This window comes from Candidatus Methanoperedens nitratireducens (assembly GCF_000685155.1).
Lineage (GTDB): Archaea > Halobacteriota > Methanosarcinia > Methanosarcinales > Methanoperedenaceae > Methanoperedens > Methanoperedens nitratireducens.
Genome location: NZ_JMIY01000003.1, coordinates 218,792 through 272,977 on the forward strand (window position 1 = coordinate 218,792; position 54,186 = coordinate 272,977).

Consider the following 54,186-nt stretch of genomic DNA (forward strand, 5'->3'; position numbering starts at 1 on the left):
TTGTCCTGATATTTTTTGTTTCTTCTTTAAAATCATTTCTAAGTCCTGATGTTGCTAATAATATGAAATCATCACCCACTTTATTCATTATTTTTGGTAATAAATCCCCACCTTTTCTTTTCGATAAATTACCTGCAAAAAACAATACAGTTGTTGTTTCAGGAATTCCATAATTTTTTTTTTCTACAGCCATCGGCTTAAAAATGTCTATATTTACACCATTGTATATCATCTTAGAATCATAATATCCAAATATCTCCTCTAATTTTTGTTTTGTGTACTTGCTGATACAAGTAACTACATTCGCAACTTTTAGACTTTTTTCTTCACATTTATAAACAAATTTATAATATGCTTTTTGAGGAGTCGTGATATATTGTGAGAAAGAAGGATCATGAACAAGGTGATGCTCAGTAACAACCAAAGGTAAATCTGTTTTAAAAGCAAATCCATAGGCAATATTAGAATGAGTTATATAAGACCCATTTAATTTTTCATTTTTAAAACTCAATAGCTGAGGAAAAAAAGCATAATATTGCGGGAAATATTTTACAGAACTATCTATTCCTTGCTTTATAATTTCTTGCGATAGGTTGTTAGCCCATGTATCAACACCAGATCCGCCAGTTATTTGTTTAAATACGACTTTCACGCTATTATCTCCGATTTGTCAGGTTTTTTTAGTCAATATATAAGTAGGTATAAAATAGTATAGATTTTTATAGATAAAACATGGCATCTTCGTAAAAAGTGAATTCTCTCGAATTATATCGGTAGCCTTGAATTTTTTATTATTCTAATAGTATAATCCTCAATTTCAAAATTACTTAGAAGTTTACGTAAACCATAATACGAAAGATGCTTTTCATAATATTCTTGCCCTTTGCCGGTTATTCGCAAATATAAATCTGCAATTGACTTAGGCAACCAGGATAAAAACGGTATATGGTAATGACCTTCAATAATACTAAATTTATTACCGGCTGAAAAAAAACAAAATCCCTCATCCTTTAATACTCGATATATTTCGCTCATCATTAGATGCGAATTAGTAACATGTTCATAGACGTGATTGCAGATTATTACATCAAGAGATTTATCCTTAAGTGGTAGACTTAATGCATCACCAGCTAATAAACATGCTTCCACATTCATAATTTTATGTGCTGACAGTATTGCATTATGATCTATGTTAATAACTATAGCTGTCCTAAAATGTTTAGATAATAGATTTACAATAATTCCAGCCGAACATCCAACTTCCAAACAAACAGCATTTTGAAAATCTATGCTTGAATAATTGCCTATTATACTCCATATTTTCTCAAACTTAGGTGTTCTTGAACCTAAACTTGATACGGCTGTATTAGTTTCAGAAAAATGACATTGATATTTATCCATTCTTGTGATTCTCCTCAATTGCGTGCTCATAAATCTCATGAAACTCTTCAATTACGTGATTCCATGAAAACTTCTCTCTTATTGTTTTCAATCCATTTTCCCTAAATTTCTTTGCCAAACTCTCATTAGTTAATAATTCAGAGATACTGTCTACTAAATCTCTTGAGGATTTTTCAGGGATTAAAAAACCATTATAATTGTGCTTAATGATATCTGTTACTCCACCCGCAGCGGTCCCAATTACTGGAGTACTGCAAGCCATTGCCTCTAATAGAACTACACCTAGACCATCACTTTGTCCATCAATGGTTATTGAAGGTAGAATAAAAACGTCTGAAGAAGCATAATATTTATACAAATCAAAATTTTTAATGTAACCTTCAAAAATCACATTATCTTTCAAGGATAAACTTTCTGTTAACTTTTCTAATTTTTCTTTTTCAGGCCCATCACCCACAATTACCAATTTAGCTTTAGGAAAATTTTTAATTACGTCCCTCATCGCAATTATTAAATATCCAATACCTTTTAGTTCTATCAATCTACTAACGCTTAATATGAGATATTTTGCCCTAAAATGCTCCTTTAGATTCTCATTATGTTCGGATCGAAAATAATTTATATCTATACCCATTGGCACAATATTAACTTTATTCTCAATATTGTTATTAATTGATAAGAGTAAATTTTTAGTATAGCTACTATTTGTGGTTATTCTATCCGAATTTTTGATGATAAAAGAACAAATAATTTTTAAGATTTTAGATTTTTTTATAGTATTTACATCGCTACCATGTACTGTTGCTATATGAGGAATACCAAAAATTCTGCGACAAATCGCCGCAACTAAACTACTCGGAAATAACCAATGGGAATGAATTATATCAATATCTTCTTGTTTTATTATTTTTATACTATTAAAAATTTCAGATAAAATAAATAGAGGCACCTGTATTTTTGCTAAATGGCTTTTTTTTATATTATATGGAATGCCATTTCCATATGTAAGTTTTTGAAGGCGATATGGGTAAAAATATGGAAATCGATATACTTTTAATCCACTAATATTTTCATGATATCTAGCACCTGGATCGTGAGGTGCTAATATAATAACCGATAGACCGTCATCTTTCAATTTCTTAGTCAATTCATAAATAAAATTTCCCGCAAAATCTCCGCTATATCGTGGAAATGAGCTAGTTAACACAAGAATTTTCATGATTCTTTAGCCTTCCCCAGAACCTCATAATGATATCCCACCTCATGCCCCATGCCTTCTATCTCTTTAATAAGTTCTGGTCTGAACACGCTGCCGTTCATTCTGAAATAATACGTTGCCCTGATCCCGAACTCCCGCTCCACCCTCGCAGTACCCAGCGCGCTTCCCGCCCTCCTGTCTATATCATGGCGCATCATGGCGAACCTGTCGGGCAGCTCCGCATCTTCGAAGTACTCTGCCAGCGTCAGGGTGGGATAGTGCTGCGCTATTGCAGAGCAGAGGGCGCGGAATTTTGTAAGGGTGAAATCGAGGGACATGAGACATCTCAATATATTTTATTGCCGCATTACCTTTTGCAGCCTCTTTCTATATGGAATATTTTCACCTGTGTTCACTTCTGTTATTTTATTTAAATATTTAAGAAGTTCACTAAAAACATTCTTTCTGGCTCTCCACAACTCAATACCAACTGGTTCATCGTTTTCTCCATATTCTATGAATAAATCCTCGGAAACTTCAACAGTGTCCTTTATTTCTCCTTCCCTGATTAACAGGTATAGTATATCTGAGTCTGCATCGTATCTGGTTATCATTTAATTCTCACCCATCTGCCTCTTTTCTCTCTCATTTTGATTATTTCCATCCTTGAAGTATCAATAACTGTGATCAATTTAATTCTTTCGCCTGATGAATATACAATTATAAGTCTGTGACCCGGCCTGGACTTTCGCTCACCAACAGCGACCAGATTCCCGGTTTCGATATCCAGAAATACACTTTCTGGATTTTTAATGATATCTTCAGCTTCAGATTTGGATATTTTCCTTTCCTTAAGCTTCATTTCTGCATGTTGAGAGCAATCAAAATCCATCGTATATCCCTTAATTCATCTGTCCCTATCGGGCAGCTCCGCACCTTCGAAGTACTCTGCCAGTGTCAGGGTGGGGTAGTGCTGCGCTATTGCAGAGCAGAGGGCGCGGAATATTGTTAGGGTGAAATCGAGGGACATAAGGTGTTTTACTTTCTATTCAAGTCGTGACATAACGATCAATTTAATATTGACATCAAATGAACGCGGATAAACGCTTAACAAATCTGCGTTCATCTGCGTTTATCTGCGGTTTTTTCATATATTTTGTTTTCTATAAATAGCTGTCACAAATTTAATTCTTTCGGTGATGTAAAATTCACATGATGGCTTTTTGGAGCTCTGGGGGTGTTCGGGGATCGCAGAGGCGCCGGTATATTTATAATTACATTTTAATAAATCTGTGGTGGAGGATGGATAATTAACACCGAACTCCCACGAACTGAAACGAACTCACGCAATCGGAGTTATGGAATATCCGTGCCGGATGCCCGCAATCAAGCTTTAGTTTATTGTTTTGTATCCGAAATTTATCTGGAATTACCGCAAAATAACTGCTTAATCGTTACCTAATCGTTACCCTAATCGTTACTTTTGATAACGTATTTTACTCCTCTTCCTTTTCCCATTATTGTAACGAATCCATTTTCTGCCATATCTTTTAACTCAATATACGCCGTTTTATTGGAAACGGAATTGAGATCCATATACTCCTTTCGTGTTATGAGCCCTTTTTTCTGTGCAAAGTATAATGCTTTTTTCTGCCTTTCATTTAGCCTATCTGAGATATCAGCAGCCTCAACATAAGTCGTTTCATTAATCTGAGATTCAAAGATAATTTTTGTTTCCAATGGATGCAGGTCGTAATATGGCTCCTTATTCCCCCAGTCTCCACATAACCTGCTCATCAACTTAATGCCTGAACCGTATTTCTCAATAAAACCCATATCATACATAAGAGAACAGAGAATTGGATTTACAGGCTTGTGTACTGGATTTTTTGGCGTCACCCCTTTGGGAAATGTACCTGGATTTATAATCTCTGCATATGTATCGAACAAAAACGCCCTAACATCCGCCGGTTCATCATAATTTCTGTGGATCAATGCATTGATCAGCGCTTCTCTCAATGCATCTATAGGATATTCAAATTTATCTTCCCTTTGAAAACTTGTAGGAACCCTCTTACTCAGCAACCTGATATTTCTCCTTATAAATTCCTCTGCCATATTCACAATTTCTCCGAGCGTCCCCCTACAATCGATTCTATCAATCACAGGCTGTGTTACATCAGTGCCCTTAAATTTAACAATCCGTAATCCAGAATTAATAAAAAATCTCTGCGGATTTTTACCAAAAAGCAATATTCCTGCATTTGTAGGTTTCATATAACCATTAGATGATTTTATCGCACCAATATTAATGAGCAGTTCCTCAAAAGCCATATCTTTCGGTTTAGCCACATTTCTGTTTCTATTTCTTTCATCCAAAAACCATTTCACTTTCACTTCATCAATATCATCAAGATTCGCATCTTCGCAAACCTTCTCGTCCCAATAAACCTTCGATGCCCCAAGAGCAAGATTCTTTATCCTTTCGTGTCCAAGTGTCTGATTCGACTTTCCGACCCGCATAAACGCCCTACCAAAAGCAAGAACTGGTTTTTGCATAGTCTCTTCAACATCCACAACAATAACCGGCTTTTCATGAACCTTCTCAATCCGAACAGAAGGACAGATAACAGGATCCGTATTCTGCTTAATCTGATTTGCCAGATTTTCAATTGTTCTTTTCCCACAATCAACTCCAATGATCTCACAATTATCTCCCACACCAATAAAAATTAATCCGCCATTTTTGTTCGAGAATGCAGAGATCGTCTCAACAATATCCCTCCAATCAGCAAGTGAGGTCTTAAATTCAGTAGTTTCAGATTCCCCCAGATTGATTACTTCAACAGTATTCATGGCCGCCTAATCTCTCCACCACCTCTAGATATTCCCAACATTGCCATAACCCGTCTTATTCTCTCCCTTGCCATTCCATCCCCGAATGGATTCTCCCGGTTTCGTCCCCCTTAGCCTTCCCAAGCACCTCATAATGATACCCCACCTCATGCTCCATGCCCTCTATCTCCCGCATTATCTCAGGTTGGAACACAATACCGTTCATCCTGAAATAATACGTCGCCCTTATCCCGAACTCCTGCTCCACCATCGCCGTACCCAGCGCGCTTCCCGCCCTCCTGTCTATATCGTGGCGCATCATGGCGAACCTATCGGGCAGTTCCGCACCTTCGAAGTATTCCGCCAGCGTCAGGGTGGGGTAGTGCTGCGCTATTGCAGAGCAGAGGGCGCGGAATTTTGTGAGGGTGAAATCGAGGGGCATATTATGTCTTCTTTAAATCTCATTTATGCGCAGCTCGTCGCTTCTGACGAGAGTGCTTTGAATTCAAGTGGAACATCCTCTTTAGAATAGTAAAGTACCTCTAATCCAATGACCTTGTTTTTCTTATCTTTCTTTAGAATAATACCTTCCCCCACTTCTTCGCAAACAACTTCTTTCCTGGGATCATCAAACCAGATATCCAGGGTCTCCATTTCTTTATTGTGGATTACTAATAGCTTTTTCTCCATATTTCTTCACCTTCTTTTAATCGATCTGTTATATATGTTGTTATAATAAATCCCTCCCCATTTAAATGCTTGCAAGCAACACAAATATAGCGGTTGCCTGTACTCTTGTAATAAAGGTAAACTCTTTCATCCTTGTTGCTTTTTCTAATAAATTCTGGATCTTTTAGGGTTTTGATTATTTCCTTTTCTTTACCCTCCATATTTGGATGCTTTACAGTTTTCACAAAATCCCAGTATTCTTTTGTAATTCTGATTTCTTTATATAATGGAGTTTTGACCTTGAAATAAATGTTGTCCTTCAATGTATCACCTATTTCTGACTACCTCAAAGATCCCGCTCCACCCTCGCAGTACCCAGCGCGCTTCCCGCCCTCCTGTCTATATCATGGCGCATCATGGCGAACCTGTCGGGCAGCTCCGCATCTTCGAAGTACTCTGCCAGCGTCAGGGTGGGATAGTGCTGCGCTATTGCAGAGCAGAGGGCGCGGAATTTTGAGAGGGTGAAATCGAGGGACATGAGACATCTCAATATGTTCTCTTCACTTATCCTCTGCATCAAAAATCTCTAATATCTCCTCTTTTCCTTTTATAATTGTATTATCTTTTACTTCGATATCTCTTAAAATGTCTAACTCAAAAATTTTATCAGGAAATGAGAAACCAATCCTCCTGGCGCGCAGAAGCTCAATGTAAACAGAACTGGTTATACAAATATCAGATTTTGGAAATATCTTTTTAAGGAGAGCTATTCTGTCTATCTTGGCAAAAGTGCTCGCTATATCGCAGTCTAAGATAATAGACATTCAGTCTCCCACTGCCTTAGATATCCTCTTCTTGCTCTCTTCCCTTGATCCCCCTGTCTCGATTCTAATACCTCTGTTGGAGAGAATCTCCTTAAATTCCTCAAGAGTCATTCCAGCTATGTCTGCTGCCTTCCAAAGGCTTACTTCCCCGTATTTATAAAGACCAACAGCAATCTCCACTTTTAGTGATGGTTTAGACTCAAGTAATGCTCTAATTGCGTCCGTTATAATATCCTCTTTAGAATGGTAAATGTTCATTCTCATTAATACATTAATTTCTTCTCTATTAATCGCCATCTTTTAATCACCTACCATATTTTATAGCTGCCTTTACATTATCCTTCACTTTCAATTGCTTTTACGCCCAATTCCTGCTCCACCCTCGCCGTACCCAGCGCGCTCCCTGCCCTCCTGTCTATATCATGGCGCATCATGGCGAACCTGTCGGGCAGCTCCAATCCTCCGAAGTACTCTGCCAGTGTCAGGGTGGGGTAGTGCTGCGCTATTGCAGAGCAGAGGGCGCGGAATTTTGTGAGGGTGAAATCGAAGGGCATATTATGTCTTCTTTAAATCTCCATTATCTTTTTTAGTTTTTGATTCACATCATTTTTGAGTTCTTCATCAAGTTCCCCAAGCTCGCCCACAATAAGGTCTTTCAATACAGTCGCAATTTTATCAAGTTTTATTATTGAATCTACTTTCAATCCTGCCCTTCTAAAACCCTTATGATTCTTCGTGACCAGAACATCCACTTCAGAAAGATCAGATTGGATTTTTGAAGATATGAATGCCAGTATTACATCTTCCCTGCCTTCATAGATTACCAGGGCTGGCCTGAGCTTTACGGCTGTTAGATCAGTAAATGGAAAAGGCACAAGGACAATCTTACCTTTCATTTATATCGGACCTTCAAATCCTCTATTTTATAGAGAATGGGTTCATCCTCAAAAAATTTATATAATGATGTTTCGGAAAGCTTCATGATAGCGGTAATTTCTCTGTCATAAAGGAGCTCGTCCATCTTTCTTGAGATCTCAATTACGTATTTTTTAATATCCCTGACTTCAGCATCTATGTTCATAATGTTTATAATATACCTTCCTTAATAATCAATTTTTCAGTATCTATTATTTGCATTATCAATCTTATCCAGACTGTGTTCTTTATTTCTGATGCCATTTGAATCACCTGTTTATATGATTATATATTTTATAGAAACTTATACATACTGTCTTATCCCCAACTCCCGCTCCACCCTCGCCGTAAAGAGCGCGCTCCCCGCCCTTCTGTCTATATCATGGCGCATCATTGCGAACCTCTCAGGCAGCGCTTTTGCTTGGAAGTACTCTGCCAGTGTCAGGGTGGGGTAGTGCTGCGCGACTGCACCGCAGAGGGCGCGGAATTTTGTGAGGGTGAACATGGAGAGCATTTTTGAAGTCCTGAAGCCTATAAGTATGTCATGTTCCTTTTCGGCCACCTCGGTATCACACTCGGGCTCTTCTTTATCCTCGGTTACCTTGTGCCCGGCATCCGGGGCAGGATCAATTACTGGTTCGTGGCACTTGGGGCCGTACTGCCCGACATCATCGACAAGCTACTCGGAAGGGTGCTCTTTGCTAATTCCCTTGCCAGCGGCCGCCTCATCGCCCATACGCTGATATTCATCCTCTTTCTTGCTCTTGTGGGTCTTTATCTCCACAGGCGCAGCAGGGATGCGCGCATGCTCCTTGTATCCGGCGCATCTTTGCTCCACCTGCTCGAAGACCACATGTGGGCGCAGCCTGTGACCTTTCTCTGGCCCCTGCTTGGATGGAGTTTTCCGCGGGGCGCAGCTTCTGATGACTGGATTGATTATTTCCTTGTTACGATCAGGAACTCTTATACCCCTGATTTCTCCTATGTTTTCATCTCCGAGATCATTGGATTTACCATCATAACGCTCCTCCTGGCATACCTGTTCTCCAGGACAAAAGCAGATCATCAGCAGTCACACCGTCCCGCTTCTGCTCTTATCAGCCTGCATATCAAAGAGCATCGCAAACAGAAGTAGCTGAGCGCCCATGAGCGTTATGAAAACAGCAAGCAGCGGGAAGTTGGGGGATACAGGGATTTGATACAATTTCTGGGATAATATCCACATGCTGAACAGAACTCCTGCCGGCACAAGCGCCATGCTCGCCAGGTAGAAGAACACCAGCGGGTGGAAATCCAGCACCATGTACTTTGTCTTCAACCGCCACAGGAACCCTCTGAAGATCATTGGCGCTACCTTCATGATATACCTTCCATACTTGATCTTGGACTTCTCCCTGCCGTAGCGCGCAGGCATCACCACATCCTCCACCCTCATCCCAAAGGTGTTCAGCTTTACCAGTATATCATTGCAGTATCCGTAATACGTGTATATGGAATCCAGGTTCAGTACCTCAAGCGCCTGTCTTGATATCGCCGTGTACCCGTTCTGCGGGTCAGTGATATGCCAGTACCCGCTGCCTATCTTTGTGATCATTGTAAGCATGGCATTGCCAAGGAACCTCCATTTGCTCATCCCGCTGCGGAAATTCCTGCTGATAAGCCTGTTGCCCTTGGTATAGTCAGCCCTGCCTTTGATGATCGGCATCAGTAGACGCGGGAGCTGCTCCGGGTCCATCTGGTTGTCCCCTGCCATGACCGCCACAATGTCCATATCCTCTTCAAGAGCAAGTTTGTAGCCTGTAATAATGGCTCCACCCACACCCAGGTTCTTCTCATGCCGTACAGATACGACCCTCGGGTCGGTCATATGCTTAATGATATCTGGCGTCCTGTCAGTACTGCAGTCATCAATGAGATATATCCTTTTAACGTATTCCGGGATGCCTTTGATGGTTTCCTCGATAAGGAGTTCCTCATTGTATGCCGGAACCACCACGCCTGTTCTATACAGGTCCAGCAGCCTGAGATCCTGATCTTTACTAAAATGCAGATTTTTGATTCTCAGGTTTGTATTCTTTGCATATGTGAGTATCTGCTTTGTAATATCCCCTACATTGTTTGAGGGCTTAAGCGTGTCCAGACACTTAACTGAATATGCAGCAAATCCAGGGTAATTACTATTGGATTTTCTTGTAGATAATTCTCCTTTTGTTAAAAATAAAATATTATTGTTATGCGAATTATTTTCAGTAGGTGAATGGCATACCACTGCATCGAACTCACCTCTTGTTATAGGACCAATAAGTTGCGGGATATTGTTCGGATCATGTGTGCCGTCACCATGCAGGGTAATAAGCATCCTGGCATCTTTTTCTGTTCTCAATATATTATCCAGTATGGGTATATGGCCATTATCAGATAGATCGATGACTTCGGCCCCTATTGATGTAGCCAGTTCAGATATAGATTCGTCTTTGTGATCGAGTATTACATATACTCTATCAACATATTTTTTTGTTATAGCGATAGTACTTCCCAGAGTAAGATAATTCAATCTATGGTTAATAATCCCGATGCTGATCTTTTTGCCGTTTATCTCGTTTTCTGATATCCCCGGCAGGCTGTGCTTGAGAGCATGCATCCCGGCAGGCCGGATCCTCCTGTAGATCCGTTGCTCTGGCAGATCATCCTCTTCCTGAAATTGCAGCGGGACTTTTTTTTTCATCGCCTATTTTTCACCACCTATACCCGCAGGATTTACGAATATCCGGGGTCCTTTTTTCTCCGGGATAAGAGCATCGTCCGCTCTTATCAGCGTTTTTTTAAAATATGAACCTTCATTATTATCATGTTATTAATAAAGTTTTCGCATGGTAATGATGAGTATAAAGATAAAAAAAAGTTCAGGTTATCTTCACATGAATATCAACACTCTGAACCCGGCTCAGGTCTTTTCTTATTTGATTAGTTTCTTAATCTCTTAAGCAATGGGTCCTCTGCACCTGCAATATCAAAAGCTCTCTTTCGCCTAAGACATGATTCGCATACCATGCAGGGTCTTTCATTGCCCTCATAACATGACCATGACCAATCAAGAGGTGCATCTATCTCAAGGCCCCTTTTGACTATCCCGGCCTTATCCAGGGAAATAAGAGGTGTATAAACTGAAACATGCGTAAGTGTACCGAATTTCAGCATCTCGTTAAAGCTCTCTACGAACTCAGGCGTGTTATCAGGGAAAGTTGCAGCTTCCTCGGCATCGAATCCTGTAGTTACCAGATCACACCCATAATTCTCCGCAAAAGCGGCTGCAACCCCGAGAAAAACCACATTGCGAGCAGGCACCCAGACCTGTCTGGCGGTTCTCCGGGTAATCTCTTTATCATCAAGATCAGAGCCTGATATCTCAGGCAGCTCTTCTTTACCTGTGAGTGCACCGCGAAATGACCTGTACCAGGGAAGGTCGATAATGATATGCTTTACCCTGAATCGCTCACAGATGGCTTTTGCGAACTCTATCTCCTTTTTCCTGGCTCTCTGGCCGTAATCAAAAGTCAGGCACAGCACCTCATCGCATTTATCGTATGCTTCCTTGAACGCAACAGTAGAATCAAGACCGGATGAAAGTAAAACTATGGATCTCATATCGAACCATTGACCCGGAGAATATTAAAACCTGACATAAGAACATCTGGTTACTCTTGAGTTCTTCAGAATAGTAATGTTTATAATCTCACATCTGGATGATTAGTTAAGATTAACCAATATAGCAGCGAGGTTAGTTAATGAGGACAAAAGTCATAATCATGGGCGCAGCCGGGCGTGATTTCCATAACTTTAATGTTTTTTTCAAGGATAATGAAGATTATGAGGTAGTGGCCTTTACAGCCGCACAGATCCCGGGAATCGCAGGGCGGGTTTACCCCGTGGAACTGGCAGGTTCTCTATATGAGAGGGATATACCTATCTATCAGGAAGAGGAATTACCCGGGCTAATAAAAGAGCAGGATATAGAACAGGTCGTTCTGGCTTATTCAGACCTCTCCCATGAAGCGGTTATGCAGAAAGCCTCACTGGTTTTAGCCGCAGGTGCTGATTTCAGATTAATGGGAACTAAAAGCACCATGCTCAGGTCAAATAAGCCGGTGATCTCAGTATGTGCTGTCAGAACCGGTGCAGGCAAGAGCCCTACCTCGCAGAAACTGGTGGATCTATTAAAAGAAAAAGGACTCAGAGTGGTGGTGGTGCGGCATCCCATGCCGTACGGGGACCTATTAAAGCAGGAATGCCAGAGATTCGCATCTATGGAGGACTGTATTCTTAATGAGTGCACTATCGAAGAGAGAGAAGAGTACGAACCATATATCTGCTGTGGGACTGTTGTTTATAGCGGCATTAACCATAAAAAAATATTAAGCATGGCAGAGAAAGAGGCTGATATTATAATCTGGGATGGGGGTAACAACGATCTTCCTTTCTATTGGCCCGATCTGCATATTGTAGTTGCTGATCCACTCAGACCAGGACATGAACTGACCTATTATCCAGGAGATGTAAATATACGTCTTGCGGATGTGGTTATTGTAAACAAGGTGAATTCTGCCAGAGAGGAGGATGTAGAACTGGTGATCAACAATATCAAATCCATAAATAATAGAGCAATGATCATAAAAGCCATGTCTGTGATAACCCCGGATGAACCTGAGTTGATAAGAGGAAAACGTGTTTTAGTTGTGGAGGACGGCCCTACCCTTACGCATGGAGGTATGGCCTTCGGTGCCGGGTTTATAGCTGCAAGAGAATACGGGGCAAAAGAAGTGATAGATCCAAGAGCACATGCGGTCGGATCAATCTCTAACACCTATGAGGAATTTCCCCATCTTGGTACTGTGCTTCCTGCTATGGGCTACGGTCCAATTCAAATGAAAGAACTGGAGATGACCATAAACGCTGCTGAATGCGATACTGTAATCGCAGGTACGCCAGTAGACCTTGGCAGCTTATTAAAGCTCAACAAGCCCGTTGTAAAAGTTAGATACCGTCTTCAGGAGATCGATACCAGGCTGGAGGATATCGTAGATAAATGGTTAGAATCAAGATGATGCTGTTTTACCTGGCAGATTTAAACAGATGTAAGGTCTTTTGAACTGCTATATTTCTTAAACATCATGGCTTCGCTCTGGCTTATGCCCAGGAGCTTAACAAGCATCCTGATGTCGCTGCCATCCAGAGAGACAGGTTTAGCTATTGCATTCCCCTTATAAAGTATCGCTCCTCCTCTCATGTTTGCGCCAGCATAACCTTTAGCCTTACCTGCGATGATAAGGGTCCCGCCCCTCATATATGCTCCTGCGAACTCTTCCGTATCACCAACAACAAGCATCCCTCCCCTGAGAAGCACACCGCTGTTCATCCCGGCATCACCATGCACATGAACAGTTCCACGCCTCATCAATATACCGGTGCTCATGCCCGCATCTCCTTCCACAGTAACTCCAATATCAGAATCAAGCCTTGCAGCAACTGTGTCCCGGATTAGTCCATCCTTTAACAAAAGACAACCACCGGTCATGATATTGGGCGGAACAGGGGCTTCTTTAAATCCTTCCCGCAGTATTCCAGTAATCGATCGGTACTTATGATAACCTGCCAGATCTGATTCAACCTCTATGATATTGCCCGCAGGCCACCTTACAGTCCCTTTAACATAGATCGCACCTGAGACCATACTTATACCCATGCGGGTATCAATATCTCCATCAATGATTATGGAGCCCACCTCCTGAGGTTCGCCCCTCCCGCCAAAGAACTTCAAGTCAACGCCAAGACTGCTGCCCAGCCTGCGGCCAGCATTCCCTTTAATATGCACATCCTCTCCACGCTTTAAACATTCAACAAGATCAGAATATGTATAAGAGGTATCTATCTGGTGAGGAATAACACTGGAAGGGACAAGCCTGCTGCCCATATGCTGCCAGTAAAAATCATAGGTGAAATCGCACAGACAATCAACAGGACGGGAGAACTCAAGATACATACAGGATACTTCCTTGGGTTAAATTTGGTAACAATTTGGGTATAATCTTGGAAAACTTCTTTAAGTATTTAGCTGCTTTAGAAGCATTGAGGAACCTGTATTCCTATCCTATCCAACAAAATTTTACTTTTTTGGTTCCTCATTCTATTAATATGATATTCCTCTAATAAACTTTTCTATTCTGGAATTTTATTAATTAAGGATCATTTATATTCTATAAAATGAAGTTAAAATACACAAAAAAGCCAATGCCTGTTGAAATATATAGGTAGATAAAAGAAAATCTTTTCTTCGCAATGCTTAAATAGTGTCATCATCATCATAGAAAGCGGGCTGTAATATAAGTAAATAGTTAGTCAAAAGTTTTATCCCCCACACTATAACGTGTAAACTTCAGCAGGGTTAGAAGTTTTGGCGGCTTACTTATGTTGTGGACTACTTTATTCACAAGGAGACAAAAATGGCAAAAATAATGCATGCACAAACGGTTCTCACGATTGAAGATATCGAAGCACTGAAACAAAAGACAGGAGAGAGCAGCACCAAGGATGCCCTTGCTAAGGCGGTTGCACATTATCTTGATTGCGAATACACGCAGGTAGAGGATATGTGGGCCAAGAGACTTGAGAGAGTGGTCAAGCGTAAAAGAAAGGAAGAAGTAGATTAAAGAACGTGGGTAATAATGCTGGCTGTTCCGATGATACTCACAATCCCGACTTCAAGATCTCAGGTTATCATCACAGTCGCATCCTTCCTATAATAAAAAAATCAACCTGAGCATCGGCGATTGCATAAATCATTTCCTTTCTTACACTATTGGCAAGCCGTACTGCACGTGAGACCTGCTGCAGCGAAAATATATGATCATGCGATATAGCATGGATAAGATAATCTGAATGGGGTAAATGGGATATATCTTTGATATCCTTGTAAACCCTGAAATGTGTCCCGAATTTGAATCCAGTCTTAGGAACAAGCCCGCCATCTCGCAGCTTCTCATAAGTCTTATATTTTATCATGAAGTCAGACTCTATTTTAGATGCTATTCTTAAGAACATAGTAAGATCCAGACGTTCATGGTTCCTTTGTTCGATTTCCAGAATTCCCCTGTTCAAAAGATAGCACGATTCGACAAGCGATAGCTGCAGATGCCCTTCATCCATTGGTCTGCCAAAAAAACCATTGTTATGAAGCAAATATGATACATCAGGATCCCAGACCATTACCCTGTCCTCAAGCAGACTTGCTACAGACAATGGCCTATCCAGTTCTAATTTGAAAGAGCCAGATAGAACTGTTCTTTTAGCCTCGTAGAAAGTAATATCACTTTCCTCATCCACTATAGCCAGGATTAAACGCTTCCTTAGATTCTCAACAGTATCAAGCTGGGCCTTAAGATCAGAGAGCGGTAGTGGTATTCTCTCTGAAGTTACAAGCACAAAAAATTCAGCAGGCGTTTTACCTGGATGCCCTCCTCGAGGATATACCCTGAAACCAGTAACAGAAGGCTGGACATAATATCCACGTTCTCTTAGATCTTTATAGACTATATATGATAGCTCAAAATTTTTTATTATGGATGAAGCTCTCAGGAAGAATTGTTTAAAATCAAGTTCATTTCCTTCGAACTCTACTATTATCTTTCCCATATAGAAAAGGTAAGCACTCTCAGCTAGAGAAAGCTCAAGAGCATCGCCTCTGGGACGTCCGTAAAAGCTTGTTTCATATAGTTCCTCAATCGCCTGCTTGCCGGCAATTACTTTATCTCCAATTAATTTTCCGTATAATGTCATATTGTCTCCAGGTATCCTTTTCCTCATATAGAAGATTATATAAACAGGAAAAAGTATAATTGATATGTTAATATTAACATATGAGGGTTTCTTCAATATAAATATCATTGCAAAATCTGACTGGATATTATTCTTTCAAGCTCTGCATTTTTGCAATTCCCATACCATTATATTTATACAAGAAGCATCAAGAAGTTATATAACACTCTTACGTAATATAAGAATGGAGGTATTAATCCAAAAAATGAGTTCAGAAATGTGCACTGTCTGTGGATTGCCAAGAGAGCTTTGCATATGTGAAGAAGTGGCAAAAGAACAGCAGAGAATAGTTGTCAAGGTAGATACGCGAAAATATAAGAAAGAAGTTACGGTGATAGAAGGCCTTAACCCCAGTGAGATCAACCTGCAAGAGTTGACGACATATCTAAAATCTAAGTTCGCATGCGGTGGGACGATAAAAGATAATATTATCGAACTTCAGGGCAATCATAAGAACCGGATGAAGGATGTTCTTATTCAGAAAGGTTTTTCACCAGAACAGATCAAGGTATGAATCCCTTTTTCAACAGCAGTGGAAGATATGTCATCATGTAAAATTATAAAATATTAATTATACAATCTGTATTACAATCTTTAAAGTGCCCTGTACTTAGATCCGGTATAAAGAGCAGAAAGGAAGTGTTTTTCACTTCCTTAAATTATCAATATTACTGGGGTTTCTCCAGTAGTTTTGTCTTGGATAACAGTCTTCCGTCCTTTGCATGTGGTTTTCTTAAAACAGAGTCGTTTGATTTCTCTATTTCTCGAGCCTCATCAGCAAGCCTGGCGGCAGTGCGCATAGCCTCGTGCCCTGCGGCTGCGGCAACTGCAATCTGCTCTAACTCTTTTAATACAAAGCATGCCTGGAAATCGATGTCTGCGACTTTAGTAGCTATGTGAAGTGCAGCAAGGGCTTTGGCCTTTGCATATGGGTTTGAGAATCCGGCGCTTTCAACACATCTCTCAGGTTTTGCGAGAATATGTGGAAGGGTCAGCGGTCTTTCTGCACCTACTGCAACCTGATCAACGACAGTGTCGAGTTCTGCCTGGACAAGCCTGATTGCACCGCATACAGACAGTACCTTGAGTGCATCGCTGTTGAATGATGCCATCTCAACCGGATCAAGGAATTCTCTTTTTGCACCGATTAACGGATCAACCGGCAGTATTATATAACCAAAGCCTGCCTGTTCCAGTTTCTCCCTGTCATCTTTCTTTGTCGGACCGTCTGAGACAATTATCGTGGGAATATCCCTCCAGATCTCCCGTGCCCCTGTTGGACCGGGTGCAGATGCGTTGGGGCTTGTAATGATCACAAAATCAGGCTTCCAGCTCATAAAGGATGCCGTATCAGCAGCATCATCCTTACCCATCTTTGCCCCTGTTCCGAATACGCGTACTGCAATTCCCTCTCTAGCCGCAATCTCATCAAGTAATAGATCTATTACCAGTGAGGTTCCCAGGTTTCCAAGTTTTACAAATCCTATTTTAACGACCATATTTGATCACAGGGGAGATTTGCTGGATATATTTATAAGGTTTTTGAAATTGTTCTGGTACATCTAAAAATTGATAAGCATGCCGGTCAATAAAACGATAGGATAACATGATAAAACAAAAATCAATCCTGGAGATCAGTTGTGGAGGGCACTCAACACTATACGAGACCGGGGGGAAGGAATGGGAACTGTTCGTCGGAATAGATATCAATATGAGTTTATGCAAACAGGCAAAGAAACAGGGGCTTGAGGTAGTATGCTGTGATGCATTCAACCTTCCTTTCAAACCAAAATCATTCCAGGATATATATATACAGTGCTTTACAGCGCTGCTTGAAAAAGATGCTTTGAGCTATGCATTCCAGAGAAGCGATTACGACGAGTTCTGCGAGTTCATGGGCAGCGAGATAGATTACGCATGGCAGGTAATCGACCCGTTTTATGAATTGCTGCTGGAATGCAAGCAGGTGAGTGACCATATCATATGCCTTCCCTCATGCAATCTTGAGATGAACAAGTACCTTGTTAACGCAGTCAAGAACCTGCCCAGCGTTACTATCGATGTTGATTCTCCAGAGAGATGGGGTAATAAAAAGGCATGCGTGATGTACCTGGATATAGACTGTAATATATACGTCTGATCTACAAACATTTTTAGCGATCAAAAATAATCTTGATGCTTATGGTCAGAGTCCTTGCAACCGGTACTTTTGATATACTGCACCCGGGGCATCTTCTATATCTCTCAGAATCAAAGGCCCTGGGCGATGAGCTTTATGTAATAGTGGCGCGCGAATCTATGATAAAGCATAAACCAAAACCAGTAATACCTGAAGAACAGAGGCTTGCTATGGTCAGGGCGCTCCGTATGGTTGATAGGGCAATACTCGGAAGCGAGCATGATATGCTTGGACCGCTTTATGAAATAGAACCTGATATCATAACGCTTGGTAAAAACCAGTTATTCAATGAAAAGGAACTTGAGAATCAATTAAGAGCACACGGTATAAGAGCAAAGGTAGTAAGAATCCAGTCGTTTGACCCGTGTGAGCTGTGCAGCAGTTCGGCAATTATCCGAAGATTACTCAGGCCAGACAGATAACACTATGCAATAGACGTATTTCACAAGTTACTTATAGTTTTGAGCTAATGTAAATAGCGGAAGTGGGCTTGCTTGGGTATTGTCTGAGCAACTTCCATGTATGTATAAGGGGTGAGAATAGATATGGTGGATAAAAATTTTAAGGAGCGTACTGCATTTAGAATAGGAATTATAAATCTTGTAATCCTATTGCTGGCAGGTGGTGCGTGGGCTGCAACATTAACAGTAGACGATAGTGGTGGTGCAGATTTCCTGAGGATCCAGGATGCGATAGACAATTCAAGTGACGGAGATACTATCCTGGTCTTCAGCGGTACTTATGTTGAGAACGTGGATGTGAACAAGCAGCTTAACCTTAGCGGTATTGGTCGGCCTGTTGTAGACGGAAACAGAACAGGCAGTGCTATAACCTTGAGCGCGGGACGGAGCGTGCTTGATGGGTTTGAAATCATCAACACCCAACTGCCACATGCGGGAATAGACGTAGTTTCAGATAATAATGTTATTACCAACAACTCCGCACCGGGAAACTCTGTCGGAATAATTCTTCGGTCTTCCAGCAATAACACACTTGAAGGCAATACTGTCTTACACAATGATATCGGCATATATCTGGATTCCTCAAACAACAATATTGTAAGTGACAACTATGTCCCATTTAACTCTGAAGACGGCATATTTCTGAACTCTTCAGATAGCAACGTACTGAGCGGCAACTTCTTAGAGTTCAATAACAATGGCGTATCTCTATCCAGGTCCAGCAATAATACGCTGAGATTCAATACTGCATTGAGTAATCGTTTCGGAATTGCTGTGACAGGGGATAATAATATGTTAAGTGGCAACGCTGCTGTGGATAGCCTAACCGCAGGTATCAACATAGTGGGAAATAATAACATTTTAAGTGATAATCGTGCTGATTCTTTCGATATGGCTTCCTACGGTATCACTGTAAGTGGAAGCAATAACATACTGAATGGCAACACTGCCTTCGATAACATTTTAATCGGCATCAGTATAGAGGGAAACAACAATACGCTGAGTAACAACTCTGCATTCATTATATTTGGTGGGCATAGTGAGTTCGGCATAGCTGTTACAGGAGATAGTAACACATTAAGTGACAACACTGCTTTGGATAACCAGGGCTCAGGTATCCGTATTGAGGGGAGTAATAACATTTTAAGTGACAACAACGCCTCGTCTAACGATATCGGCATATTCCTGTTATCTTCCAGCAACAACGTGCTGAGCGGTAATATTGTCCAGTCAAATGAGAATGGTATCCGCCTTGATAACTCAAGTGGCAACACCATCTTCAACAACTTCTTTAACAACCCGAACAATGCTCGAGATGATGGAATCAATATCTGGAACATCACAAAGACTGCGGGAACGAACATCATAGGTGGCCCCTGGCTTGGAGGCAACTTCTGGTCTGATTATACAGGGGAGGATCTGGATGGAGATGGATTAGGAGATACACTGATTCCTCACAACTCATCGGGCGGCATAGCAATAGGCGGGGATTTTCTACCACTGGTTACGCCCACTCTAGTACCAACGCCGACGCCTACTCCGACACCTACTCCGACGCCTACTTCAACACCTACACCACCAATTCCTGTCCCGGAGTTTCCAATCAGCATAGTATTCCCGGTTATTGGTATACTGGGCATGATGCTGTTGCTGGCCAGAAGAAGGGACTAATCTTATCCCTTCTTTTATCATAAGAAAAAGACGACTAACAACGAACTCAAAACGAACTTAAACTAACTCATCAGCCCGAGTTCGTATCGAGTTCGTACCAGTTCGTTGTTTATATTAGCTGAACCACATCCGAGTCTAAGATGCGATGTAAACACAGAGTGCTATGGATCTTACTCTGTGTCCTCTGCGCACTCTGTGGTTTATAAAGTCATTATAATATGGTATGCGGGAAACTATAAATCGCTATGCATCCGGCGTATTTCGCAAGGCTTTTATAGTTTCGAACTTATCTAGACACTGGAAGTGGGCTTGCTTAGAGATTATCTGGGCAGTTTCATGTATGTATTAGGGAGGGAGAATATAATGGCTAAGATTTTTGAAGGGCATACTGCCCTTGGAATAGGGATAGTGAATCTTGTAATCTTAATGCTGGCAGGCGTCAGCGGTGCAGCAGAAATAAGCTCCTGTACCACTATTTCCTCGCCAGGTGAGTATGTGCTCAACCGGAGCATAATAGACAGCGATGCTACAAGCTGCATTAATATCACCTCAAATGATGTTGTTTTTGACGGCGCGGGTCATACGATAGATGGAGATGGAACTGGGACTTATGGCGTGCATGTCTATAATCCAACAATAACAGTGCTGACAAATGTTACTGTTAAGAATTTGGTAGTAACGGACTGGGATGATGGCATCTTATACCATCAGGTAGCAGGTGGAAGCATCGCCAATAATACCGCAAACTCGAATGGCATTGGAATCAACTTAGAAGGTTCCAGTGGTAATATATTAACCAATAACACCGCAAACTCGAACAGCATTGGAATCAGTATCGGAGATTCCTGGAACAATGAATTAATCAGTAACACCGCAAACTCGAATACAGTCTATGGAATCGGCTTGGGTGTCAGCCGCGGAAATATATTAACAGCTAACAATGTATACTCTAACAACATTGGAATTGGCATCGTAGCTGCAGATGGCAACAGATTAACAGGTAATAATGCAAACTCGAACAGCATTGGAATCAGCATCACCCATGATTCCACTGAGAACGACCTAGTCAATAACAATGCAAGTTCGAACAGTGATACCGGGATCCTCCTTGTCGGCACATATAGGGTTGGTGATAATTTATTAATTAACAATAATGCAAACTCGAACGGCTATGGATTCCGCATCGAAGGTTCCAATAACAATGAATTAATCAGTAACAATGCATATTCGAATCGTTATACTGGAATCTCGCTCTCGGGCGCAAGCAGCGCAAACACACTAACAGCTAACAATGTAAACTCGAACGGTTATACTGGAATCGAAATCCTCGATTCCGATGGCAACAGATTAACAGGTAATAATGCAAACTCGAACAAGATTGGAATCAGCATTACCCATGGTGGAATTGATAACACCCTGATCAATAACAATGCAAGTTTGAACAGAGATACCGGCATCCTCCTCGCTAACGGCGCAGGGCCCGGGGTTAGTGATAATATATTATCTAACAATACTGCAAACTCGAACGGCTATGGATTCCGCCTCGAAGATTCCCATAAAAATGTATTAGATAGTAACAGTGTAATCTCGAATACCATATATGGGATCTCTCTTATAAATTCCAATGATAACATCATCAACAACAACCACTTTGACAACATCAACAACGCGTATGATGATGCATCATACGAATTCAACACATGGAATAGTACAAAAACTGCTGGAGTAAACATTATCGGCGGCCCTTATCTTGGAGGTAATCACTGGTCTGATTATACCGGTGTTGATATAGATGGAGACGGTCTGGGAGATACGCTGCTTCCATACAATTCATCAGGAAATATACTAAATGGAGGAGATCATTTACCATTAGTTACTCCCGTCTCGACAGTAACCCCAACTGTTACACCAACAGCAACTCCAACCGCCACACCAACAGTAACCCCAACTGCTACACCAACAGTGACTCCAACACCTACCCAACCAATTTCTGTCCCGGAGTTCCCGATCAGTGTAGCATTCCCGGTTGCAGGTATACTGGGCATGGTGCTGTTGCTGGCCAGAGGAAGGGATTAATCTTATCCCTTCTTTATTTTTATCTATAGAATCGCTTCAATGCGCTGCAGGGCTTCCTTGATGCGCTCCTGGGACGTTGCGTATGATATTCTTATAAAATCATTTCCGGCAGAGCCGAATGCTGAGCCGGGAGTAGCTGCAACAGATGCCCTGTTAAGTAGAAGTTCAGCTACCTCTTCTCCATTTCCATACTCGCTTACATCTGCAAAAGCATAGAAAGCGCCATCAGGACTGGTACATCTGATACCGAGTTCATTCAATCCTCTGATGAGCAAATCCCTTCTTGTCTTAAATTCTCTGACCATATCTGCAATACAGATCTGGTCGCCAATGAGAGCCGCCACACCTGCATACTGTACAAAAGAAGTAGCCTGGCTTACCGAGTGAGAGTGGAGTTTGAGCATCTGCTCATATATCTTCTTTGGTGCGCTCACATATCCAAGCCGCCATCCTGTCATTGCGTATGCCTTTGAGAAGCCATTCACTGTGATTGTCAGACCCTGCATTCCGTCCATTGAACCGATGCTGATGTGTTCCCTATCATAGATTATCTTCTCATAGATCTCATCAGATAAGACCATGATATTATTATCAACAGCAAGATCGGCAATCTCTTTTAATGTCTCTTTGCTGTATACACCGCCTGTTGGATTACATGGGCTGTTTACTACAATAAGTCTGGTTTTTTCAGTTATATATTCTCCAGGCTCCACAGGTCTAAAGCCATCATCCCGGGCGGTTGGTGCCCATACTGCTTTTGCGCCTGCAAGTTTCACGCATGGCTCATAAGAGACCCATGCCGGATCAAACAGGATGGCCTCATCACCCTCATCAAGCACAGAGAGCATGACTTCAAATATGGCCTGTTTTGCTCCGGGAGTGACTATTATACTGCCTGCCTGCGCATCGATATTATTCTCTTTCTTTAATTTCTCTGCTATTGCCCGCCGCAGCTCCGGGATTCCGGGTGAGGGCGTGTAATGTGTCTCGCCCCGGTCAAGAGATGCCTTTGCTGCATCGATAATATGCCCGGGTGTAGTAAAATCCGGCTCACCCAGACTGAAGCTTATTATGTCCTTGCCCTGGCTTTTTAATTCACTTGCAAGATTTGATATCCTGAGCGTTGTCGATTCTGTAATATTTTGCAGTCGTTTTGCAGTCATAGAGTACAGCCAAAGACTCTTTTCTGATATTTAAGCCATTCCAAACTTGAGAACAAATGCGTAAGTACTAATATTTCAAAATCAGCGACTGATCTCTTTTATCTTTTCAAGCACCAGAACAGCATCTTCCCGCTTTACATCCACCTCATGTCTCTTGAAAAAATCAAGCAGCTTCTCCTTATCTGAATCCTCGATAATCCCCTCTTTGAGCGATCCTGTGATTATATTCTGGTAACTTCTTTCAGGGTAGAATATTTTTCTGGCTATACCTATGATAGATGCAGCCTGTTCCCCGGTCAAAATTCCAGCATCATGTGCTGCTTTAACTGTCAGTCTGATGTTTACAAGCGGGACTGAGAGCGCTTCCATCGTTTCCGCATTAAAAGTTACTGCGACCTCATCATCGGATTCTATGATGCCGCTCCTGTACATCTCGTATATCCTGCCAGCACCGACCATGCCATAGGATTCAAGCTCAGATGCACGAAGCGCCCCCATACTTGCTCCGCCTACCACTGTTATACCGCTCCTCAGCGCTTCTATTATTTCCCGATGTGCTACCGCCGCGCTGTCAAAGAAAACCCCATCGATAATACCGATTATATCTGGCGAGGACCTGATAATCCTTCTGATATCATCACGCTTCACCGGGGGGCGGTAATCTGCATCCAGAATCTTTTTTGCGTCGCTGTAGCTTATACTCGTGCCCGTGTACACCACGATTCTCATCTTGACACTCTCTTCTTTTTCTTGATGCGCTCTCCTTTTCTCTCACGATCAAGCGTATAGAGTTCAAACATGGGGATTATTGCCCTTATCACCGGTATATCCACACCCCTTGACAGGTCAACGATTATTGCCCCGTCTGCAGTACCCTCAAGTTTCTCAATCACAGTGCTGATGTTAGCAGCAGGCGTATTGCTTGAGCTGTCCACAAGTTCATCCATTTGTACTTGCTCTAAATCGACTGAATCATCAAGCCAGTAGCTGTTTAACTTTCTCATATGGTCGTAGCCGAAGGTTCGCACAACTCGCTCCCTGTCTGTATCCTCGCGTGCACCGTGTATCTGGACAACCCGGCTCTGGGCTGCCTCTGTAAGCGCCCTTGTTACAGCTATCTCAGGCTGCAGGTGTGCCCCGGCTCCCATGACCAGCAGGGCCGGGTCTTTTAGAACATTATCATCAAGCGCCACAACGACTGTGGGGATATCCACATCTGATTCAAGCAGCCAGAGCTTTACTCCGATTCCTGCCTCTTCCATCCGCCTCTTTAACTCGTAATTTAAGCCGTCGTTATCTGAGAGTATTATTTCCTTGCCAGGATTCCGTGTGAACTCGGCAATACTGAGGGCATCCCGTTCTATAACCTCAAGCAGACCGTGCAGCACTGCCTCTTCAATCGTATTTCCGGATGCAAGGCCGTTGGTATTGCTCCTGAAGATCTGGTCTCCACTTGCGGGATTATATGGATGGAATACAGCATTGGAAGGCACGAATACCTCAATATCGTTCATAATATCATATCCCATGATCCACTCAAGGCGTGTTAATTCAGAGAGTGGCCGGGGCAGGAGAAGGGCATCAGGGTATAGAGCAGGGTAGTTCTCGCTGAGGGATTCATAGGTATCAACCACCTTATCCGTATTTAAATCAATACCGCTCAGGTTGATGCTGACCTCGGGCTGCTCTGCAAGGCAGCGCTCAAAACTCTCCATTATCGCAGAGATCCTTGCATTGGTCTCGGTTGCCCCTTTTCCTGAGTATATGGATATGGCACCAGCCGCCGCGCTTGGCCTGATGGCAGAGAATACCGGGATGCCAACACGGTCAAGATCTGTGATATTGGCGATACGGGTCACACCTATTTTAGGAAGAAGCCTGGTTGTATTCTCAAGCGTGGTCTCAGGAGGCAGTACACGCTGCGTGCCTTCAATATACCTGATATTCGGGTCTATGGTTATTTTGCTCATTGTTTTGGCATTCTTATTGGGTAAGGGTTATATATCTTGCGATAACGAATAGTCGAGGTGAGGTAGTTATGGAGCTTGAACTGACCGACAGGGTAGATAACCTGTGCGATTATACATATAATTTCACATGGCAGAACAGTAATCTTAGCCCTGAGAGCGTCATCCCTTCTCAAAAGGGTACGAATTACACTTTCAAAGATCTTGTGGATGAGTTAAGGAAGGGCAAAGAAGTGAGGATTACAGGAGATGTGGGGAATAGACTCGCGTACAGCCTTGGTGTTGACCTGAAGCATTTTGGAGGAACGGGAGCGCCTGAGAGAGCAGGAGTGCTCTATGTCGATGGAGATGTCTCTTCCGAGATGGGAATGGGCATGGTCTCAGGCACGGTCTATATTAAAGGCAGAGTAGAGGAACCAATCGGAAATGTGGTTGAGGTTGTATCCGATGAGACGGGTTACCATAAGTTCAGGTCTATAACCGAGGTCCTGTGCAGGGGATCGGGGAAAGATATCCTTATTAAAAATAAATACCATGATCGAAAAAGGCACCTTGTACTGGATGACGGCATACTCCGCGGAACAGTGGCCGCGCGATGCAGTTGCGAAGCCCTTGTCACAATAGAAGGAGATGCCTGCAACGGTACAGGACTGTTGATGCAGAAAGGTACAGTACATATCGAGGGAGATGCAGGGATGAATACAGGCGCACACCTTGACGGCGGGGTTGTTGTTGTTGAGGGCACGGCAGGTGAGTTCGCAGGCGCATACATGAAAAAAGGCACGCTGATACTAGAAGATGCTAAAGGATTCGCGGGCGCAAATCTGAGCGATGGGGTGATCTTTGCAAGGAAGAAGATAAAAACCGCGCCTCCTGTTGAGGAGCTTACGATATCGCAGGATGATGCCAGCCTGATAAGGAAATACCTTGGTCTGGGCCACATCGAGGCAATGAGCTATCATAAATACGGGATAATGAGGGAGAGGCTTGTGCGCATGAGGGATGGATCTGTGGTGGTGAGGAGGGTGGGGGAGTAGTATTCCAAACGGCTATAAGCGAGAGAATTCTAAAATTAAGGAAGCCATGTGCAATAGATATATACTAGAAAAATGATAGGAGGGTAGTGGACAGGTGGGGATTATGGTGGTGCGAAAAAAGTTTATATTACTGCCCACTACAGTTCGTACATATGCGAATGAAGTATTTATAGTTATGGGTGCATGTCGATTCTGGTTCTCCGGGTTCAAATAAAGAAGAAATATAAGCGATAGATTAAAGTCAGTAACTGATAATTAGACTCAAAATGCCTCAGAGGGCGCGTGGCCTAGTCCGGATATGGCGGCAGCCTCCTACTGTTTCCCAGGAGAAAGCTGTAGGTCGGGGGTTCGAATCCCTCCGCGCCCGTATATCATAAATAAACAGGGTAAAAATATAAAGAACCTATACTTAACTATAAAATTTTAGCATGGAACAATTCGATTTTGATCTGGAACGTATACTTAAAACTATAAAAGATAAAAACTGCAAAAAGGTAGGGCTTCAGTTTCCTGAGGGACTGAAGAGGCAGGCAATTAATATTGCGAGGGAAATAGAAGAAAAAACCCGGGCAAACGTCATTATCTCAGGCAACCCCTGCTTTGGAGCCTGTGATATCGATACCATCCTGGCAGGCAGTGTCGATATACTCTTTCATTTCGGGCATGCGGGGATGGGAGAGTATGAGAATGTGGTCTTTATTGAGGCACGCTCAAACATCGATATCATACCCGCTGTAAAGACTGCTTTAAATCTCTTAAAGGCCAACAGGATCGGCCTGATAACCACGGTGCAGCATGTCCATAAATTAGAAGAAGCCTGCAAAGTTATAAAAGAATATGGAAAAGAGTGCGTTATTGGAAAGGGAGATCCAAGAGCAATCTATCCGGGTCAGGTTCTCGGGTGTAACTTCACGGCAGCGCGAGTTGATTGCGAGGAGTTTATTTATATAGGCAGCGGCATCTTTCATCCTCTGGGTGTTGCGATTGCAACTAAAAAGAGAGTGATCGCAGCAGATCCTTTCTTGAACCAGGCAGTTGAGGTCTCTCCTGAGAGGTTCCTTCGGAAGCGGGGTGGATATATTGCAAAAGCAACAGGAGCAAAAATTTTCGGTATAATCGTTTCAACAAAAAGCGGACAGTACAGAATGAAGCTGGCACAAAAACTCAAAGAGATCGCGGATAAGCATGGGAAGATAGGGTACATTATCTTAATGGACCTTGTAACTCCAGAGCAATTGCTGGCATTCAAGGCCGATGCTTACGTGAACACAGCATGTCCGAGGATCACGATCGATGACGCTGAACGATTCCATGCTCCGGTACTGACACCTCAGGAGTTTGAGATTGTACTTGGGGAGAGAAGATGGGAGAATATGGAAATGGATGAGATGATTCAATAATCGCACAGGGGCATCTCTTTCCAGTCCCTATCCACCGGTGTCGGATTTGGACGAAGCGCAAGGGTTATCGACCCATCACTAATCCTGTGGTTCTTTGATTCTTTTTCCTGTACCCATCTTGCGAGTTCACCGCTCCTTAACATGGAACGCAGCGTGAACTTGATGCTGCCTCCATCTTTTTTATGCCTTATATCCGTTGAGCCGTGTATTAGCCTGATATGCCTGAACCCATGCTCATAGGCCTCTTTGATTTTTTCACGCGCTGCCATTATTGCGGTCCTGTGGGAGTAATCATGAAGGTCAACTTCAACACACCTGTTAAAGATATCTACCTCAAACTGTGCCATGAGAAGGGTATTATTCTGTAATTTACTTAAAGTCTTGTAAACACCGGACACCGGACAACGAAAAACGCAAATATTATAAAAGAAGTTAAGACCGCATGGAACAGACCCTGGAAGGGACCATAATCTGCGGCGATGAATTTGAGCCTGTTGATGGTTATATCACTATAGAGGACGGCGTAATAAAAGATATCGAAGAGCGCGCAATCACCTCAGATACCATAATCGCACCCTGTTTTGTGAATGCGCATACGCATATAGGCGACTCTGTGATAAAAGACCCGCCATACCTGCCGCTTCCTGAACTCGTGCAGCCTCCTGATGGATTAAAACACAGGGTGCTGCAGGATACACCATATAAAGACCTGGTCATCTCTATGAGGGCTTGCATTGACGATATGATAAGAACCGGCGTATGCGCTTTTGCAGATTTTCGCGAAGGCGGGCTAACTGGTGTCCTGGCGCTCAGGGATGCGATTGGATCCAGTGATAAGATTGAGGTAAAGATTTTCGGAAGACCTTCTGATAAGGATATGAGCTACCTTGACCTGTGCGATGGAACAGGACTGAGCAGCACCAGTGATCTGGAGATCGGTTCCATAAGGGATATTATCAGGCAGACAAGAGCAAAAAGAAAAAAATTTGCCATCCATGCAGGTGAGAGGAATTCATCAGATATATCTCCTGCTCTTGAGCTTGAACCTGATTTTTTGATTCATCTCACCCATGCACAAAATAAAGATATCAAATCCATCTCAGAAGCCGATATACCCGCTGTCGTCTGTCTGCGCTCAAATTTCCTGACCGGTTCAGGAGCCCCGCCAGTAAAAAAAATGCTTGATGAGGGCATCCTCGTTGCAGCCGGGACTGATAACGTAATGCTCAATTCTGTTAACATGTTCTCTGAGATGGAGTTCCTCGCCAAAACGCATATTTATGATGACAGACAAGTATTTAAGCTGTGCACGCTAAATGGAGCAAAAATACTAGGGCTCGATAAAGAACTAGGCTCGATTAGAAAGGGGAAAAAAGCAAGGCTTATGATCCTGACTAAAAAATCAAGTAATATGCGGGGTACAAGGAATCCATTAGGCAGTTTGGTGAGGCGTGCAAGGCCGGATGATATTATCGGGATAATCTAAAATATGGGAGGAGAGAACATATGGCAAGTAAATTATACAAAAAAATATTGATCGCAACAGATGGCTCAGAACATACAAAAAGAGCGATTGATTACGGAATAGAGACGGCAAAGAGTACTGGGGCAAAGCTATATGCTATCTATGTGATTGATACTGCAGCATTTGCTTCAGTCCCGATGAACGCAGCATGGGAGAGCATGTACGGACTTTTAAGACAGGAGGGCGATGAGGCTACAAGGTATGTGGCTGAGAGGGCACAGGATGAGGGTCTGGAAGTTGAGAGACTTACAGTTGAGGGAAATCCTGCTGAGGAAATAATTAAGTATGCTGAGAAGAACTCGGTAGATCTTATAGTGATGGGAACACTGGGAAAAAGCGGTCTTGACAGGTTCTTACTGGGAAGTATTGCCGAGAAAGTAGTGCGCAGCTCGAAAATACCTGTACTTATAGTTCGTGGAAAAGGTGGCAGGTGATATATAATGGCAATGGCTGATACTCCTGAAAATGTCAGGGTTGAAGAAGTGATGATCAGGGAAGTTGCTTCTGCTGAGTTACCAGGATCAAGGGATGAAGTCCTTGAGATATTAAAGACAAAACATATATCAGGTGTTCCTATTGTTAAAAACGGTGTTCTGGTCGGGATTGTAACTCGAACTGATCTATTAAAGAACCCTGAGGAGGAACAGATAGCAATATTAATGACTCGAAATCCTGTAACAATATCACCTGATAAATCTATAGTTGAAGCAGCACGCGTGATCCTGAATAAGAACATCAGACGTCTGCCTGTGGTCGAGGATCATTCTCTTGCTGGCATTATTACCATAGCTGATATAGTAGGCGCAATAGCGCGGTTAAACATTACCGAGCCTATCAGTAAATACGTTGCAAGTGGTGTTGTTGCTGTCTGGAGCGATACACCCATTCTTGTGGCTGGTGCTATTATGGATCTTGCGGATGTAAAGGCCGTTCCGATATTAGATTCAAACCTGGCCTTGTTAGGTGTGGCATCTGATAAGGATCTCATCGGTGCAAGTGCGATTGAGGACAGAACTGAGGTATCAAACATGTCAGCAGGATCGGATGATGATGCATGGACATGGGAATCCCTGCGTGATACGATGAACTTATACTACAGCATATCTAAGATCAAGCTTCCGGATACACCTGTAAGAGATATCTTAAAACATATAGGTGAGCCTGAAACAGCAGTATTAAGTTCGCAGGTGAGTGATTGCGCCAGGAAGATGAGACGCAACAGGGTCGATCAGTTGCCTGTGATATCAAGTGAGAGGAAACTTTTAGGTCTCCTGCGCGATAAGGATCTGTTGAAGTCTATAATCTGATCTCTTTATCTGCAGGATCTTCCTTTTACCAGGGCTCCTTTTTTAATTTTATATAGTATCCGATGATATTAGTCACTCGATGAAGTACGGGCGTCAGGATCAGTACTGTAATTATTATCAAAGGCTCAAAGCTCTGAGTGAACCATTGTGGATCAAAAGCATACGTAAGAACCCATGCACCTATCACGAAATCGAGCTGGTCGATCAGCGGGAGTTTTGCCCCCCGAGCGAATCCGAGCCTTCGTTTAAAAAAACTCTTTACTATATCGCCAAACAGAGCACCGAAAGAGAGGGTTACAATAGCGATCAGGGATGGAGTTATAAGGATATCACCCACTTGCGAGATCTGCCTCTGTAAAAGACCAATGATGATCCCGCATGCTGTACCTCCAATCAGCCCGCGGAACGTCTTGCCGTCACCGAGTATCCTCCGCCCGTCCCTCCAGTTCTTCCCGAAGTCGATAGGTGTTCCACCTCCGAATACTACGGCCGTCGGATTGGCAATATAAGCTGGAAGCATCAACCACAACGCCAGTATAATTATATTAAATAAATAAGTTATCTCAGACATATAAAGGTTCAAGGGCTTAATACCAGTTGTTCAACTTTAACCCCGGCTTTATCAAAAAATTTCAAGGCATCTGTATCGGGATAATCTATCCCGAAAACCACTTTTTTAATATTAGCATTGATCATCATCTTTGCACAGAGGATACATGGCTGGTGGGTACAGTAAACAGTTGCATTCTCGATACTCACCCCATGGAGTGCTGCCTGTATAATTGCATTCTGTTCTGCGTGCACAGCGCGGCATAGCTCATGCCTGGTTCCTGATTCTATATTATTCTGCTGTCTTATGCAGCCTATATCAAGGCAGTGCTCCAGGTTTCGGGGCGCGCCATTATATCCGGTGGAAAGAATCCTCTTATCTTTCACTATCACCGCGCCGACCTGGTTCCGAAGGCATGTGGAACGTTTTGATACAATGCCGGCAATCTCCATGAAATATTCATCCAGTGTGGGTCGCATCAGCGGTGAATAAACATCAAATGATAAATATTTACTGCTTGTAAATCTCATCCGGCTCAAATAATTTCTCGCCGATCACCTCTCCATCGATAGTACGGTAAAAGCATGATCTATAGCCAGTATGACATGCGCCGCCTATTTGTTCTACCTTGAGTAGCACCGCATCTGCATCGCAGTCTATCAGTATATCATGAACGATCTGCTCATGGCCTGAACTCTCCCCTTTCTTCCAGAGCTTGCGCCTGCTCCTGCTCCAGTAGTATCCCCTTTTTGTCTCAATGGTCTTTTTTAGCGCTTCCTTATCCATGAATGCTACCATCAGAACGTCACCTGTTTTATAATCCTGGGCTATGGCTGTAACCAGACCATCCTCAAATTTTAGATTTTCTATATCCATAATAAACCCTCAAGATAATTCTAAAGGTTAATAATTTATCCGAACGTCACGCATACCTGCCCCTTGATTCAATCTCCTTCACCCGCTCGATCACCTCTGATGCATTACTGAAAGTTCTGAAATATCCTCTCTTAAAGGCTTCGATAAGCTCCTCATGGTTCTCATGAGTGCTCTCGAATGTCTGGAAAAGCACATGTATATCCACGCCCCTTGCCTCCAGTGTTTTATCAAGATACGCCAGGCCGAAGTCAATCAGGTACAGTTTTCCATCTTTCAATAATATGTTCGATGTCGTGAGGTCGCCGTGCACGATCCCGCATGTATGAAGCCTCCCGATAAGCTCTCCTGCCTGTTCGCAGAGCAGTGGAGTGATTACGTTTTTCAGGGCTGCTCCATTGATATACTCCATCTTTATTTCAAAATCCGTAATATCCCTTATTATTGGTGTTGGGACGCCGCATCTTCGCGCCTCTGATATCAGTCTTGCCTCTGTCCTTGTCCTGTCCCGCCTTAAAGCCTCATCGATCTCCTTGAGCCTGTACCGCTTCTGTACCCTTGTCTTGATGATCGTATTCTCTTCTAAGGTTATAACGGCTTCAGCGCCGCTTGCAATTATTACCATGAATGTAATGGGGTCTGCTCAAATATCACTACCTTGCAAACTTCATTGCGGGGCATCAGCGCCAATGCTCGATGGTTTTGCATGTCTATTCGTTTGCCGGAGTTCGTGTTTCTTTTCAGGTGCAGGATTATGGTGATTTCTCCTTAATGATTTTTTATAGGCTTCCTACGCTGGTATTCTCTCAGAGAAGATATCTACCGGGACACAGATAGTTTTATCCCACTTTTCTTTTGTCTGAATCCTCCGTTCAATCTCTTTAGCCACCTTTGCAGTGAGATATTTTTCACCACATTGCTGACAAACACCTGCCGGTACATCCTTAAAGATATACAACTTTCCTTTAGAACGATAATCTAATTCAACCTTATCTTCCTTTACTTCCCCGCCACAAAAGGAACAATCTCCATATTTATGCATCACTATTACCTCTTTTGGCTCTCATTCTTTCATCAATCCATTTTGGTGGTTTTGGTATATATACTGTTATTACTCTAATCCAATTTATAGATGTATAACCACAGACAATGTGAATTTGTCGGTTTTGTGAATAGCCAAGGATGAGACAGCTTTGTCCCCTTGGATCATCATGATATTCTTCTAATATCTCACCATTGGAAATAGCTGTTTCTAAGTCAGAGATCGTTATATCTTCAGCATACCTTTCCTTTTCTGCATGAAAGCTAATTTCATACATATTTAAGTTCGTTTGATACATACTTTCACCTGTTTGCATTAATTGAATTTGTATGATTTTATATAAGTGAGCCACAGAGAGCAATAAGCTTTTATTGTCCAGGTCAGAATACAATAAGTTAGAAAATGATTCTTGTTACGGGAGGAACTGGATTCGTGGGCAGCCATTTAGTGAGAAGGCTTGTTCAGGAAAAGATTCAAACTCGCTGCCTTGTGAGAAAGACTTCAAGCCTTGAAAGGTTACCTCGAGGAATAGAAGTGGTTTATGGAGATGTTAACGATAAAGAATCTTTAAAGAAAGCAACCGAAGACGTGGAAGCAGTTATTCATTTAGTGGGGATAATATTGGAGCACAAAGGAGCAACATTTGAAATAATTCATACACAGGGAACAAAAAACCTTGTGGAAGCAAGCAGGGAAGCTGGAGTGAAACGCTTTATCTATGTAAGTGCCCTTGGTTCAAGGGAGAATGCGCAGAGCAGATATCACATAACAAAATGGCAGGCTGAGCAAGATGTGATAAAAAGCGGAATGGAATATGTTATCCTGAGACCGTCTATTATGATAGGAGAACGGGGAACGTTTATAACTATGCTTTCAAATGTTATCAAGAAAGCACCTGTTGTACCAATTATAGGTGGGGACAGTAAGGTTCAGCCAATTTACGTTGAGAACACAGTTGACTGCCTGATAAAATCATTAACAGAAAGAAAAACAACCAACAGGATATTTGAAATCGCAGGTCCAGAACAGATAACCTACCGGCAGCTTTTTCTTACCTTAATGGAAGCGCTTGGCGTAAAAAAACCAACTATAGATATACCGATATGGCTGATGTGGCTGCCTGCATATATTCTTGAGAATGTGCTTGATAAACCTCCTATTACAACACAGCAGTTAATAATGCTGCAGGAAGACAACATCTGCGATATAAAAGAGATGCAGGAGGTTTTTAATCTAAAGCTTGTGCCGCTCAGGGATGTCTTAAAAAAAACTCCTGTCGCCGGGATAGCAGAAAAGTAGAGAAATCCCTGAGATCAAAAACAAGATAACCCATACTCTTCAGTTTTTCTTTATCCTTAATGTCCTTTGCGATAATGCCATATCTTTCCTTGCGCCGGGCATTATGCCATTTCACCAGCTCCGCTTTGCGCTTTAATTTAGCTAATACTATCTCCACCTCTTTATTATTCAATGAACTCCACTTACATTTAAAAAAGGATATTTCCTTTTTCTCTCTGTTCAAAGTAATTATGTCTATCTCCTCATTTCTATGCCACCATCTGCCAATATCCATAAATTCAAAATCCAGTAAACCTTTTCGGTTCATTTCTATCAAAAATTCGGCTGCCAATTTTTCAAATGCCTTCCCAAAATAAGAATTAATATCTTTCATGATCAATTCAAAAGCCCTTTCTGGATTGATTTCCAGCAAGCGTGAATTTCTGTAGATGAACCTGAACCAGAAATTAAAAAAATTATCCAGAAGGAAATATCTTGTGTCTCTGGTGCGGCTCATTATCACTGGTTTTTCTCTGATTACTATCTCGTAATTATTTACAAGTTCGTAAAGGTATTTTGATACTGCACCCGGCTGCAAACCGGTATAATCTGAAATCTCCTTTGGAGTTGAATTTCCAGATGAAATTGCTTCAAGTATCGAGAAATAGCTCCTGTGCTCAGAACCAAACTCAAGTGTAAGAATATTTTTTCCTTCCTCTGCCAGTATCTTTGTATCTATAAATAATTTTTTAAAAGTCTCCACAGGGTCCCCGGTTCCTATCTGCCCGGCAAGAAGAAGATATTTTGGAACACCGCCAAATATGAAATAGAACTTTGAAGCATTCTCTATTTCTAAATCAAAAAAAGCGCTCAGAAAGGCATAACTATCAAAAAAGTTAAATGGTTTTAGATTGAAAAGCATCGTAGCTCTTCCAAATAGCGGTTCTTTAGTATCTTTGAATATTTTCTTAATCATTCCAACATATGAACCTATTATCAGAAACATATGCTGCGATTCATTATGATTTAAGTCCCAGTGTTTCTGGAATTTTGAAAATATACCTGGATTAACTTTACTTAGATTCTGGAATTCATCGAATACCAGGGTCAATTTCTCTTTCTGCTTAAAAATCAGATTGAAGAAATCATCCCAGCTATCGATCCTGGGTTTTATTTTGAGTATCTCTCCAAACGAATCTTCTATGTCTTTAAAAATCAACGCTTCCGGTTTTATTTCTATAAAAATATAAACGGCTTTCTTTCCTTTTATGAATTCACGGCTCAATTCAGTTTTTCCCACCCTCCGCCTGCCATAGATCACCACAAGGGAAGATGAGCTTGATCTGTAAATATCCTCCAGTATGCGAATTTCGTTTTTTCTGTCTATAAAGCCTACCATACAGTAACATACTGTTCAGTTTGTATATAAAAATTACGACCATCGCCAATCACTAATCTCCACACCATGCTGGATGTACCCACGAGCGGAAAGATACACTTAAACGGCATAGATATTACAAAAACCATAAGGTTTTAATTGCATCATCACATTACTACCCTCTGTTCTTTGGAGATTATTTTATGCTAAAAGAGGCTATGCAATACGATGCAAAGGTCATCGAGCAGAATATACAGAAATTCTGGGATGAAATAGATGCTTATTCCCGTGTAAGGGAACTTAGAAAGAAAGGCAAAAAATTCTTCTTTGTAGATGGCCCGCCCTATACCACAGGCAGGATCCACCTCGGTACTGCCTGGAATAAAATAATCAAGGACTCAATACTGCGCTACAGATCAATGAACGGTCATCATATACTTGACCGGGCAGGATGGGATATGCACGGCCTCCCCATCGAGGTGAAAGTAGAGGGAGTTCTCGGGTTTACATCAAAAAAAGATATTGAGAAATACGGTATTGGCAATTTCGTAGACAAATGCAAGGAATTTGCACTCTCTCACAGGGATGAGATGACAGTTCAGTTCAGGAACCTGGGGGTCTGGCTTAACTGGAAGGACCCGTACATGACCCTGCGTGATGAGTACATAGAAGCTGCATGGTGGACCCTGAAACAGGCACATAAAAAGAATCTTCTTGAGAAGGGACTGCGGGTTGTGAACTGGTGCCCGAGATGCGAAACAGCCATAGCAGATTCAGAGGTAGAGTACTGGGATGAGACCGATCCCTCAGTATATATAAAGTTCCCCCTCAAGAATGAAAATACATTTATAGTGATATGGACTACCACGCCCTGGACCATACCTGCCAATATTGCTGTTGCAGTGCATCCTTCCTTCGAGTACGTGAAAGTAAAAGCAACAAAGGACGGGCAAGAGGAAATACTGATAATGGCAGCCCAGCTCATGGAGAATGTCCTGAAACAGGGCAGATATAAAGAGTACGAGGTACTTGAAACAATGCTAGGAGAGGACATAAGTATTGAATACCTGCATCCGCTTGCTGATAAAGTACCCAAACAGAAGGAATTCCCGCACAATGTTTATATAGCTGATTTTGTCACTGCCGAGAACACCGGATGCGTCCACATAGCTCCAGGTCATGGTATGGATGACTTTGAGCTGGGGATGATGCACAAACTCCCGATCTTCTGTCCGGTCGGTCCTGATGGCAGATACACAGACGAGGCAGGAGAGTACAAAGGGATGCATGTAAGGGAAGCCAATAAGGTAGTGATCGATGATCTGGTAGAGAAAGACTTACTTTTAGCAGGCGGTGAGATCTCACACAGGTACGGTCACTGCTGGAGATGCAAGACACCGATCATCTATCTTGCCACAGAGCAGTGGTTCCTGCGGGTGATGCAACTTAAGGAGAAGATGCTTGAGGAAATTAAGGAAATCAAATGGTATCCTGAGTGGGCAGGTTCCGCACGTTTTGCGGACTGGATTGAGGGATCTCGTGACTGGTGTATATCGCGTCAGAGGTACTGGGGAATCCCTATACCTGTATGGGTATGCGAATTCTGCGGCGATATGGAGGTGATGGGAACCAGGGATGAGCTCAGGAGCCGCTCAGGCATATCAGAACTCGCAGACCTTCACAGGCCGAATGTAGATAATATACATATCAAATGCAAATGCGGCGGAAGGATGAACAGGGTCCCTGATGTATTTGATGTCTGGTTTGATTCAGCGGTCGCATCATGGGCTACATTGAATTTCCCGAAGGATGAAAAGACATTTAAGGAGTGGTGGCCTGCAGATTTTATCACAGAGGGTCACGACCAGACACGGGGCTGGTTCTATTCTCAACTGGGGGCAAGCATGACCGCCTTTGATAGGGCACCGTACAGGAGCGTACTGATGCACGGGTTTACCCTTGACCTCGAAGGCAGGAAGATGTCAAAGAGCCTTGGCAACGTCGTATCGCCTGAGGAGGTTGTATCAAGATACGGTGCAGAATCCCTTCGCTTATATGTTCTCTCACAGAATGCGCCCTGGGAAGACCTCAAGTTTAGCTGGGATGAGATCGGGAATGTATACAGGATGCTGAATATCCTCTGGAATGTCTACCGCTTCCCCCTGCCTTATATGATCCTTGATAAGTTCAATCCGCTTGAATACCTGGATTCGCCAGGTGCTCTGCCTCTGCGCCTTGAGGATAAATGGATTCTCTCAAGACTGCAGTCCCTGATAAAACAGGTAGATGCTGCCATGTCAGAGTACAGCCTCCATAAGGCCACACGCTCTATATCCGGGTTCGTACTTGAGGATCTTTCGCGCTGGTATATCCAGCTCATAAGGCCAAGAACGTGGCGCGAGGCAAACGATCCAGATAAGCTGGCAGCATATTATACCCTGTATGAGGTTCTTGCTACAGTGACCAGGATTATAGCACCTTTTGCGCCCCATATATCAGAGGAGATGTACCAGAACCTTGTACGTAATATCGACCCTGCATCACCTGCAAGCGTTCACATGTGCGACTGGGTGAAGCCCAGGGATGAGTTCACCAGTACCGAACTTGAGACGAGTATGGATATCATAAGAGAGATCGTTGAGGCCTCATCCAACGCAAGGCAGAAATTAAAGCGAAAACTTAGATGGCCTGTAAAGAGGATTGTCGTGGCGCCAAAAACAGATGAGGTAGCTTTAGCAGTCAAGAGCCTTGAATCCGTACTAAAAGAGCAAACAAATGCCAAGAAGATCGTACTGCTCACAGCAGGTAAGCCATGGGAAGAACTGGGTGTTGAGGTAGTACCTAATCCGAGCGCAATAGGCCCTGTATTTAAAAAAGAGGCAGGTAAAATAATAGCTGAGTTAAAGACAGCGGATGGGAAAGCGCTTAAGGGGGTACTTGAAGAAACAGGCAGTTTTGAACTTAAAGCCGGAACGATCACACCTGATATGGTAAGCTTCAGGGATACGATCCCGCCTGCTGTCGCCCATGCTGATTTCTCAGCAGGTGATGTATATGTTGATACAGAGCTCACGCGCGAGATCGAATCTGAGGGCTATGCACGCGAGGTTATAAGGAGAATACAGGATATGCGAAAAGAGCTTGACCTGGCTGTAGAAGAGGAGATAGAGGCAGTGGTAGAGATCAAGGATACAAGGGTTGCTCATCTTGTATATGAACTAAAGGGCTTTATTGAAGGTGAAGTACGGGCGAGGTCACTGATGATCGACTCTGATATCAGGGTAGAGGGTGATCTCATCAAGGACTGGGAAGTTGAGGATGTCAGGATCAGGATCGGTGTATCGAGAACATAGCATGCTTATGATATACAGAATCCTGACCGGTACAATAAAATACGATGGCTCTCAGATAGCCCCGCTGTGGGCATATGACATGGGAATAGAGGGCGATTCGATCGTGATCTTTCACGGCCCTATGGATGTGACACCTGATAACATGAAGGATCTTGAGGACAGAAAAGCCAAAAAAACGATACGTGGCGATCAACTAATACACATTATCGTGGAGAGATTTGATTCGCCAGCAAGTATGCGCCTTGCATATTACATGCAGCGCCTCCTCATCGTCTGTATAAAGGATACCCTTGATAAGCACGGAATAAAGACTATCAGAAATGGTGATGACCTGTTTATCGATGATAGAAAACTCACAGTTAGTATAGCAAGTGCCGGCGTCTCAAGTGAGAAGATACACTGCGGGATTAACATTACCACACAGGGAACGCCGGATGATGTTAAGACTGCCGCACTTGAGGAGTTCGGGATAAAAGAATGGGAGACCCTGGCACAGGAGATAGCCCGGACTTTTGTGCATGAGTATGGGGATATCGAGAGCGATATTGTTAAAACGAAAAGCCTATGACAAATATAATCAAAATCGGAGCCTTGTTAATACTTATAGGGTTCGCACTTGTGTTCATAGGAGCTGTATTATCAGCCCAGAATATTGCTTTTGGAGGACTTATCATGATAGGTCCTATACCTATTGCCTTTGGCTCACCGCCAGAGATGACAGTTATTGCCATGATAATCGGTTTAATCCTTATACTCGTATATTTTATGCTGGGGAGGAGAAATGCCTGATCTATTTCTCCTGATAGCAGCCGGGATTATACTGATAGTGCTAGGATTCCTTTTAGTGGCCTTTGGAATTGTGCGTTCCGCTCAGGAGAGCGAGAGACTGGAGGGCAGGAGATATCCTGAAGATGAGGAGAAAAAAGAGAGCAGGATAAGAGGCGGAGGCGTGATACTGATCGGTCCTGTGCCCATTATCTTTGGCTCTGATAAACGATTTGCTCTGATCGCCATGATTTTAGCGATTGTGCTTATGGTGCTGGCGATCTTCTTCCTGCGGTGAGCAATTATAGTATTCCGTACAGGACTACCTCTTCACATTCCCTGCATGCAGGCCGCATTCCTTCTTTGTGGCATCCTCCCACCACCAGCGCCCTTCGCGCTCATGCTGGCCCGGGAGCACGGGTCTTGTGCACGGCTCGCATCCTATGCTGATATATCCCCTCTCATGGAGTTTGTTATAGGGGACATTGTTCTCCCTTATATAATCCCATACCTGTCTTGATGTCCAGTTTGCAATCGGGTTGAATTTCACAAGATCGCCAGTTCCGAACGTTGGGTCTTTCTGGATTACAGGCACGCTCGTCCGTGTTCCCGGACTCTGGTCTTTGCGCTGCCCTGTTATCCATGCATCCACTGTATTGAGGGCGCGCTTCAGGGGATCGACCTTGCGCGCATCGCAGCATTCCTTATGCCCATCTCTGTAGAATGAGAACAATCCCTTTTCCCTGGCGAGTTTCTCTGTAGCATCCCGGTTAGCGAAGAATACCTCTATGTTAATATTGTATGTGTTCCTGACCTCTTCTATGAACTGATATGTCTCTGGATGAAGCCGCCCTGTATCAAGTGTAAAAACCCGAAAATTGGGCTTTATCTTCTTTGCCATATCGATCAATACCACATCCTCTGCCCCGCTGAAGGAGATTGCAATATTTCCGTAATTGCCAAGTGCATACTCTAAGATTTCCAGGGGCGATCTATTCTCGTACTCATTTGCTAATTGTTCTATTGTTAATTGATCTGACATATTGGATTCCCTTTTAGCTGCAGATTTAATAATGTTATCTATATTTGTTTCTCTTTTTCTCAGCTACGGACAAATAGAAATTATTTTGAACCTACTAATTTTTGGGAAGAGGCTCTAAATAATATATTAGAAGAGGTGAGTTTATCTTATGACCACAAGAATGGATTTTTTAAAAGAATCAATACAGAGCCTTCGTGACCAGAACCTGTTCACAGAACTTCCCGTCCTCAGTACCGAGCAGAGGAACCGTGTGGTAATGAACGGGAAAGAGGTCATTATGATGTGCAGCAATAATTACCTTGGCTTTGCGAACCATCCAGGGCTGCGGGCCGCGGCCAGGGAAGCGATTGATTGCTGGGGATTCGGTGCTGGAGCGGTGCGCCAGATAGCCGGCACGATGGAGATACATATCCAGCTTGAGAATATGCTGGCTGAGTATAAACACACTGAAGCTTCACTGGTGTTCGTGGCCGGTATCGCGGCCAACAGGGGCACAATCCAGTCCCTGATGGGAGAAGAAGATGCCATCATCAGCGACGAGCTCAATCACGGCAGTATCATCGATGGGGTAAGGCTGACCAGATCCAGGCGAATGGTATATCCACATCTGGATATGGACGGTTTGAAGAAGGCACTGCAGGAGACAAAAGACGCAAGGCGCAGGCTCATCATCACTGATGGCGTGTTCAGCATGGATGGGGATATCGCACCGCTAGATCAGATAGTGGAGCTGGCAGAGGAGCATGATGCCATGATCATGGTGGATGATGCCCATGGTGACGGGGTGTTAGGTAAGGATGGCAGGGGCATAATCGATCATTTTGGACTGGATGGCAGGGTGGATATCGATATGGGTACAATGAGCAAGGCTTTCGGAAGCCTGGGCGGTTATATTGCAGGGAGACGGGAGTTGAGGGAATACCTTATCAATTCGGCACGCAGTTTCATATTTACCACCGCTCACCCGCCCTGCGTGGCAGCCGCCACTATGGAGGCCCTGCGCATGGTACAGGATGAGCCAGAGCATCTAAAAAAACTCTGGGATAACACGCGGTACTTCAAGAAGGCCATGAGCGATCTTGGATTCGATATTGGCCACAGCCAGACACCAATCACGCCGGTCATGGCCGGGGAGAGCAGGACTGCGGTGGAACTCTCAGGTCAGTTGTTCAAAGAGGGGCTTTTTGCAAAGCCAATCGTGTTCCCACTTGTGGCAAAGGATAAAGCCAGGGTCAGGATCATAGTGACTGCCCAGCATACTGATGAGGATCTGGATGAGGCGATAGCTATCTTTGAGAGGGTTGGTAAAAGAATGAGATTGATTTAAACGGCATAACAATCTACCTCCCCCGTCCTTATTCGTACCACTTTTTCTACGGGTATTACGAATATCTTTCCGTCACCGATATTTCCTGTATGGGCGCTCTGATGGATTATGCCAACTACTTCATCCACTTTTTCATCCTGTATTGTCACCTCTACCTTTACTTTTAGAAGCATATCCACTACGTATGCTTTGCCGCGCAATACCTGTTTTATTCCTCTTTGATGCCCCCTTCCTTTTACTTCTGTAATTGTAAGGCTCGGGTAGCCAGCCTTTTCCAGTGCTCTCTTGACCTCATCAGCCTTGGAAGGCCTTACTATTGCTTCTATCTTCTTCATTTCTTACTGTAGTCTTGCGTGTCGGCTATCTTGTGAGTTTTGAATATATAGGAGGTAGGAAGCCAGATTTAAATGGCTTCCTTTCCGCGCTCACCCGTGCTCACGCGCACGACCTCTTCGACCGGATAGATAAAGATCTTGCCGTCCCCGTACTTGCCATTGCCATTGTATCCAGTTTTTGCGGCCTCTGTTATCGAATTTATTGCCGTTTCCACATCTTTGTCGTCCACTATCATATCCAGCCTGAGCTTTGGCAGGAATTCTACGCAGTATTCACCTGCACGCCACTGCAAACTAATGCCCTTCTGGCGTCCGCGTCCCTGCACTTCTGCAACGGTCATGCTCACGATACCTTTCTCTTCAAGCGCTGTGCGGATTGCATCAAGACTTTCAGGTCTTATTATTGCCTCGATTTTCTTCATTTATCTCACCTCAAGCGTAAGCCTTTTCAGCATGCTGGGCAATGTCTAATCCTACTGCTTCCTCTTCCTCGCGCACACGCAGACCAATGGTTGCATCTATAACCTTTGCGAGTATGAAAGTCACAACGAAAGCGTATACCCATACCACACCGACTGCTACTATCTGGGTCACGACCTGTCCTGCATTGCCGTCAATCAGGCCAGAACCTGCTGAATTTACAGCAGCAGTGGCGAATATGCCAGTGGCAATCGCACCCCATGTCCCGCCTATGCCGTGGCATGCCCAGACATCAAGGGATTCATCGATGTTGCGCTTCATCCGAAACAGCATCGCATAGTAGCTAAATACTGCTGCCGCTGCTCCGATTATAATCGCTGCCAGAGGTGTAACAAAACCGGCTGCTGGCGTGATTGCCACCAGACCGACTACTGCGCCTGTTGCAGTACCAAGTACGCTTGGCCTCTTATGGTACCAGCTTAACAGCGTCCACATCAGTGCCGCCGCCGCTGCTGCTGTATTGGTTACCACAAATGCGCTTACGGCAAGTCCGTCGCTCGCTAATGCGCTACCTGCATTAAACCCGAACCAGCCAAACCACAGTAACACAGCACCAATCACGGTCATGGGTATGTTGTGCGGTTCCATAGGTTGCTTCCCGAAGCCTTTGCGTGCTCCTATCACCAGTGCAATCGCAAGAGCCGAGATACCAGAGCTTATATGCACCACTGTACCGCCTGCGAAATCAAGCGCACCCATCTCGCCAAGCCATCCCCCTGTGCCCCAGACCCAGTGCGCTATTGGATCATACACAAGGGTTGCCCAGAGCAGGGCGAATATCATGAATGCGCTGAACTTTATGCGCTCAACGAATGCGCCAGTGATGAGCGCGACCGTGATTATGGCGAACATGGCCTGGAACATCATGAATGCAAGTCCAGGAATGGTTGCCGCATAATCAGCGTTTGGCTCCTGGCCTACGCCGTTGAGCCCGAGCCAGTCAAGGCCGCCGATCACACCCCCGATATCAGGACCGAATGCAAGGCTGTAGCCAAAGAGCACCCACTGCACGCTTATCAACGCAAGTATAGCAAAACTGAGCATTATCGTAGAAAGAGCGTTCTTGCGCCGCACCATACCGCCGTAGAACAGGCCTACTGCCGGGATCATTAGCATAACGAGAGCTGTACTGATCAGAATCCACGCCGTATCACCAGTATCAATTCCGAGTTCTTCTTCCGCATACGCGGCATCAGCAAATATCGAAAGTAAAATTGCTGCAATTAAAAAATACTTTAAATAGTGTATCGATTTTTTAATTTCCATGTTATCACCTTCCTGCCTACCAAGGCATACGGATACCTACTGTATAGTTAATACTACTTAAATTTAACTCAGAATAGAAGAAAAGCTATTTATAGTACTACAATTCATTGACTGCATCTCTTCAGAAGTACAGATAAATTTAAATTATATGTACAATTATTCTGATTACTTATGTTAAAAGACGTCAAAGAAACTGCTTCATGGGAAAGGAACAAAGGAGAGTTCTCGGTCATTGAAGTCCCTGCTATAATAGTGAGCATTGAAACCTTTGTTAATTTGCAGAAGGACGCTGAAAAGATATTGGGCCTTGATGGTGCATCCGTACTTTTATATGAAGCTGGCAAGAAAGCTGGTCTCCGGTGGATCAATCGCTTCAGCAATGAATGGGGTTTAAAAGATAAAAAGTTCATTGAAGCAGTTCAGAACTTCTACGCAGAACTTGGATGGGGAAAGTTTAGTGTAGAAGAAAATAACAAAAATGAGCTTGTGGTAAGGGTTGAGAACTCATTTATTGTGAGAGGTTATGGGAATTCAGAAACTGCAATCTGTCATTTTTTGAGGGGTTATAACGCAGGTCTGGCAGAGGTGCTTAAAGGTATGGATATAGATGCCGAAGAAGTAAGGTGTACTGCAAAAGGAGATGACTGCTGCGAGTTTGTGATGAAACGTGTGGATTAATCGCCAAGCTCTTTCTTAACCTCATCATAAAATTTCATCAGAATCTGTGCGGCTTTATGCTCTTCATTTAGAGTAAATGATCGCATCTGCTTTCCAATCTTTTTCTCAATAACTATGTTATTTTCCAGAAGAGGTTCTAACACTCTTGCTACGCTGGAGTGGTATAGTCCGGTACCCTGCGCAATTCCTGAGAGGTAATTGATTTCTTCTTTGTTCTTCATTAGATATTCCAGAACAGTCATCTGTGCCGTTTTGCCGAATAACTTTTCAAGCGGGCTCATATTATATTTTCATCCTGTTTATGCCAATTTGTCAAATGATTTTTAGATATGTGTATCTATTCATTCGATCTAAGTATCGATTCATATGATCATCTATAAACTAATATAACTTGTGTTTCTCAAATCATAAGCTTGACTATTAATCGTAAAGTTTATGTAATAATACATTATAGTTAGTTGTTAAGGTACGCAGGTTAACGTACAGATCTGGTCTGTGTAGGAGGAATAAAAATGAATAAACAATTAGCGTGTGCTATATTCAGCTCACTGGCTTTGATATCCGGCGCATATTGTTCATGACAAAAAATCCTATCAGGTATCATATGTTAATATGATCGGCATTTTCAGCCTTCTCCTGATATTGACAGGTATTAGAATTATAGGCGGAGCCATAGGTAAAACATTAGTAACAGGAAGTAATATAAATGATAATAACTACGACAGAGAACATAAAGGGCTACGATGCTGAGGTTCTGGGGATATATAGCATGATTCTAAGTTCTCCGTAATTTTTAAGAACCATCAAGCAGATTATTTAATGGGGGAGTGTTTAGATGACAATAACTCCAAGAGGTGAATCATTTCTTCCAAACATTTCTATAGATGAGTTGAACGACCTTTATCAAAAAGAGGGAGATCCAAAAGCTAAAATAAGGATTCTTGCAGCGATTTTACGCAAGGAGGGTAGGACTCTTGAAGAAGTAAGCTTTACTATAAAACATCCACTAACAACCGTTGGCGACTGGCTACGCCGCCTGCACACAGAGGGGATTTCAAGAAAGAATAATAAAAAGCAATCTGGAAGACCAAAAAGATTGACAGATAAACAGATAGAAAATCTAAAGCCAATTCTTTTCAAATCTCCCCAGGAGCAGGGCTTTCCGTTCATTATCTGGACGACAAAACTTGTTATTCAGCTAATAGAAAAACTCTATAACGTATCCTATTCTCCACTTCAAGTAAGGCGTATACTTCATCGTCTTGGTCTATCCTGCCAGAAACCACGGCCATCTCATAGAAAGGCTAACAAACAGCTTCAAGAAGAGTTTAAAAAAAATTCAAACAACAAGTTAAGCCATTTGTTGACGATGGATACACAATCTTATTTCTGGACGAAAGCATCTTCCCGTTCGCAAAGCGCACCATAGGTGATAGCACCATATCTCACGTACGGCTGGTTTCCTGTTGGCATTATTAAAAGTCACCCGAATGTAAAGTACGAATACAAAAGAAAGGAAAAAATCTGTGTTATTGGTGCATTAAACTCTGAGTATTTCATCTATGCGTTCACAGACTGGCTAAACGGTGATGTTTTCAAGGTATTCTTACAACGACTTGTTTACAAATTTGGTAAGCTGGTCGCCGTTATAGATCAGGGCCCTTATCATACATCTGCTGATATGCAAAAATTTTATCAGGAAAATAAAGAGCATCTGCATATCGTTTATTTTCCAAGCTATAGTCCTGAGCTTGATCCAATAGAGCAATCGTGGAGGGCGGCTAAGAAATGGCTGGCAATAAGGTACTGGGAGAATAAGAGAGAATTAAAGCGACAACTGATTACGGCATTTGAGGAGGGTATCACGATGGTTCCAATTTACGAGTATTTGAGAACTTGACTATAGGTAAATACGTTTTTAGACAATAATTGTTTAAAAAAGTACGGACTATCTGATTTCAATTTTATGCAGGAACTCCTGCAACTGGCATATCGATGTTGATTTTGCCAAGAGATGCTACAGACATCCTTTCGGATACACCTACAATCTCGATTCCATATATTCTGCCTTCTTCGTCAAGATCTACGAGGATGCCCTCGTCTATTTTCTTTGTCTTGCTTACCTTACCCTGCTGGAACTGAATATACAGGCAGTCTGCATCTTTATCATAACTTATATTCATGTTTCCTCTAACCAGTAAACTGTTATTACTGTTATATCCTCTTCCTTTATATATACTACTTCAAGGGTTTTATCCCCTATTGTTTTTCTTGCCAGTTTGCGCTTTCCAAAGCTATCGTTCGTCTCGTCAGGATTCAGGATAGCAGAAGATACCATATTTTCATCTATTCCTCTTTGCTGCATCCTGAGAAGAGCGTGTTTCGTGATCATCATAACGAATCATTTTAAGCTTCTTTCAAAATGTCCTTTCCATACCTCTAAAAAATTATCTACTGCTTTTTCAATAGAATCCGAATGTTTTTGTTGCGTAATGATGAAAAATGCCCTTGCCGGCCCTCTTTTATATCTAAGGCAAATAATTTGGTCATCATTTATTTTTCCTAAGTGTTTAATTATATTATCTTTCTTATCCTTAAGAACCTCATTGAATCTACGAGTCCGATTAGCGTGCTGATAAATCACCAAACTTTGTCCTTTTTCAAAATAGTCCCCAATTTCTTTACAATAAATATGTTTTGGGGATTTACCTTCATCTTTGACGTAGATGCCATTATCTGCAATGCCATTATCAGGGTCAAAGAATATTAGCTCGCTTTCAGATAAACTCTGAATGCCATTATTCAGCCACTCTTTTCTATTCGTTTTATTCAAATCTCTGCTATAAAATATGGTTTGAGTTGGCAGAATTTTACCCTCTTCAATTCGCATCATGCATCTGTATTCAGGATGCTTATCCCGATCTAACCAATCAATAATTATTTTTTGTAATTTGTTGTAAAGTTCTTCATCACATTTCTTTATTCTTTGAGCATACTTCTTGGATACTTTACCTTCTATTTCATATTTTGTGCCTGAGAGTAAATAATCATAAAACTTACCGTCATTAGATTTTATCTCTTTTTGGGTAGTTGAAGTAAAACACCAATTAACACCTAATTTTAGTTTTGTCTCAGATGAAATAAAGTTAAGCAATCCATATTTCCCAAAATCACCAATATCTCCAACATAACGATCTTGCATTAATTATCATCCTATTGCTGAACATGGATTCTTTTAACAAGAATTCTACATAAATCTTTTCTTATATTTTCCAGTTTCCCATTATTTCATATTAATCCTGTGCCCCCCTTCGATTTGCAAAAGCCAATGCAACAAATAACGATTAAAAACCCATGCACCCGCGCGTGGATGTCCCATTTTTCGAAAACGGGGTCATTTACTTTCAACTTATGAGTTCTTGCTTTCAACTTATAGTTCCAATTCACAACTTTTTCATGCTCATTTATGAACCGCGTTCATAGCCGACTCTGTGGTTTATATACTATTTTTAGATGCTATGCGGGCGACTGTAATTTACCTATACAGGCATAAAAAATTGATAAATATATACACTCTCTAAAAGGTACAGAACGTCCGATATAATATTTCCTGTTTTTTAAATAAAATTATCCAATGTATCAGCCATGCTTTTTCTGTGACCTGATCTATTTCTCCTTATATCATTAAAAAAATTCATCAGCGAATACTTCACGCGCTCAGGAGCAACATCGACAATCTCAGTGCGTTCCTCCTCTGGAAAAATATTGAATACAGAATATTTTCCCAGGCTTTTGGCAGATGAGGATGAATAGCGCCCGTCCACAAGTACTCTGGCGCCGTAATCCTCAGGTGATCGGATCACCCTGCCCATGGCCTGCCTTACCTTTCTTATTGTCGGGATCTCGACCGCGTAACCCCAGCCGTGTCCGAATTCTGCTTCATATGCGGATTCAACGGCACGCATCCGATCATTCAGGGCAGGATAACCCACGCCCACGATGACCACTGTCCTGCCTCTTCCATCCTTATAATCCACTCCCTCTGTGAGCGTTCCCCACATATAGGATATAAGCACTGCTTTCTTACCGTTTTCTCCCAGCTTGAAGAACTCATCCCTGATTACTTGGGCAGAGATGCCCACCTCATCGAGAAAAACAGGAATATTAACATTACAATTAAGCCTGTTTTTGTACTGGCTGGCCTCATTGAAGCTCGGGAAAAAGATAATCACATTCCCATCTGATTGTTCTATTATATCGGTCAGTATTCTTGTAATGTTTTCCTTTGTCTGCGGGTTGTCCCTGTCTTTAGCAAAAAGAGGCGGGACGGATACTGCAATGGTAAGCCGTTTCTCCCTCGAGAAGGAGATACCATAAGCTAACTCACGCGTCTGGCGGGTTATGCCAAGCGTTGTTTTGATACTCTCAAACGGTGCAAGAGTGGCAGACATGAGAACCGCTGAATGTACTGAATCAAATAGAGGCCCTGTGACATTCCTGGGAATGCAGGTGAACAATTCAAGGCGCCCATAGATCCTGTTATCATGACGCCTGACACCCAGGATCGGGTAGTAGTTCTGGTCATCTGTAGCTCTCATATAATTTGATAAGAAGCCTGCTGCAATCAGGCTACTTGATATTTTTTTTATCGGGCTTTTTCCCTCTGTGAATTGCTGGTTATAGATAGCATCTATGTTTGATCCGAATTTTCTGATACGTTCTATCGTTTCAGTCGGATTTTTAATCCCTGCGCTCCTGAGTGCCTTCAGAAGCTTGGTCCTGAACATATCTTCACGTTCCTCAGGATCGGCTATTCGAAGATCATGCCAGTCGCTACCCACCCTCTCCCGTTCACCGAACTTTTTATCAAGAATATAATTATACGTTGATCTCAATGTATCAAGAAGAACCTGAATACATATCCTAACATCGTCCGGTGGTTGAATCTCCCTGTTTGCTTCAATCTCATCAAGCGCCCGCATTATTATCGATTCAGTGAGTTTAATTGATGAATGGGAGCGGGCTGCGGCTTCAATATTATGGGCTTCATCAAAGATAGCTATGATATCACCAGGACTTTTATCCATCCATCCCAGGACGTTGGCGCGTATATCTTCATTAAGGAAATGATGGTAATTGCATATCAAAAGATCAGCCTCTTTCATGAACCGCTTCAGCAACTCATATCCACAACTGTTATTTGATAATGCCCAGTCCGCCACATCCTCCGGTGTGCGCACGCCTGAGAAGAGCCATGAGCGGAAATCATCATTGCTGGTTTTGAGAATCCCAAGAAGCTTATCGCATGAGTTCTTCCTGATATCGTGTATTTGCCTCTCGTATTTTTCATATTCCAGGCTCAATTCCCTCTGAAGTTCTATCAAACCTGCATCTTTTACCCTCTTTTGTTTATCTTTGATTGATTTTATCTCATTACCAAGCTGAGCAATATCTTTCTCATGTTCAATCAGCTTGTAGGTATTATCCCGAAGCAGGCTGCATGTGTCATAATCCATATCAGGCCTTGGACACATCAGCATTTTACCTTTCAGTACAACAACTTTGATATTATTCTGTCTCTGTATCTCCCTTGCCTCTTCTATGAACTGCACCATCTGCTGATGGACATTAGTGGCAATAACTACTGTTTTTTGTTCCTGTTTTGCTATGTGAAGAGCAGGCACAAGAGAGCTTAAGGTCTTCCCGGTTCCGCACGCCCCTTCAAACAGGACAATCTGCCTTTTAATAAGAGCCTCATGAATGGCATCCATCGCCTCATGTTGATTGGGATAGCATGATTTTTTTGGAAAATAGCACAGATAATCTCTTCTCATCACCGATTATAAGATACTGGCATGATATAAACCGTGCGCTTATATTTTAAAATTTTTAAAAACTGTAGTGATATCTGTTTATCACTGCATTGGTACTACTGTATATATTGATGCTACCAGTTATATTACTTGATAAAAAATGGAGCTATTTAAAAAACAGGGAGAGAGTATTAATTCGTTAGCAGTGGTTAGGGCGGATGACATATCTAAAGTCAAGACAGCACTATGTGATCTGGTCAGGTATGCTCATTTGACTTTCGCAGATACAGCAAGAAGGCTTGAACCTTCTTTTGCGGATAACATCCTTATTCACGTCATGAAAAGTCCATTGAGAACCTGCTGTGAAGCTGCATCTATAGTACCGCTTACCGATGAGGCAAGTGCTGCAATAGGCAGGCTTCGCAAAATCCACCCGCCGGCTCATGTGATAATCGTAAGTCCAAGGCATGAGATATTCTATGAGCTGGTGAACTATGTGGATATACTACCAGAGGTAGATCTGACGTTGGAGCCGAAAGCATATTCTGAGCCTGCTCAACAGACTGTAGATGCCAGGGATTGATATCCATAACATCTGCATAGATAGTCCGGTAATTCGAGAGATATGCCATCTGATATTTTTTTTATTTTGACTCATCTGAAGCCGGGAACCAAAATAAAATCACATACTTTTTAAGTATGTAAGTAATTCAGTGATACATTAATAGAAAGAGGTATCAGATGGCATTAAGAGTAACACTGATAACAGGAAGAACAATCAATCAGGGAGCAAATCTTGAGAACAAGACCTCATCTGATTATATGGAAGCGACTGCTTGTTGTGAATTGAATTCAAATGATATAGGACTTTTAGGCAACCCGGGAAGTAATGTAAAGGTTAAGACTGAGTACGGAGAAGTTGTTGTGAGATTGAAGGAGAACAGTGGCAATCCGGATAGCATTGCGTTCATCCCTATGGGCCCATGGGCTAATGCAGTGGTTGACCCTGATACCAGAGGCTGTGGAATGCCGGGATTTAAGGGAATCCAGGCTGAGATAGAGGCTACAGATGATAAAGTATTATCAATGAGAGAATTGATCGCGGGGTATAAGTAATGACGGTAATAACAGATGCCCTCTGCCCGCTCTGCGGCTGCATGTGCGATGATATCACAGTTGTGGTAGAGGATAATAAGATAACTGAAGTAAAACATGCCTGCAAACTGGGTGCTGCAAAAATAATGGGGCATGACAGGATAAAAGCGCCTATGATGAGAACTGATAAGAATAGTGATTTTAAAGAGGTCTCATACGAGGAGGCAATCGATGCAGCAGCCAGGATACTGGCAGGATCAAAAAGACCCCTCCTGTACGGCTGGGCATCAGCACTGTGCGAAGTTCACAAAAAAGGCATTCTTCTTACCGAGGAACTCGGCGGGATCATAGACAATACTGCCTCAGTATGCCACGGCCCTTCCGCGCTTGCGGTTCATGAGAAGGGTCTGCCGTCTTCCACTCTTGGCCAGATAAAGAACCGTGCAGACGTTGTGGTGTTCTGGGGTAGCAATCCTGCACATGCACATCCAAGGCACATGGGGCGCTATTCTGTCTTTGCCAGGGGGTTTTTCTCGGAAAAAGGAAGGAAGGGACGCAAGGTCATTGTTGTAGATGTTCGCAAGACCGATACAGCCAGGATAGCCGATGAGTACATACAGGTTCAGTATGGAAGCGATTATCTTGTAATATCAGCACTGAGGGCAATACTTGCAGGACATGCTGATGTGGTCCCTGACACAGTAGGCGGCGTCCCGAAGGAGCAGCTTGTAAAACTTGTAGATACCTTAAAAACAGCCAAGTTCGGTGCAGTGTTCTTCGGTATGGGACTCACCCAGAGCAAAGCCAGGTATAAGAACATCGATAATGCCATCTCCCTGACCACAGAGCTTAACTCGTTTACAAAATTTGTAATCATGCCCATGCGCGGGCACTACAACGTGACAGGCTTCGGACAGGTCTGCACATGGGAAACGGGTTTTGTCACAGCAGTGGATTTCTCTCGCGGGGCACCGTATTACAATCCCGGTGAGACAGCAGCAAACGATGTGCTCGCCAGAAAAGAGATCGATGCTGCAATGATCATAGCAGGTGATGCTGGAGCGCATTTCCCTGCAAACTCGGTGCGCTACCTTGCCAGGATACCGGTAGTCCAGGTAGACCCGTACTGGAATCCAACAACTGAGATCGCTAATATTGTTATTCCCACGGCAATCTGCGGTATTGAAGTCGAAGGTACCGGTTATAGAATGGACGGGGTATCCCTCCGGTACAGGAAGATGATCGAACCCGTACATCCGACGGACATCGAGGTTCTGGACAGGATTTTAGAGCGTGTTAGAGAGCTAAGGGGTGAGTAATCATGGAACTTCTGATAAAGAACGGCGCGGTATATGATCCTATTAACGGTATCAAGGGCGATAAGACCGATATCTCGATTAAAAATGGGAAGATCGTAGATAAGGTCAGCAGCAGAGCTTTGGTAATCGATGCAGGCGGAAGACTGATAATGCCTGGAGGAGTCGATGCACACTCCCATATCGCAGGCGCAAAAGTGAATGTGGGCAGGGTTATGCGTCCTGAGGATACAAGAGCGGGAATAATACCAAGGACCAAAATAACAAGGCCATACACAGGTTATACTGTCCCGAATGTATATGCCATCGGCTACCGTTATGCTCAGATGGGTTATACCACAGTCTTCGAAGCAGCACAGGCGATCATGAAAGCCCGCCATACCCATGAGGAACTGGAGGAGATCCCCATAATAGATAAAGGCGCGCTCACACTCTTCGGGAGCAACTGGCCAACAATGGACTATGTCCGGGAGAAGGACATGGACAAACTGGCAGCATATGTGGCATGGGGATTACTTGCTTCAAGAGGGTTTGGCATCAAGGCTGTAAACCCTGGCGGGGGAGAGATGTGGGGCTTTGGCAAGAACGTGTCAGGTCTTGATGATGTTGTTCCGAACTTTGATGTTACTCCTGCGCAGATTATTGTATCACTGATGAAGGTGAACGAGATGCTGGGACTCCCGCACTCTGTACATCTGCACTGCAACAACCTTGGAAAGCCCGGCAACTACAAGACCACACTCGCAAGCATGGAACTTGCAAAGCAGGTGAAACCGAGCAAGGACAGGCAGGTTATGCACGTCACTCACCTGACATTCAATTCATGGGGCGGAACAAACTGGGGCGATTTTGAGTCAAAAGCAGATGAGATAGCAAATTTCCTGAACAATAGTGAGAATGTAACAACCGATATGGGCCAGCTGATCTTCGGCAGTGCCACAACCATGACAGCAGACGGACCGGTGCAGTATGCCAATGCAAAACTACTGCATGCAAAATGGGGTAACGGCGATGTTGAACTTGAAGATGCATCAGGCGTTGTACCCATCTTTTATGTAAAGCAAATATCTATCCATGCGATCATGTGGGCGATGGGAC

The 54,186-nt window shown here is 43.0% G+C and carries 69 protein-coding genes and 1 tRNA gene (2 of these 70 only partly in view); 28 read left to right on the plus strand and 42 right to left on the minus strand.

Going from position 1 to position 54,186, the window contains the following annotated elements; genetic code table 11:
* From ANME2D_RS07735 to ANME2D_RS07815, 17 genes are all read right to left on the minus strand, one after another.
* Positions 1-652: the 5' portion of a glycosyltransferase family 4 protein gene (locus ANME2D_RS07735; protein ID WP_052368665.1), read on the minus strand. It extends 353 nt beyond the left edge of the window; only the first 652 of its 1,005 coding nucleotides appear in the window; the start codon lies at positions 650-652; the stop codon falls past the left edge of the window.
* 113 nt (positions 653-765) lie between these two features.
* Positions 766-1,401, minus strand: a complete 636-nt coding sequence (locus ANME2D_RS16845) for a class I SAM-dependent methyltransferase (protein ID WP_052368666.1) — start codon at positions 1,399-1,401, stop codon at positions 766-768.
* Positions 1,394-2,620, minus strand: coding sequence for a glycosyltransferase family 4 protein (locus tag ANME2D_RS07745; RefSeq protein ID WP_048090269.1), 1,227 nt, complete (start codon positions 2,618-2,620; stop codon positions 1,394-1,396). The genes ANME2D_RS16845 and ANME2D_RS07745 overlap by 8 nt, the downstream gene beginning before the upstream one ends.
* Positions 2,617-2,937, minus strand: coding sequence for a polysaccharide deacetylase family protein (locus ANME2D_RS07750; RefSeq protein WP_052368668.1), 321 nt, complete (start codon positions 2,935-2,937; stop codon positions 2,617-2,619). Before ANME2D_RS07750 ends, ANME2D_RS07745 begins: the two co-directional genes overlap by 4 nt.
* An 18-nt stretch (positions 2,938-2,955) precedes the next feature.
* Positions 2,956-3,213 carry a DUF2283 domain-containing protein gene (locus tag ANME2D_RS07755; protein ID WP_048090271.1) on the minus strand — a complete coding sequence of 86 codons (258 nt, stop codon included), beginning with the start codon at positions 3,211-3,213 and terminating at the stop codon, positions 2,956-2,958.
* The gene (locus ANME2D_RS07760) at positions 3,210-3,461 is read right to left on the minus strand and encodes a DUF4258 domain-containing protein (RefSeq protein WP_157834015.1); all 252 of its coding nucleotides are present in this window, start codon (positions 3,459-3,461) and stop codon (positions 3,210-3,212) included. The genes ANME2D_RS07755 and ANME2D_RS07760 overlap by 4 nt, the downstream gene beginning before the upstream one ends.
* Positions 3,462-4,069: 608 nt before the next feature.
* Positions 4,070-5,455 carry an RNA-binding domain-containing protein gene (locus ANME2D_RS07765; RefSeq protein ID WP_048090276.1) on the minus strand — a complete coding sequence of 462 codons (1,386 nt, stop codon included), beginning with the start codon at positions 5,453-5,455 and terminating at the stop codon, positions 4,070-4,072.
* A 55-nt stretch (positions 5,456-5,510) separates the two neighbouring features.
* Positions 5,511-5,876 (minus strand): hypothetical protein, encoded by a 366-nt coding sequence (locus tag ANME2D_RS07770; protein WP_052368670.1) that lies wholly within the window; start codon positions 5,874-5,876, stop codon positions 5,511-5,513.
* Positions 5,877-5,899: 23 nt separating this feature from the next.
* Positions 5,900-6,124 (minus strand): DUF2283 domain-containing protein, encoded by a 225-nt coding sequence (locus ANME2D_RS07775; protein WP_048090279.1) that lies wholly within the window; start codon positions 6,122-6,124, stop codon positions 5,900-5,902.
* Positions 6,106-6,426 carry a hypothetical protein gene (locus ANME2D_RS07780; RefSeq protein WP_052368671.1) on the minus strand — a complete coding sequence of 107 codons (321 nt, stop codon included), beginning with the start codon at positions 6,424-6,426 and terminating at the stop codon, positions 6,106-6,108. Before ANME2D_RS07780 ends, ANME2D_RS07775 begins: the two co-directional genes overlap by 19 nt.
* A 23-nt stretch (positions 6,427-6,449) precedes the next feature.
* Positions 6,450-6,653, minus strand: a complete 204-nt coding sequence (locus ANME2D_RS07785) for a hypothetical protein (protein WP_157834016.1) — start codon at positions 6,651-6,653, stop codon at positions 6,450-6,452.
* A 10-nt stretch (positions 6,654-6,663) separates the two neighbouring features.
* Entirely contained in the window at positions 6,664-6,927 is a 264-nt protein-coding gene (locus tag ANME2D_RS07790) for a hypothetical protein (protein ID WP_048090285.1), read from the minus strand.
* Entirely contained in the window at positions 6,928-7,224 is a 297-nt protein-coding gene (locus ANME2D_RS07795) for a UPF0175 family protein (RefSeq protein WP_048090287.1), read from the minus strand.
* A 38-nt stretch (positions 7,225-7,262) separates the two neighbouring features.
* The gene (locus ANME2D_RS07800; protein ID WP_048090289.1) at positions 7,263-7,481 is read right to left on the minus strand and encodes a hypothetical protein; all 219 of its coding nucleotides are present in this window, start codon (positions 7,479-7,481) and stop codon (positions 7,263-7,265) included.
* Positions 7,482-7,493: 12 nt separating this feature from the next.
* Entirely contained in the window at positions 7,494-7,823 is a 330-nt protein-coding gene (locus tag ANME2D_RS07805) for a type II toxin-antitoxin system PemK/MazF family toxin (RefSeq protein WP_048090291.1), read from the minus strand.
* Positions 7,820-8,008 carry a hypothetical protein gene (locus tag ANME2D_RS07810; RefSeq protein WP_048090294.1) on the minus strand — a complete coding sequence of 63 codons (189 nt, stop codon included), beginning with the start codon at positions 8,006-8,008 and terminating at the stop codon, positions 7,820-7,822. The genes ANME2D_RS07805 and ANME2D_RS07810 overlap by 4 nt, the downstream gene beginning before the upstream one ends.
* A gap of 138 nt (positions 8,009-8,146) precedes the next feature.
* Entirely contained in the window at positions 8,147-8,404 is a 258-nt protein-coding gene (locus ANME2D_RS07815; RefSeq protein ID WP_157834017.1) for a hypothetical protein, read from the minus strand.
* Here ANME2D_RS07815 and ANME2D_RS07820 point away from each other — a divergent pair.
* Positions 8,387-8,977, plus strand: coding sequence for a metal-dependent hydrolase (locus ANME2D_RS07820; RefSeq protein ID WP_048090297.1), 591 nt, complete (start codon positions 8,387-8,389; stop codon positions 8,975-8,977). The genes ANME2D_RS07815 and ANME2D_RS07820 overlap by 18 nt on opposite strands.
* On the opposite strand, the gene ANME2D_RS07825 is transcribed toward ANME2D_RS07820, so the two are convergent.
* Together ANME2D_RS07825 and queC are read right to left on the minus strand one after the other, a co-directional pair.
* Positions 8,915-10,567 (minus strand): glycosyltransferase family 2 protein, encoded by a 1,653-nt coding sequence (locus ANME2D_RS07825; protein ID WP_198527372.1) that lies wholly within the window; start codon positions 10,565-10,567, stop codon positions 8,915-8,917. The two genes, ANME2D_RS07820 and ANME2D_RS07825, sit on opposite strands and share 63 nt — an antisense overlap.
* A gap of 239 nt (positions 10,568-10,806) precedes the next feature.
* A complete protein-coding gene (gene queC, locus ANME2D_RS07830; RefSeq protein WP_048090299.1) occupies positions 10,807-11,487 on the minus strand; it encodes a 7-cyano-7-deazaguanine synthase QueC in 681 nt (226 codons plus the stop codon).
* Positions 11,488-11,627: 140 nt separating this feature from the next.
* Here queC and ANME2D_RS07835 point away from each other — a divergent pair, with 140 nt between their 5' ends.
* Positions 11,628-12,944: a cyclic 2,3-diphosphoglycerate synthase gene (locus ANME2D_RS07835; RefSeq protein WP_048090301.1), complete on the plus strand. Its 1,317-nt coding sequence runs from the start codon at positions 11,628-11,630 to the stop codon at positions 12,942-12,944.
* Between the two features lie 20 nt (positions 12,945-12,964).
* Here the strand turns inward: ANME2D_RS07835 and ANME2D_RS07840 are convergent, their stop codons facing one another.
* Positions 12,965-13,879 carry a hypothetical protein gene (locus ANME2D_RS07840; RefSeq protein ID WP_048090304.1) on the minus strand — a complete coding sequence of 305 codons (915 nt, stop codon included), beginning with the start codon at positions 13,877-13,879 and terminating at the stop codon, positions 12,965-12,967.
* 460 nt (positions 13,880-14,339) lie between these two features.
* On the opposite strand from ANME2D_RS07840, the gene ANME2D_RS07845 reads away from it, so the two are divergent.
* A complete protein-coding gene (locus ANME2D_RS07845) occupies positions 14,340-14,546 on the plus strand; it encodes a DUF5371 family protein (protein WP_048090306.1) in 207 nt (68 codons plus the stop codon).
* A gap of 70 nt (positions 14,547-14,616) precedes the next feature.
* Here the strand turns inward: ANME2D_RS07845 and endA are convergent, their stop codons facing one another.
* Complete coding sequence (gene endA / locus ANME2D_RS07850; RefSeq protein ID WP_048090594.1) at positions 14,617-15,672, minus strand: tRNA-intron lyase; 1,056 nt, start codon at positions 15,670-15,672, stop codon at positions 14,617-14,619.
* Positions 15,673-15,916: 244 nt separating this feature from the next.
* Between endA and yciH the strand changes: the two genes are divergently transcribed.
* A complete protein-coding gene (gene yciH / locus ANME2D_RS07855; protein ID WP_048090308.1) occupies positions 15,917-16,225 on the plus strand; it encodes a stress response translation initiation inhibitor YciH in 309 nt (102 codons plus the stop codon).
* A gap of 154 nt (positions 16,226-16,379) precedes the next feature.
* On the opposite strand, the gene ANME2D_RS07860 is transcribed toward yciH, so the two are convergent.
* On the minus strand, positions 16,380-17,210 hold the full coding sequence (locus ANME2D_RS07860; protein WP_048090310.1) for a F420-dependent methylenetetrahydromethanopterin dehydrogenase: 831 nt from the start codon (positions 17,208-17,210) through the stop codon (positions 16,380-16,382).
* A 107-nt stretch (positions 17,211-17,317) separates the two neighbouring features.
* On the opposite strand from ANME2D_RS07860, the gene ANME2D_RS07865 reads away from it, so the two are divergent.
* From ANME2D_RS07865 to ANME2D_RS07880, 4 genes are all read left to right on the plus strand, one after another.
* Complete coding sequence (locus ANME2D_RS07865) at positions 17,318-17,851, plus strand: class I SAM-dependent methyltransferase (protein ID WP_048090311.1); 534 nt, start codon at positions 17,318-17,320, stop codon at positions 17,849-17,851.
* Between the two features lie 35 nt (positions 17,852-17,886).
* Positions 17,887-18,312 (plus strand): FAD synthase, encoded by a 426-nt coding sequence (locus tag ANME2D_RS07870; protein WP_241763338.1) that lies wholly within the window; start codon positions 17,887-17,889, stop codon positions 18,310-18,312.
* 123 nt (positions 18,313-18,435) lie between these two features.
* Positions 18,436-20,022: a right-handed parallel beta-helix repeat-containing protein gene (locus ANME2D_RS07875; protein ID WP_048090313.1), complete on the plus strand. Its 1,587-nt coding sequence runs from the start codon at positions 18,436-18,438 to the stop codon at positions 20,020-20,022.
* A 363-nt stretch (positions 20,023-20,385) separates the two neighbouring features.
* A complete protein-coding gene (locus tag ANME2D_RS07880) occupies positions 20,386-22,098 on the plus strand; it encodes a NosD domain-containing protein (RefSeq protein WP_157834018.1) in 1,713 nt (570 codons plus the stop codon).
* Positions 22,099-22,121: 23 nt separating this feature from the next.
* Here ANME2D_RS07880 and ANME2D_RS07885 read toward each other — a convergent pair whose 3' ends face one another.
* The 3 genes from ANME2D_RS07885 to ANME2D_RS07895 form a co-directional block, all read right to left on the minus strand.
* Complete coding sequence (locus tag ANME2D_RS07885) at positions 22,122-23,261, minus strand: pyridoxal phosphate-dependent aminotransferase (protein WP_048090317.1); 1,140 nt, start codon at positions 23,259-23,261, stop codon at positions 22,122-22,124.
* 81 nt (positions 23,262-23,342) lie between these two features.
* Positions 23,343-23,990 (minus strand): TfuA-related McrA-glycine thioamidation protein, encoded by a 648-nt coding sequence (locus ANME2D_RS07890; protein WP_048090319.1) that lies wholly within the window; start codon positions 23,988-23,990, stop codon positions 23,343-23,345.
* Entirely contained in the window at positions 23,987-25,231 is a 1,245-nt protein-coding gene (locus ANME2D_RS07895) for a YcaO-related McrA-glycine thioamidation protein (RefSeq protein ID WP_048090321.1), read from the minus strand. The genes ANME2D_RS07890 and ANME2D_RS07895 overlap by 4 nt, the downstream gene beginning before the upstream one ends.
* A gap of 68 nt (positions 25,232-25,299) precedes the next feature.
* Between ANME2D_RS07895 and ANME2D_RS07900 the strand changes: the two genes are divergently transcribed.
* The 3 genes from ANME2D_RS07900 to dph2 all read left to right on the plus strand — a co-directional run bounded on the left by ANME2D_RS07900 (position 25,300) and on the right by dph2 (position 27,665).
* The gene (locus tag ANME2D_RS07900; protein WP_048090323.1) at positions 25,300-26,265 is read left to right on the plus strand and encodes a formylmethanofuran dehydrogenase; all 966 of its coding nucleotides are present in this window, start codon (positions 25,300-25,302) and stop codon (positions 26,263-26,265) included.
* A 276-nt stretch (positions 26,266-26,541) separates the two neighbouring features.
* Positions 26,542-26,632 (plus strand) — tRNA-Arg (locus ANME2D_RS07905).
* Positions 26,633-26,693: 61 nt separating this feature from the next.
* A complete protein-coding gene (gene dph2, locus ANME2D_RS07910; RefSeq protein ID WP_048090324.1) occupies positions 26,694-27,665 on the plus strand; it encodes a diphthamide biosynthesis enzyme Dph2 in 972 nt (323 codons plus the stop codon).
* On the opposite strand, the gene ANME2D_RS07915 is transcribed toward dph2, so the two are convergent.
* Positions 27,659-28,012, minus strand: coding sequence for a Smr/MutS family protein (locus ANME2D_RS07915; protein WP_048090326.1), 354 nt, complete (start codon positions 28,010-28,012; stop codon positions 27,659-27,661). The two genes, dph2 and ANME2D_RS07915, sit on opposite strands and share 7 nt — an antisense overlap.
* Positions 28,013-28,107: 95 nt before the next feature.
* Between ANME2D_RS07915 and ANME2D_RS07920 the strand changes: the two genes are divergently transcribed.
* From ANME2D_RS07920 to ANME2D_RS07930, 3 genes are read left to right on the plus strand one after another with little or no spacing between them, the layout of a single operon-like run.
* Complete coding sequence (locus tag ANME2D_RS07920; RefSeq protein ID WP_048090328.1) at positions 28,108-29,151, plus strand: amidohydrolase family protein; 1,044 nt, start codon at positions 28,108-28,110, stop codon at positions 29,149-29,151.
* 20 nt (positions 29,152-29,171) lie between these two features.
* Positions 29,172-29,624 (plus strand): universal stress protein, encoded by a 453-nt coding sequence (locus ANME2D_RS07925; protein ID WP_048090329.1) that lies wholly within the window; start codon positions 29,172-29,174, stop codon positions 29,622-29,624.
* Between the two features lie 6 nt (positions 29,625-29,630).
* The gene (locus tag ANME2D_RS07930) at positions 29,631-30,497 is read left to right on the plus strand and encodes a CBS domain-containing protein (RefSeq protein WP_241763332.1); all 867 of its coding nucleotides are present in this window, start codon (positions 29,631-29,633) and stop codon (positions 30,495-30,497) included.
* Between the two features lie 25 nt (positions 30,498-30,522).
* Here the strand turns inward: ANME2D_RS07930 and ANME2D_RS07935 are convergent, their stop codons facing one another.
* The 6 genes from ANME2D_RS07935 to ANME2D_RS07960 all read right to left on the minus strand — a co-directional run bounded on the left by ANME2D_RS07935 (position 30,523) and on the right by ANME2D_RS07960 (position 33,260).
* On the minus strand, positions 30,523-31,017 hold the full coding sequence (locus ANME2D_RS07935; RefSeq protein WP_048090331.1) for a CDP-2,3-bis-(O-geranylgeranyl)-sn-glycerol synthase: 495 nt from the start codon (positions 31,015-31,017) through the stop codon (positions 30,523-30,525).
* A gap of 59 nt (positions 31,018-31,076) precedes the next feature.
* Positions 31,077-31,526 (minus strand): deoxycytidylate deaminase, encoded by a 450-nt coding sequence (locus ANME2D_RS07940; protein WP_048090600.1) that lies wholly within the window; start codon positions 31,524-31,526, stop codon positions 31,077-31,079.
* 31 nt (positions 31,527-31,557) lie between these two features.
* Positions 31,558-31,923, minus strand: a complete 366-nt coding sequence (gene hisI, locus ANME2D_RS07945; RefSeq protein WP_394295696.1) for a phosphoribosyl-AMP cyclohydrolase — start codon at positions 31,921-31,923, stop codon at positions 31,558-31,560.
* A gap of 46 nt (positions 31,924-31,969) precedes the next feature.
* Positions 31,970-32,545, minus strand: coding sequence for a Kae1-associated kinase Bud32 (locus ANME2D_RS07950; RefSeq protein ID WP_048090335.1), 576 nt, complete (start codon positions 32,543-32,545; stop codon positions 31,970-31,972).
* 165 nt (positions 32,546-32,710) lie between these two features.
* Positions 32,711-32,962 carry a type II toxin-antitoxin system MqsA family antitoxin gene (locus ANME2D_RS07955; protein ID WP_048090337.1) on the minus strand — a complete coding sequence of 84 codons (252 nt, stop codon included), beginning with the start codon at positions 32,960-32,962 and terminating at the stop codon, positions 32,711-32,713.
* Positions 32,955-33,260, minus strand: a complete 306-nt coding sequence (locus ANME2D_RS07960) for a DUF4258 domain-containing protein (protein ID WP_157834019.1) — start codon at positions 33,258-33,260, stop codon at positions 32,955-32,957. The genes ANME2D_RS07955 and ANME2D_RS07960 overlap by 8 nt, the downstream gene beginning before the upstream one ends.
* A 104-nt stretch (positions 33,261-33,364) precedes the next feature.
* Between ANME2D_RS07960 and ANME2D_RS07965 the strand changes: the two genes are divergently transcribed.
* Complete coding sequence (locus ANME2D_RS07965) at positions 33,365-34,261, plus strand: SDR family oxidoreductase (protein ID WP_048090339.1); 897 nt, start codon at positions 33,365-33,367, stop codon at positions 34,259-34,261.
* Here ANME2D_RS07965 and ANME2D_RS07970 read toward each other — a convergent pair.
* Positions 34,212-35,639: an ATP-binding protein gene (locus tag ANME2D_RS07970; RefSeq protein WP_048090340.1), complete on the minus strand. Its 1,428-nt coding sequence runs from the start codon at positions 35,637-35,639 to the stop codon at positions 34,212-34,214. The genes ANME2D_RS07965 and ANME2D_RS07970 overlap by 50 nt on opposite strands.
* A gap of 182 nt (positions 35,640-35,821) precedes the next feature.
* On the opposite strand from ANME2D_RS07970, the gene ileS reads away from it, so the two are divergent.
* Genes ileS through ANME2D_RS07990 form a run of 4 tightly spaced genes read left to right on the plus strand, consistent with a single transcriptional unit; the run spans position 35,822 to position 40,034 of the window.
* Positions 35,822-38,971 carry an isoleucine--tRNA ligase gene (ileS, locus tag ANME2D_RS07975; protein WP_048090342.1) on the plus strand — a complete coding sequence of 1,050 codons (3,150 nt, stop codon included), beginning with the start codon at positions 35,822-35,824 and terminating at the stop codon, positions 38,969-38,971.
* Between the two features lie 7 nt (positions 38,972-38,978).
* Complete coding sequence (locus tag ANME2D_RS07980) at positions 38,979-39,539, plus strand: DUF366 family protein (RefSeq protein ID WP_048090605.1); 561 nt, start codon at positions 38,979-38,981, stop codon at positions 39,537-39,539.
* Positions 39,536-39,760 carry a TIGR00304 family membrane protein gene (locus ANME2D_RS07985; protein ID WP_048090344.1) on the plus strand — a complete coding sequence of 75 codons (225 nt, stop codon included), beginning with the start codon at positions 39,536-39,538 and terminating at the stop codon, positions 39,758-39,760. The genes ANME2D_RS07980 and ANME2D_RS07985 overlap by 4 nt, the downstream gene beginning before the upstream one ends.
* On the plus strand, positions 39,753-40,034 hold the full coding sequence (locus ANME2D_RS07990; protein WP_048090346.1) for a TIGR00304 family membrane protein: 282 nt from the start codon (positions 39,753-39,755) through the stop codon (positions 40,032-40,034). Before ANME2D_RS07985 ends, ANME2D_RS07990 begins: the two co-directional genes overlap by 8 nt.
* A gap of 24 nt (positions 40,035-40,058) precedes the next feature.
* Here the strand turns inward: ANME2D_RS07990 and ANME2D_RS07995 are convergent, their stop codons facing one another.
* Positions 40,059-40,841, minus strand: a complete 783-nt coding sequence (locus tag ANME2D_RS07995; RefSeq protein ID WP_320408813.1) for a phosphoadenylyl-sulfate reductase — start codon at positions 40,839-40,841, stop codon at positions 40,059-40,061.
* Positions 40,842-40,926: 85 nt separating this feature from the next.
* On the opposite strand from ANME2D_RS07995, the gene ANME2D_RS08000 reads away from it, so the two are divergent.
* Positions 40,927-42,105 (plus strand): glycine C-acetyltransferase, encoded by a 1,179-nt coding sequence (locus ANME2D_RS08000; protein ID WP_048090350.1) that lies wholly within the window; start codon positions 40,927-40,929, stop codon positions 42,103-42,105.
* Here the strand turns inward: ANME2D_RS08000 and ANME2D_RS08005 are convergent.
* From ANME2D_RS08005 to ANME2D_RS08015, 3 genes are all read right to left on the minus strand, one after another.
* Positions 42,102-42,440, minus strand: coding sequence for a P-II family nitrogen regulator (locus ANME2D_RS08005; protein WP_048090352.1), 339 nt, complete (start codon positions 42,438-42,440; stop codon positions 42,102-42,104). The genes ANME2D_RS08000 and ANME2D_RS08005 overlap by 4 nt on opposite strands.
* Before the next feature lie 68 nt (positions 42,441-42,508).
* A complete protein-coding gene (locus tag ANME2D_RS08010; protein WP_048090354.1) occupies positions 42,509-42,862 on the minus strand; it encodes a P-II family nitrogen regulator in 354 nt (117 codons plus the stop codon).
* 10 nt (positions 42,863-42,872) lie between these two features.
* Complete coding sequence (locus tag ANME2D_RS08015) at positions 42,873-44,186, minus strand: ammonium transporter (RefSeq protein WP_102044969.1); 1,314 nt, start codon at positions 44,184-44,186, stop codon at positions 42,873-42,875.
* Positions 44,187-44,357: 171 nt separating this feature from the next.
* Between ANME2D_RS08015 and ANME2D_RS08020 the strand changes: the two genes are divergently transcribed.
* A complete protein-coding gene (locus ANME2D_RS08020; protein ID WP_048090356.1) occupies positions 44,358-44,864 on the plus strand; it encodes a V4R domain-containing protein in 507 nt (168 codons plus the stop codon).
* Here ANME2D_RS08020 and ANME2D_RS08025 read toward each other — a convergent pair.
* A complete protein-coding gene (locus ANME2D_RS08025; protein ID WP_048090358.1) occupies positions 44,861-45,145 on the minus strand; it encodes a hypothetical protein in 285 nt (94 codons plus the stop codon). The two genes, ANME2D_RS08020 and ANME2D_RS08025, sit on opposite strands and share 4 nt — an antisense overlap.
* A 331-nt stretch (positions 45,146-45,476) precedes the next feature.
* Between ANME2D_RS08025 and ANME2D_RS17950 the strand changes: the two genes are divergently transcribed.
* The 3 genes from ANME2D_RS17950 (at position 45,477) to ANME2D_RS08035 (ending at position 46,764) form a co-directional block, all read left to right on the plus strand.
* Positions 45,477-45,614, plus strand: a complete 138-nt coding sequence (locus ANME2D_RS17950) for a hypothetical protein (RefSeq protein WP_157834020.1) — start codon at positions 45,477-45,479, stop codon at positions 45,612-45,614.
* Between the two features lie 85 nt (positions 45,615-45,699).
* Positions 45,700-46,293: a helix-turn-helix domain-containing protein gene (locus ANME2D_RS08030; RefSeq protein WP_048090360.1), complete on the plus strand. Its 594-nt coding sequence runs from the start codon at positions 45,700-45,702 to the stop codon at positions 46,291-46,293.
* A complete protein-coding gene (locus ANME2D_RS08035) occupies positions 46,294-46,764 on the plus strand; it encodes a transposase (RefSeq protein WP_048090362.1) in 471 nt (156 codons plus the stop codon). It abuts the gene before it with no gap.
* Positions 46,765-46,828: 64 nt separating this feature from the next.
* Here the strand turns inward: ANME2D_RS08035 and ANME2D_RS08040 are convergent, their stop codons facing one another.
* The 4 genes from ANME2D_RS08040 to ANME2D_RS08055 form a co-directional block, all read right to left on the minus strand.
* On the minus strand, positions 46,829-47,047 hold the full coding sequence (locus ANME2D_RS08040; RefSeq protein ID WP_048090364.1) for a DUF2283 domain-containing protein: 219 nt from the start codon (positions 47,045-47,047) through the stop codon (positions 46,829-46,831).
* Positions 47,044-47,259, minus strand: a complete 216-nt coding sequence (locus ANME2D_RS08045) for a DUF4258 domain-containing protein (RefSeq protein WP_048090366.1) — start codon at positions 47,257-47,259, stop codon at positions 47,044-47,046. Before ANME2D_RS08045 ends, ANME2D_RS08040 begins: the two co-directional genes overlap by 4 nt.
* A 6-nt stretch (positions 47,260-47,265) precedes the next feature.
* Positions 47,266-48,066: a hypothetical protein gene (locus ANME2D_RS08050; protein ID WP_048090369.1), complete on the minus strand. Its 801-nt coding sequence runs from the start codon at positions 48,064-48,066 to the stop codon at positions 47,266-47,268.
* 415 nt (positions 48,067-48,481) lie between these two features.
* Positions 48,482-50,698 (minus strand): ATP-dependent DNA helicase, encoded by a 2,217-nt coding sequence (locus ANME2D_RS08055; RefSeq protein WP_048090370.1) that lies wholly within the window; start codon positions 50,696-50,698, stop codon positions 48,482-48,484.
* Between the two features lie 139 nt (positions 50,699-50,837).
* On the opposite strand from ANME2D_RS08055, the gene ANME2D_RS08060 reads away from it, so the two are divergent.
* The 4 genes from ANME2D_RS08060 to ANME2D_RS08075 form a co-directional block, all read left to right on the plus strand.
* On the plus strand, positions 50,838-51,260 hold the full coding sequence (locus ANME2D_RS08060; RefSeq protein WP_052368683.1) for a DUF356 domain-containing protein: 423 nt from the start codon (positions 50,838-50,840) through the stop codon (positions 51,258-51,260).
* A gap of 158 nt (positions 51,261-51,418) precedes the next feature.
* A complete protein-coding gene (locus ANME2D_RS08065) occupies positions 51,419-51,793 on the plus strand; it encodes a molybdopterin dinucleotide binding domain-containing protein (protein WP_048090372.1) in 375 nt (124 codons plus the stop codon).
* Positions 51,793-53,091, plus strand: a complete 1,299-nt coding sequence (locus tag ANME2D_RS08070; protein WP_048090374.1) for a formylmethanofuran dehydrogenase subunit B — start codon at positions 51,793-51,795, stop codon at positions 53,089-53,091. The genes ANME2D_RS08065 and ANME2D_RS08070 overlap by 1 nt, the downstream gene beginning before the upstream one ends.
* A 2-nt stretch (positions 53,092-53,093) precedes the next feature.
* On the plus strand, positions 53,094-54,186 hold the 5' portion of the coding sequence (locus tag ANME2D_RS08075; RefSeq protein ID WP_048090376.1) for a formylmethanofuran dehydrogenase subunit A. 620 nt of this gene lie beyond the right edge of the window; only the first 1,093 of its 1,713 coding nucleotides appear in the window; its start codon is at positions 53,094-53,096; the stop codon falls past the right edge of the window.

What these genes read in the sequence shown, in the direction of transcription:
- ANME2D_RS08060 (WP_052368683.1), top strand. Translation starts at nt 50,838, where the DNA reads ATGGAGCTATTTAAAAAACAGGGAGAGAGTATTAATTCGTTAGCAGTG.
- ANME2D_RS07925 (WP_048090329.1), top strand. Translation starts at nt 29,172, where the DNA reads ATGGCAAGTAAATTATACAAAAAAATATTGATCGCAACAGATGGCTCA.
- ANME2D_RS08040 (WP_048090364.1), bottom strand. Translation starts at nt 47,047, where the DNA reads ATGAATATAAGTTATGATAAAGATGCAGACTGCCTGTATATTCAGTTC.
- ANME2D_RS07955 (WP_048090337.1), bottom strand. Translation starts at nt 32,962, where the DNA reads ATGCATAAATATGGAGATTGTTCCTTTTGTGGCGGGGAAGTAAAGGAA.
- ANME2D_RS07765 (WP_048090276.1), bottom strand. Translation starts at nt 5,455, where the DNA reads ATGAATACTGTTGAAGTAATCAATCTGGGGGAATCTGAAACTACTGAA.
- queC (WP_048090299.1), bottom strand. Translation starts at nt 11,487, where the DNA reads ATGAGATCCATAGTTTTACTTTCATCCGGTCTTGATTCTACTGTTGCG.
- ANME2D_RS08030 (WP_048090360.1), top strand. Translation starts at nt 45,700, where the DNA reads ATGACAATAACTCCAAGAGGTGAATCATTTCTTCCAAACATTTCTATA.
- ANME2D_RS07965 (WP_048090339.1), top strand. Translation starts at nt 33,365, where the DNA reads ATGATTCTTGTTACGGGAGGAACTGGATTCGTGGGCAGCCATTTAGTG.
- ANME2D_RS08010 (WP_048090354.1), bottom strand. Translation starts at nt 42,862, where the DNA reads ATGAAGAAAATCGAGGCAATAATAAGACCTGAAAGTCTTGATGCAATC.
- ANME2D_RS08065 (WP_048090372.1), top strand. Translation starts at nt 51,419, where the DNA reads ATGGCATTAAGAGTAACACTGATAACAGGAAGAACAATCAATCAGGGA.
- ANME2D_RS08070 (WP_048090374.1), top strand. Translation starts at nt 51,793, where the DNA reads ATGACGGTAATAACAGATGCCCTCTGCCCGCTCTGCGGCTGCATGTGC.
- ANME2D_RS07900 (WP_048090323.1), top strand. Translation starts at nt 25,300, where the DNA reads ATGGAGCTTGAACTGACCGACAGGGTAGATAACCTGTGCGATTATACA.
- ANME2D_RS07875 (WP_048090313.1), top strand. Translation starts at nt 18,436, where the DNA reads ATGGTGGATAAAAATTTTAAGGAGCGTACTGCATTTAGAATAGGAATT.
- ANME2D_RS07860 (WP_048090310.1), bottom strand. Translation starts at nt 17,210, where the DNA reads ATGGTCGTTAAAATAGGATTTGTAAAACTTGGAAACCTGGGAACCTCA.
- ANME2D_RS08005 (WP_048090352.1), bottom strand. Translation starts at nt 42,440, where the DNA reads ATGAAGAAGATAGAAGCAATAGTAAGGCCTTCCAAGGCTGATGAGGTC.
- ANME2D_RS07895 (WP_048090321.1), bottom strand. Translation starts at nt 25,231, where the DNA reads ATGAGCAAAATAACCATAGACCCGAATATCAGGTATATTGAAGGCACG.
- ANME2D_RS07805 (WP_048090291.1), bottom strand. Translation starts at nt 7,823, where the DNA reads ATGAAAGGTAAGATTGTCCTTGTGCCTTTTCCATTTACTGATCTAACA.
- ANME2D_RS07790 (WP_048090285.1), bottom strand. Translation starts at nt 6,927, where the DNA reads ATGTCTATTATCTTAGACTGCGATATAGCGAGCACTTTTGCCAAGATA.
- ANME2D_RS07930 (WP_241763332.1), top strand. Translation starts at nt 29,631, where the DNA reads ATGGCAATGGCTGATACTCCTGAAAATGTCAGGGTTGAAGAAGTGATG.
- ileS (WP_048090342.1), top strand. Translation starts at nt 35,822, where the DNA reads ATGCTAAAAGAGGCTATGCAATACGATGCAAAGGTCATCGAGCAGAAT.
- ANME2D_RS07885 (WP_048090317.1), bottom strand. Translation starts at nt 23,261, where the DNA reads ATGACTGCAAAACGACTGCAAAATATTACAGAATCGACAACGCTCAGG.
- ANME2D_RS08025 (WP_048090358.1), bottom strand. Translation starts at nt 45,145, where the DNA reads ATGAGCCCGCTTGAAAAGTTATTCGGCAAAACGGCACAGATGACTGTT.
- ANME2D_RS07835 (WP_048090301.1), top strand. Translation starts at nt 11,628, where the DNA reads ATGAGGACAAAAGTCATAATCATGGGCGCAGCCGGGCGTGATTTCCAT.
- ANME2D_RS07960 (WP_157834019.1), bottom strand. Translation starts at nt 33,260, where the DNA reads ATGTATCAAACGAACTTAAATATGTATGAAATTAGCTTTCATGCAGAA.
- ANME2D_RS07845 (WP_048090306.1), top strand. Translation starts at nt 14,340, where the DNA reads ATGGCAAAAATAATGCATGCACAAACGGTTCTCACGATTGAAGATATC.
- ANME2D_RS07940 (WP_048090600.1), bottom strand. Translation starts at nt 31,526, where the DNA reads ATGCGACCCACACTGGATGAATATTTCATGGAGATTGCCGGCATTGTA.
- dph2 (WP_048090324.1), top strand. Translation starts at nt 26,694, where the DNA reads ATGGAACAATTCGATTTTGATCTGGAACGTATACTTAAAACTATAAAA.
- ANME2D_RS07870 (WP_241763338.1), top strand. Translation starts at nt 17,887, where the DNA reads ATGCTTATGGTCAGAGTCCTTGCAACCGGTACTTTTGATATACTGCAC.
- ANME2D_RS07990 (WP_048090346.1), top strand. Translation starts at nt 39,753, where the DNA reads ATGCCTGATCTATTTCTCCTGATAGCAGCCGGGATTATACTGATAGTG.
- ANME2D_RS07745 (WP_048090269.1), bottom strand. Translation starts at nt 2,620, where the DNA reads ATGAAAATTCTTGTGTTAACTAGCTCATTTCCACGATATAGCGGAGAT.
- ANME2D_RS07980 (WP_048090605.1), top strand. Translation starts at nt 38,979, where the DNA reads ATGATATACAGAATCCTGACCGGTACAATAAAATACGATGGCTCTCAG.
- ANME2D_RS07810 (WP_048090294.1), bottom strand. Translation starts at nt 8,008, where the DNA reads ATGAACATAGATGCTGAAGTCAGGGATATTAAAAAATACGTAATTGAG.
- ANME2D_RS07755 (WP_048090271.1), bottom strand. Translation starts at nt 3,213, where the DNA reads ATGATAACCAGATACGATGCAGACTCAGATATACTATACCTGTTAATC.
- ANME2D_RS07800 (WP_048090289.1), bottom strand. Translation starts at nt 7,481, where the DNA reads ATGCCCTTCGATTTCACCCTCACAAAATTCCGCGCCCTCTGCTCTGCA.
- ANME2D_RS08050 (WP_048090369.1), bottom strand. Translation starts at nt 48,066, where the DNA reads ATGCAAGATCGTTATGTTGGAGATATTGGTGATTTTGGGAAATATGGA.
- ANME2D_RS07935 (WP_048090331.1), bottom strand. Translation starts at nt 31,017, where the DNA reads ATGCTTCCAGCTTATATTGCCAATCCGACGGCCGTAGTATTCGGAGGT.
- ANME2D_RS08055 (WP_048090370.1), bottom strand. Translation starts at nt 50,698, where the DNA reads ATGAGAAGAGATTATCTGTGCTATTTTCCAAAAAAATCATGCTATCCC.
- ANME2D_RS07760 (WP_157834015.1), bottom strand. Translation starts at nt 3,461, where the DNA reads ATGAAGCTTAAGGAAAGGAAAATATCCAAATCTGAAGCTGAAGATATC.
- ANME2D_RS07915 (WP_048090326.1), bottom strand. Translation starts at nt 28,012, where the DNA reads ATGGCACAGTTTGAGGTAGATATCTTTAACAGGTGTGTTGAAGTTGAC.
- ANME2D_RS07770 (WP_052368670.1), bottom strand. Translation starts at nt 5,876, where the DNA reads ATGCCCCTCGATTTCACCCTCACAAAATTCCGCGCCCTCTGCTCTGCA.
- ANME2D_RS07750 (WP_052368668.1), bottom strand. Translation starts at nt 2,937, where the DNA reads ATGTCCCTCGATTTCACCCTTACAAAATTCCGCGCCCTCTGCTCTGCA.
- ANME2D_RS07950 (WP_048090335.1), bottom strand. Translation starts at nt 32,545, where the DNA reads ATGGTAATAATTGCAAGCGGCGCTGAAGCCGTTATAACCTTAGAAGAG.
- ANME2D_RS08000 (WP_048090350.1), top strand. Translation starts at nt 40,927, where the DNA reads ATGACCACAAGAATGGATTTTTTAAAAGAATCAATACAGAGCCTTCGT.
- ANME2D_RS16845 (WP_052368666.1), bottom strand. Translation starts at nt 1,401, where the DNA reads ATGGATAAATATCAATGTCATTTTTCTGAAACTAATACAGCCGTATCA.
- ANME2D_RS07890 (WP_048090319.1), bottom strand. Translation starts at nt 23,990, where the DNA reads ATGAGAATCGTGGTGTACACGGGCACGAGTATAAGCTACAGCGACGCA.
- ANME2D_RS17950 (WP_157834020.1), top strand. Translation starts at nt 45,477, where the DNA reads ATGATCGGCATTTTCAGCCTTCTCCTGATATTGACAGGTATTAGAATT.
- ANME2D_RS07865 (WP_048090311.1), top strand. Translation starts at nt 17,318, where the DNA reads ATGATAAAACAAAAATCAATCCTGGAGATCAGTTGTGGAGGGCACTCA.
- ANME2D_RS07775 (WP_048090279.1), bottom strand. Translation starts at nt 6,124, where the DNA reads ATGGAGAAAAAGCTATTAGTAATCCACAATAAAGAAATGGAGACCCTG.
- ANME2D_RS07820 (WP_048090297.1), top strand. Translation starts at nt 8,387, where the DNA reads ATGTTCCTTTTCGGCCACCTCGGTATCACACTCGGGCTCTTCTTTATC.
- ANME2D_RS07795 (WP_048090287.1), bottom strand. Translation starts at nt 7,224, where the DNA reads ATGGCGATTAATAGAGAAGAAATTAATGTATTAATGAGAATGAACATT.
- ANME2D_RS07840 (WP_048090304.1), bottom strand. Translation starts at nt 13,879, where the DNA reads ATGTATCTTGAGTTCTCCCGTCCTGTTGATTGTCTGTGCGATTTCACC.
- hisI (WP_394295696.1), bottom strand. Translation starts at nt 31,923, where the DNA reads ATGGATATAGAAAATCTAAAATTTGAGGATGGTCTGGTTACAGCCATA.
- ANME2D_RS08045 (WP_048090366.1), bottom strand. Translation starts at nt 47,259, where the DNA reads ATGATGATCACGAAACACGCTCTTCTCAGGATGCAGCAAAGAGGAATA.
- ANME2D_RS08015 (WP_102044969.1), bottom strand. Translation starts at nt 44,186, where the DNA reads ATGGAAATTAAAAAATCGATACACTATTTAAAGTATTTTTTAATTGCA.
- yciH (WP_048090308.1), top strand. Translation starts at nt 15,917, where the DNA reads ATGAGTTCAGAAATGTGCACTGTCTGTGGATTGCCAAGAGAGCTTTGC.
- ANME2D_RS07880 (WP_157834018.1), top strand. Translation starts at nt 20,386, where the DNA reads ATGGCTAAGATTTTTGAAGGGCATACTGCCCTTGGAATAGGGATAGTG.
- ANME2D_RS07920 (WP_048090328.1), top strand. Translation starts at nt 28,108, where the DNA reads ATGGAACAGACCCTGGAAGGGACCATAATCTGCGGCGATGAATTTGAG.
- ANME2D_RS08020 (WP_048090356.1), top strand. Translation starts at nt 44,358, where the DNA reads ATGTTAAAAGACGTCAAAGAAACTGCTTCATGGGAAAGGAACAAAGGA.
- ANME2D_RS07970 (WP_048090340.1), bottom strand. Translation starts at nt 35,639, where the DNA reads ATGGTAGGCTTTATAGACAGAAAAAACGAAATTCGCATACTGGAGGAT.
- ANME2D_RS07825 (WP_198527372.1), bottom strand. Translation starts at nt 10,567, where the DNA reads ATGAAAAAAAAAGTCCCGCTGCAATTTCAGGAAGAGGATGATCTGCCA.
- ANME2D_RS07985 (WP_048090344.1), top strand. Translation starts at nt 39,536, where the DNA reads ATGACAAATATAATCAAAATCGGAGCCTTGTTAATACTTATAGGGTTC.
- endA (WP_048090594.1), bottom strand. Translation starts at nt 15,672, where the DNA reads ATGACATTATACGGAAAATTAATTGGAGATAAAGTAATTGCCGGCAAG.